General features: G+C 59.6%; 56 protein-coding genes (1 of these 56 only partly in view). 27 read left to right on the top strand and 29 right to left on the bottom strand.

Annotation, left to right across the window (positions count from 1 at the left end; translation table 11 throughout):
• Positions 1–4, bottom strand: the start of a protein-coding gene (locus AC1RAC_RS12635; protein WP_314548425.1) for a glutathione peroxidase. It extends 482 nt beyond the left edge of the window; only the first 4 of its 486 coding nucleotides appear in the window; the start codon lies at positions 2–4; its stop codon lies beyond the left edge, outside the window.
• Between the two features lie 150 nt (positions 5–154).
• Positions 155–547, bottom strand: coding sequence for a peptide-methionine (R)-S-oxide reductase MsrB (gene msrB, locus AC1RAC_RS12630; protein ID WP_034127154.1), 393 nt, complete (start codon positions 545–547; stop codon positions 155–157).
• Between the two features lie 202 nt (positions 548–749).
• Here msrB and AC1RAC_RS12625 point away from each other — a divergent pair, with 202 nt between their 5' ends.
• Both AC1RAC_RS12625 and htpX read left to right on the top strand, forming a co-directional pair.
• Complete coding sequence (locus tag AC1RAC_RS12625; protein WP_044273990.1) at positions 750–1,961, top strand: pyridoxal phosphate-dependent aminotransferase; 1,212 nt, start codon at positions 750–752, stop codon at positions 1,959–1,961.
• Between the two features lie 304 nt (positions 1,962–2,265).
• Positions 2,266–3,153: a protease HtpX gene (gene htpX, locus AC1RAC_RS12620; RefSeq protein ID WP_003189904.1), complete on the top strand. Its 888-nt coding sequence runs from the start codon at positions 2,266–2,268 to the stop codon at positions 3,151–3,153.
• A 182-nt stretch (positions 3,154–3,335) separates the two neighbouring features.
• Here htpX and AC1RAC_RS12615 read toward each other — a convergent pair whose 3' ends face one another.
• Positions 3,336–3,992, bottom strand: coding sequence for a thiopurine S-methyltransferase (locus AC1RAC_RS12615; protein ID WP_057976655.1), 657 nt, complete (start codon positions 3,990–3,992; stop codon positions 3,336–3,338).
• 103 nt (positions 3,993–4,095) lie between these two features.
• On the opposite strand from AC1RAC_RS12615, the gene AC1RAC_RS12610 reads away from it, so the two are divergent.
• Positions 4,096–4,863 (top strand): DODA-type extradiol aromatic ring-opening family dioxygenase, encoded by a 768-nt coding sequence (locus AC1RAC_RS12610; protein ID WP_057976653.1) that lies wholly within the window; start codon positions 4,096–4,098, stop codon positions 4,861–4,863.
• A gap of 133 nt (positions 4,864–4,996) precedes the next feature.
• Here AC1RAC_RS12610 and AC1RAC_RS12605 read toward each other — a convergent pair whose 3' ends face one another.
• Positions 4,997–6,670, bottom strand: coding sequence for a DEAD/DEAH box helicase (locus AC1RAC_RS12605; RefSeq protein WP_014717677.1), 1,674 nt, complete (start codon positions 6,668–6,670; stop codon positions 4,997–4,999).
• 423 nt (positions 6,671–7,093) lie between these two features.
• Between AC1RAC_RS12605 and AC1RAC_RS12600 the strand changes: the two genes are divergently transcribed.
• Positions 7,094–7,885: a crotonase/enoyl-CoA hydratase family protein gene (locus tag AC1RAC_RS12600; protein ID WP_034127150.1), complete on the top strand. Its 792-nt coding sequence runs from the start codon at positions 7,094–7,096 to the stop codon at positions 7,883–7,885.
• A gap of 127 nt (positions 7,886–8,012) precedes the next feature.
• Here AC1RAC_RS12600 and AC1RAC_RS12595 read toward each other — a convergent pair whose 3' ends face one another.
• On the bottom strand, positions 8,013–8,768 hold the full coding sequence (locus AC1RAC_RS12595; RefSeq protein WP_034127149.1) for a spermidine synthase: 756 nt from the start codon (positions 8,766–8,768) through the stop codon (positions 8,013–8,015).
• Positions 8,769–8,891: 123 nt separating this feature from the next.
• Here AC1RAC_RS12595 and AC1RAC_RS12590 point away from each other — a divergent pair, with 123 nt between their 5' ends.
• On the top strand, positions 8,892–10,238 hold the full coding sequence (locus AC1RAC_RS12590) for a class II 3-deoxy-7-phosphoheptulonate synthase (protein WP_054897897.1): 1,347 nt from the start codon (positions 8,892–8,894) through the stop codon (positions 10,236–10,238).
• Positions 10,239–10,334: 96 nt separating this feature from the next.
• Here AC1RAC_RS12590 and AC1RAC_RS12585 read toward each other — a convergent pair whose 3' ends face one another.
• Positions 10,335–11,564 carry a winged helix-turn-helix domain-containing protein gene (locus AC1RAC_RS12585; RefSeq protein WP_492616629.1) on the bottom strand — a complete coding sequence of 410 codons (1,230 nt, stop codon included), beginning with the start codon at positions 11,562–11,564 and terminating at the stop codon, positions 10,335–10,337.
• 45 nt (positions 11,565–11,609) lie between these two features.
• The gene (locus AC1RAC_RS12580) at positions 11,610–11,816 is read right to left on the bottom strand and encodes a DUF1127 domain-containing protein (RefSeq protein WP_034127146.1); all 207 of its coding nucleotides are present in this window, start codon (positions 11,814–11,816) and stop codon (positions 11,610–11,612) included.
• Positions 11,817–11,886: 70 nt separating this feature from the next.
• Between AC1RAC_RS12580 and AC1RAC_RS12575 the strand changes: the two genes are divergently transcribed.
• A complete protein-coding gene (locus AC1RAC_RS12575; protein ID WP_054920153.1) occupies positions 11,887–12,768 on the top strand; it encodes a LysR family transcriptional regulator in 882 nt (293 codons plus the stop codon).
• On the opposite strand, the gene AC1RAC_RS12570 is transcribed toward AC1RAC_RS12575, so the two are convergent.
• The gene (locus tag AC1RAC_RS12570) at positions 12,758–13,507 is read right to left on the bottom strand and encodes a sulfite exporter TauE/SafE family protein (protein WP_034127144.1); all 750 of its coding nucleotides are present in this window, start codon (positions 13,505–13,507) and stop codon (positions 12,758–12,760) included. The two genes, AC1RAC_RS12575 and AC1RAC_RS12570, sit on opposite strands and share 11 nt — an antisense overlap.
• A 108-nt stretch (positions 13,508–13,615) precedes the next feature.
• Here AC1RAC_RS12570 and AC1RAC_RS12565 point away from each other — a divergent pair, with 108 nt between their 5' ends.
• The 3 genes from AC1RAC_RS12565 to AC1RAC_RS12555 all read left to right on the top strand — a co-directional run bounded on the left by AC1RAC_RS12565 (position 13,616) and on the right by AC1RAC_RS12555 (position 16,208).
• Positions 13,616–14,566: a LysR family transcriptional regulator gene (locus AC1RAC_RS12565; RefSeq protein WP_054920154.1), complete on the top strand. Its 951-nt coding sequence runs from the start codon at positions 13,616–13,618 to the stop codon at positions 14,564–14,566.
• A gap of 81 nt (positions 14,567–14,647) precedes the next feature.
• On the top strand, positions 14,648–15,100 hold the full coding sequence (locus AC1RAC_RS12560; RefSeq protein ID WP_492616628.1) for a MarR family winged helix-turn-helix transcriptional regulator: 453 nt from the start codon (positions 14,648–14,650) through the stop codon (positions 15,098–15,100).
• Between the two features lie 688 nt (positions 15,101–15,788).
• On the top strand, positions 15,789–16,208 hold the full coding sequence (locus AC1RAC_RS12555) for an organic hydroperoxide resistance protein (RefSeq protein WP_034126737.1): 420 nt from the start codon (positions 15,789–15,791) through the stop codon (positions 16,206–16,208).
• Between the two features lie 65 nt (positions 16,209–16,273).
• Here the strand turns inward: AC1RAC_RS12555 and AC1RAC_RS12550 are convergent, their stop codons facing one another.
• Together AC1RAC_RS12550 and earP are read right to left on the bottom strand one after the other, a co-directional pair.
• Positions 16,274–16,846 carry an elongation factor P gene (locus tag AC1RAC_RS12550; protein WP_032892737.1) on the bottom strand — a complete coding sequence of 191 codons (573 nt, stop codon included), beginning with the start codon at positions 16,844–16,846 and terminating at the stop codon, positions 16,274–16,276.
• A gap of 49 nt (positions 16,847–16,895) precedes the next feature.
• Entirely contained in the window at positions 16,896–18,029 is a 1,134-nt protein-coding gene (gene earP, locus AC1RAC_RS12545; protein ID WP_054920155.1) for an elongation factor P maturation arginine rhamnosyltransferase EarP, read from the bottom strand.
• Positions 18,030–18,161: 132 nt separating this feature from the next.
• Between earP and AC1RAC_RS12540 the strand changes: the two genes are divergently transcribed.
• Both AC1RAC_RS12540 and AC1RAC_RS12535 read left to right on the top strand, forming a co-directional pair.
• Entirely contained in the window at positions 18,162–18,530 is a 369-nt protein-coding gene (locus tag AC1RAC_RS12540; RefSeq protein WP_054920156.1) for a hypothetical protein, read from the top strand.
• Positions 18,531–18,544: 14 nt separating this feature from the next.
• Positions 18,545–19,027: a GreA/GreB family elongation factor gene (locus tag AC1RAC_RS12535; protein WP_034127037.1), complete on the top strand. Its 483-nt coding sequence runs from the start codon at positions 18,545–18,547 to the stop codon at positions 19,025–19,027.
• Between the two features lie 123 nt (positions 19,028–19,150).
• Here AC1RAC_RS12535 and cysB read toward each other — a convergent pair whose 3' ends face one another.
• The 5 genes from cysB to AC1RAC_RS12510 form a co-directional block, all read right to left on the bottom strand.
• Complete coding sequence (cysB, locus tag AC1RAC_RS12530) at positions 19,151–20,125, bottom strand: HTH-type transcriptional regulator CysB (protein WP_003189876.1); 975 nt, start codon at positions 20,123–20,125, stop codon at positions 19,151–19,153.
• 103 nt (positions 20,126–20,228) lie between these two features.
• Positions 20,229–20,729 carry a universal stress protein gene (locus tag AC1RAC_RS12525; protein WP_034126733.1) on the bottom strand — a complete coding sequence of 167 codons (501 nt, stop codon included), beginning with the start codon at positions 20,727–20,729 and terminating at the stop codon, positions 20,229–20,231.
• Between the two features lie 48 nt (positions 20,730–20,777).
• Entirely contained in the window at positions 20,778–21,695 is a 918-nt protein-coding gene (locus AC1RAC_RS12520; protein ID WP_034126732.1) for a 5'-nucleotidase, read from the bottom strand.
• A 15-nt stretch (positions 21,696–21,710) separates the two neighbouring features.
• Positions 21,711–22,673: a putative 2-dehydropantoate 2-reductase gene (locus AC1RAC_RS12515; protein WP_014717662.1), complete on the bottom strand. Its 963-nt coding sequence runs from the start codon at positions 22,671–22,673 to the stop codon at positions 21,711–21,713.
• Positions 22,670–23,056 carry a YbbN family protein gene (locus tag AC1RAC_RS12510; RefSeq protein WP_034126730.1) on the bottom strand — a complete coding sequence of 129 codons (387 nt, stop codon included), beginning with the start codon at positions 23,054–23,056 and terminating at the stop codon, positions 22,670–22,672. The genes AC1RAC_RS12515 and AC1RAC_RS12510 overlap by 4 nt, the downstream gene beginning before the upstream one ends.
• Between AC1RAC_RS12510 and AC1RAC_RS12505 the strand changes: the two genes are divergently transcribed.
• Both AC1RAC_RS12505 and AC1RAC_RS12500 read left to right on the top strand, forming a co-directional pair.
• Positions 23,055–23,474, top strand: a complete 420-nt coding sequence (locus tag AC1RAC_RS12505) for a hypothetical protein (protein WP_054920158.1) — start codon at positions 23,055–23,057, stop codon at positions 23,472–23,474. The two genes, AC1RAC_RS12510 and AC1RAC_RS12505, sit on opposite strands and share 2 nt — an antisense overlap.
• A gap of 145 nt (positions 23,475–23,619) precedes the next feature.
• Positions 23,620–24,696, top strand: coding sequence for a 3-deoxy-7-phosphoheptulonate synthase (locus tag AC1RAC_RS12500; RefSeq protein ID WP_003189871.1), 1,077 nt, complete (start codon positions 23,620–23,622; stop codon positions 24,694–24,696).
• Positions 24,697–24,765: 69 nt separating this feature from the next.
• On the opposite strand, the gene AC1RAC_RS12495 is transcribed toward AC1RAC_RS12500, so the two are convergent.
• Positions 24,766–25,047, bottom strand: a complete 282-nt coding sequence (locus AC1RAC_RS12495; protein WP_003189869.1) for a GNAT family N-acetyltransferase — start codon at positions 25,045–25,047, stop codon at positions 24,766–24,768.
• 612 nt (positions 25,048–25,659) lie between these two features.
• Between AC1RAC_RS12495 and oprI the strand changes: the two genes are divergently transcribed.
• The gene (gene oprI / locus AC1RAC_RS12490) at positions 25,660–25,911 is read left to right on the top strand and encodes an outer membrane lipoprotei OprI (RefSeq protein ID WP_003172710.1); all 252 of its coding nucleotides are present in this window, start codon (positions 25,660–25,662) and stop codon (positions 25,909–25,911) included.
• Positions 25,912–26,083: 172 nt separating this feature from the next.
• Here the strand turns inward: oprI and AC1RAC_RS12485 are convergent, their stop codons facing one another.
• The 3 genes from AC1RAC_RS12485 to AC1RAC_RS12475 form a co-directional block, all read right to left on the bottom strand.
• Entirely contained in the window at positions 26,084–27,049 is a 966-nt protein-coding gene (locus tag AC1RAC_RS12485; protein ID WP_492616627.1) for a L,D-transpeptidase family protein, read from the bottom strand.
• Between the two features lie 78 nt (positions 27,050–27,127).
• Complete coding sequence (locus tag AC1RAC_RS12480; RefSeq protein ID WP_003189866.1) at positions 27,128–27,421, bottom strand: hypothetical protein; 294 nt, start codon at positions 27,419–27,421, stop codon at positions 27,128–27,130.
• A 58-nt stretch (positions 27,422–27,479) separates the two neighbouring features.
• A complete protein-coding gene (locus AC1RAC_RS12475; RefSeq protein ID WP_057976646.1) occupies positions 27,480–28,085 on the bottom strand; it encodes an arylesterase in 606 nt (201 codons plus the stop codon).
• Positions 28,086–28,095: 10 nt separating this feature from the next.
• On the opposite strand from AC1RAC_RS12475, the gene AC1RAC_RS12470 reads away from it, so the two are divergent.
• Together AC1RAC_RS12470 and AC1RAC_RS12465 are read left to right on the top strand one after the other, a co-directional pair.
• Positions 28,096–28,779 (top strand): ABC transporter ATP-binding protein, encoded by a 684-nt coding sequence (locus tag AC1RAC_RS12470; RefSeq protein WP_003189864.1) that lies wholly within the window; start codon positions 28,096–28,098, stop codon positions 28,777–28,779.
• Entirely contained in the window at positions 28,779–31,289 is a 2,511-nt protein-coding gene (locus AC1RAC_RS12465) for an ABC transporter permease (protein ID WP_057976644.1), read from the top strand. Before AC1RAC_RS12470 ends, AC1RAC_RS12465 begins: the two co-directional genes overlap by 1 nt.
• Before the next feature lie 37 nt (positions 31,290–31,326).
• Here AC1RAC_RS12465 and greB read toward each other — a convergent pair whose 3' ends face one another.
• Both greB and AC1RAC_RS12455 read right to left on the bottom strand, forming a co-directional pair.
• Positions 31,327–31,806, bottom strand: coding sequence for a transcription elongation factor GreB (gene greB / locus AC1RAC_RS12460; RefSeq protein ID WP_054897905.1), 480 nt, complete (start codon positions 31,804–31,806; stop codon positions 31,327–31,329).
• Between the two features lie 126 nt (positions 31,807–31,932).
• Complete coding sequence (locus tag AC1RAC_RS12455) at positions 31,933–32,973, bottom strand: hypothetical protein (RefSeq protein WP_492616626.1); 1,041 nt, start codon at positions 32,971–32,973, stop codon at positions 31,933–31,935.
• Between the two features lie 240 nt (positions 32,974–33,213).
• Here AC1RAC_RS12455 and AC1RAC_RS12450 point away from each other — a divergent pair, with 240 nt between their 5' ends.
• From AC1RAC_RS12450 to AC1RAC_RS12440, 3 genes are read left to right on the top strand one after another with little or no spacing between them, the layout of a single operon-like run.
• Positions 33,214–34,140, top strand: a complete 927-nt coding sequence (locus AC1RAC_RS12450) for an ABC transporter ATP-binding protein (protein WP_057976642.1) — start codon at positions 33,214–33,216, stop codon at positions 34,138–34,140.
• On the top strand, positions 34,137–34,862 hold the full coding sequence (locus tag AC1RAC_RS12445; RefSeq protein WP_463388374.1) for an ABC transporter permease: 726 nt from the start codon (positions 34,137–34,139) through the stop codon (positions 34,860–34,862). Before AC1RAC_RS12450 ends, AC1RAC_RS12445 begins: the two co-directional genes overlap by 4 nt.
• 16 nt (positions 34,863–34,878) lie before the next feature.
• Entirely contained in the window at positions 34,879–36,639 is a 1,761-nt protein-coding gene (locus tag AC1RAC_RS12440; RefSeq protein WP_492616625.1) for a Gldg family protein, read from the top strand.
• Here AC1RAC_RS12440 and AC1RAC_RS12435 read toward each other — a convergent pair.
• The 3 genes from AC1RAC_RS12435 to AC1RAC_RS12425 form a co-directional block, all read right to left on the bottom strand.
• Positions 36,626–36,934: a hypothetical protein gene (locus AC1RAC_RS12435; RefSeq protein WP_034126721.1), complete on the bottom strand. Its 309-nt coding sequence runs from the start codon at positions 36,932–36,934 to the stop codon at positions 36,626–36,628. The genes AC1RAC_RS12440 and AC1RAC_RS12435 overlap by 14 nt on opposite strands.
• A 259-nt stretch (positions 36,935–37,193) precedes the next feature.
• Positions 37,194–37,628 carry a DoxX family protein gene (locus AC1RAC_RS12430; RefSeq protein ID WP_054897910.1) on the bottom strand — a complete coding sequence of 145 codons (435 nt, stop codon included), beginning with the start codon at positions 37,626–37,628 and terminating at the stop codon, positions 37,194–37,196.
• Positions 37,629–37,732: 104 nt separating this feature from the next.
• Positions 37,733–39,154, bottom strand: a complete 1,422-nt coding sequence (locus AC1RAC_RS12425) for an MltF family protein (RefSeq protein WP_492616624.1) — start codon at positions 39,152–39,154, stop codon at positions 37,733–37,735.
• A gap of 236 nt (positions 39,155–39,390) precedes the next feature.
• On the opposite strand from AC1RAC_RS12425, the gene AC1RAC_RS12420 reads away from it, so the two are divergent.
• From AC1RAC_RS12420 to AC1RAC_RS12390, 7 genes are all read left to right on the top strand, one after another.
• Positions 39,391–40,197 (top strand): TatD family hydrolase, encoded by an 807-nt coding sequence (locus AC1RAC_RS12420; protein WP_492616623.1) that lies wholly within the window; start codon positions 39,391–39,393, stop codon positions 40,195–40,197.
• A 96-nt stretch (positions 40,198–40,293) separates the two neighbouring features.
• Positions 40,294–41,763, top strand: a complete 1,470-nt coding sequence (locus AC1RAC_RS12415; protein WP_492616622.1) for a methyl-accepting chemotaxis protein — start codon at positions 40,294–40,296, stop codon at positions 41,761–41,763.
• 222 nt (positions 41,764–41,985) lie between these two features.
• Positions 41,986–46,662 carry an RHS repeat-associated core domain-containing protein gene (locus AC1RAC_RS12410; protein WP_492616646.1) on the top strand — a complete coding sequence of 1,559 codons (4,677 nt, stop codon included), beginning with the start codon at positions 41,986–41,988 and terminating at the stop codon, positions 46,660–46,662.
• Positions 46,659–47,069, top strand: a complete 411-nt coding sequence (locus AC1RAC_RS12405) for a DUF6896 domain-containing protein (RefSeq protein ID WP_096144406.1) — start codon at positions 46,659–46,661, stop codon at positions 47,067–47,069. The genes AC1RAC_RS12410 and AC1RAC_RS12405 overlap by 4 nt, the downstream gene beginning before the upstream one ends.
• Positions 47,070–47,360: 291 nt before the next feature.
• Positions 47,361–47,702: a polymorphic toxin type 47 domain-containing protein gene (locus AC1RAC_RS12400; protein WP_442962912.1), complete on the top strand. Its 342-nt coding sequence runs from the start codon at positions 47,361–47,363 to the stop codon at positions 47,700–47,702.
• On the top strand, positions 47,702–48,091 hold the full coding sequence (locus AC1RAC_RS12395) for a hypothetical protein (RefSeq protein ID WP_106111551.1): 390 nt from the start codon (positions 47,702–47,704) through the stop codon (positions 48,089–48,091). The genes AC1RAC_RS12400 and AC1RAC_RS12395 overlap by 1 nt, the downstream gene beginning before the upstream one ends.
• Positions 48,092–48,208: 117 nt before the next feature.
• The gene (locus AC1RAC_RS12390; protein WP_003189844.1) at positions 48,209–48,571 is read left to right on the top strand and encodes an Mpo1-like protein; all 363 of its coding nucleotides are present in this window, start codon (positions 48,209–48,211) and stop codon (positions 48,569–48,571) included.
• A 9-nt stretch (positions 48,572–48,580) separates the two neighbouring features.
• On the opposite strand, the gene AC1RAC_RS12385 is transcribed toward AC1RAC_RS12390, so the two are convergent.
• From AC1RAC_RS12385 to AC1RAC_RS12375, 3 genes are all read right to left on the bottom strand, one after another.
• Positions 48,581–49,378, bottom strand: a complete 798-nt coding sequence (locus tag AC1RAC_RS12385; protein WP_003189843.1) for an acyl-CoA thioesterase — start codon at positions 49,376–49,378, stop codon at positions 48,581–48,583.
• A gap of 89 nt (positions 49,379–49,467) precedes the next feature.
• Positions 49,468–50,229, bottom strand: coding sequence for a CHAD domain-containing protein (locus AC1RAC_RS12380; protein ID WP_294148584.1), 762 nt, complete (start codon positions 50,227–50,229; stop codon positions 49,468–49,470).
• 42 nt (positions 50,230–50,271) lie between these two features.
• Positions 50,272–50,550 carry a hypothetical protein gene (locus AC1RAC_RS12375; RefSeq protein ID WP_003189839.1) on the bottom strand — a complete coding sequence of 93 codons (279 nt, stop codon included), beginning with the start codon at positions 50,548–50,550 and terminating at the stop codon, positions 50,272–50,274.
• Between the two features lie 216 nt (positions 50,551–50,766).
• On the opposite strand from AC1RAC_RS12375, the gene AC1RAC_RS12370 reads away from it, so the two are divergent.
• Positions 50,767–51,804, top strand: a complete 1,038-nt coding sequence (locus tag AC1RAC_RS12370; protein WP_054898472.1) for a patatin-like phospholipase family protein — start codon at positions 50,767–50,769, stop codon at positions 51,802–51,804.
• 115 nt (positions 51,805–51,919) lie between these two features.
• Here AC1RAC_RS12370 and AC1RAC_RS12365 read toward each other — a convergent pair whose 3' ends face one another.
• Positions 51,920–52,609 carry a response regulator gene (locus tag AC1RAC_RS12365; protein ID WP_034126713.1) on the bottom strand — a complete coding sequence of 230 codons (690 nt, stop codon included), beginning with the start codon at positions 52,607–52,609 and terminating at the stop codon, positions 51,920–51,922.
• A 154-nt stretch (positions 52,610–52,763) separates the two neighbouring features.
• Entirely contained in the window at positions 52,764–55,406 is a 2,643-nt protein-coding gene (locus tag AC1RAC_RS12360) for a DUF4118 domain-containing protein (protein WP_492616645.1), read from the bottom strand.
• Between the last annotated feature and the right edge of the window lie 82 nt (positions 55,407–55,488).

The raw sequence follows: 55,488 nt of genomic DNA, 5'->3' as shown, positions 1-55,488 counted from the left end.
TCATGGCAATGCCTCAAGTCAGGGAAGGAAGAGCCTTATTTGTAGGAGCGAGCTTGCTCGCGAAAAACTATCAGACGCCGCGTTCATTCAGGAAACCCGCCGTATCGTTGACGTTTTTCGCGAGCAAGCTCGCTCCTACAGGGACCATGCAAGCCTAGCGCGGCACCAGCTCCAGGCATACCGAATTGATGCAGTAGCGCAGGCCCGTCGGCGGTGGGCCGTCCGGGAACACATGCCCCAAGTGTGCATCACACTTGGCGCAGGTGACTTCGGTGCGAATCATGCCGTGGCTGACATCGCGGATCTCGACCATCGCGCTGTCGGCGATCGGCTCATAGAAACTGGGCCAGCCACAGCCGGAATCAAACTTCGCCTTGGAATCGAACAGCGGCTCGTTGCAGCAGATGCAGTGGTAGACGCCGTCGGTCTTGGTGGCGTTGTACTTGCCGCTGAACGGTCGCTCGGTACCCTTGAGACGGCACACGTTGTACTGCTCCGGATCGAGCATCGCCTTCCATTCATCTACAGTTTTCTGCAACTTATCCATCGGTACACCTCGGCAACTGAAAAACCCTGATCTGTGTCTTTTCCATGGATCAGGCGGCACGTATGATTGCGCCTCTTCAAAACGCCAGTCTGGCACCCGCGCCATCGGCATTCAAACGTATTTATGGGTGCGGGCCGTGCAGGCTTCACCCTACGGTAGTGCCTACGCCGTCGGGATCGTTCATTTTCAGGATCACATCGCCATGCAGGTCAGCAAATCGAACAAGCTCGCCAACGTCTGCTATGACATTCGCGGCCCGGTGCTCAAGCACGCCAAACGCCTGGAAGAGGAAGGCCATCGCATCCTCAAGCTGAACATTGGCAACCCGGCGCCGTTTGGTTTCGAAGCGCCGGACGAAATCCTTCAGGATGTGATCCGCAACCTGCCGACCGCCCAGGGTTACAGCGACTCCAAGGGCCTGTTCAGCGCGCGCAAGGCGGTGATGCAGTACTACCAGCAGAAGCAGGTCGAAGGCGTCGGCATCGAGGACATCTACCTGGGCAACGGCGTGTCCGAGCTGATCGTGATGTCCATGCAGGCGTTGCTCAACAATGGCGATGAAGTCCTGGTGCCAGCCCCGGATTACCCGCTGTGGACCGCCGCCGTGACCTTGGCGGGCGGCCACCCGGTGCATTACCTGTGTGATGAGGGCGCCGACTGGTTCCCGGACCTGGCCGACATCAAGGCCAAGATCACGCCCAACACCAAGGCCCTGGTGATCATCAACCCGAACAACCCCACTGGCGCCGTGTACTCCAGGGAAGTATTGCTGGGCATGCTGGAACTGGCGCGTCAGCACAACCTGGTGGTGTTCTCCGACGAGATCTACGACAAGATCCTCTACGATGACGCCGTGCATATCTGCACCGCCTCCCTGGCCCCGGACCTGCTGTGCCTGACCTTCAATGGCCTGTCCAAGTCCTACCGCGTGGCGGGTTTCCGCTCCGGCTGGATCGCCATCTCCGGCCCCAAGCACAATGCGCAAAGCTACATCGAAGGCATCGACATGCTGGCCAACATGCGCCTGTGCGCCAACGTACCGAGCCAGCACGCGATCCAGACCGCCCTCGGCGGCTACCAGAGCATCAACGACCTGATCCTGCCCCAAGGTCGCCTGCTGGAGCAACGTAACCGCACTTGGGAGCTGCTCAACGCTATCCCCGGCGTGAGCTGTGTGAAGCCCATGGGCGCGCTTTACGCGTTCCCGCGGATCGACCCGAAAGTCTGCCCGATCCTCAACGACGAGAAGTTCGTGCTCGACCTGCTGCTGTCAGAAAAACTGCTGGTCGTGCAAGGTACCGCCTTCAACTGGCCATGGCCGGATCACTTCCGCGTGGTGACATTGCCACGTGTGGATGACCTGGAGATGGCGATTGGTCGCATCGGTAACTTCCTGAAGTCCTATCGCCAGTAAGGCAATTGACGCTGTACGACTCTCAAAGGGTCGTACAGCGATTATCTGGCAACACTTCTGTGTCACTTACTTGCGGTTGTACTTCATTTGGCCCCTGCCTATGACGTGCCCCCTATAATCACGGGGCGACAGGGTAGCATCGGGTCGAGCAAGGCTGACAATACAGGTCGGAAAATCCCTTCAAGGCCCTACGCCAACGGTGTAGGACACAGTTTGAAATAGTCCCCCGGTTGAATCACCCCATGCCGCACCTTATATACCCCGCAGTGAGCGACATATTAAGCATGAGGAGAATTCTACAACCATGATGCGCATCCTGCTGTTCTTGGCCACTAACCTGGCAGTCGTACTGATTGCCAGCGTCACCCTGAGCCTTTTTGGCTTCAACGGGTTCATGGCGGCCAATGGGGTTGATCTGAACCTCAATCAGCTGCTGATTTTCTGTGCAGTCTTTGGTTTTGCCGGTTCGCTGTTCTCGCTGTTCATCTCCAAGTGGATGGCAAAGATGAGCACCAGCACCCAGATCATCACGCAACCACGCACTCGCCATGAACAATGGCTGATGCAAACCGTGGAGCAGTTGTCTCAAGAAGCAGGCATCAAAATGCCCGAAGTCGGGATTTTCCCGGCTTATGAGGCCAACGCCTTTGCGACCGGCTGGAACAAGAACGACGCGCTGGTGGCCGTGAGCCAGGGCCTGCTGGAGCGGTTTTCGCCCGACGAAGTCAAGGCGGTGCTGGCCCACGAGATCGGGCACGTGGCCAACGGTGACATGGTCACCCTGGCGCTGGTACAGGGCGTGGTGAACACCTTCGTGATGTTCTTTGCGCGGATCATCGGCAACTTCGTCGACAAGGTCATCTTCAAGAACGAAGAAGGCCGTGGTATTGCCTACTTCGTGGCGACCATTTTCGCCGAGCTGGTCCTGGGCTTCCTGGCCAGCGCCATCGTGATGTGGTTCTCGCGCAAACGCGAGTTCCGCGCAGATGAAGCCGGCGCACGCCTGGCGGGCACCAGCGCAATGATCGGCGCGCTGCAACGCTTGCGCTCCGAACAGGGCCTGCCGGTGCATATGCCCGACAGCCTGACCGCCTTCGGCATCAACGGCGGCATCAAGCAGGGTCTGGCTCGCCTGTTCATGAGCCACCCGCCGCTGGAAGAGCGGATTGACGCACTGCGTCGCCGGGGCTGATAGCGGATGACTCGACAAGGGGCGATCTGATCGCCCCTTTTTTGTGCCTGCTGATTTCACCGCTCTCTGTAGGAGCGAGCTTGCTCGCGAAAAACTCGCAGGCGCCGCGTTCATTTAGCAAGCACGCGTTATCGTTGACGTCTTTCGCGAGCAAGCTCGCTCCTACAAAAGGAAAAACCCTTTCAGCGCCTGGTCAGCCGATAAGCACGCTCTTCAAGGCGGCTAACACCGTCCTGCACGAACTTCCAACTCTCCCCCAGGATGTCTCGCTCCTCCAACTGCTCCAACGCCCAATACGATCCCAGCAGCACCTGCACTTCATTGTCCGTGACAGCAAAGGGTGGGCCGGCCTTCTGCCTCTGGTCGTAATCGAGGGTAATCAGCAAACCCTGGCAGCCTGAGGGCAGCAAGGCATTCAGGTGCTCGGCGTATTGCGCACGCATCAGCGGAGGCAATGCGATCAACGCGGCACGATCATATATGCCGCGGCAACCGACCAGCGCCTGCGCATTCAGGCTGAAGAAATCGCCACACCACAGTTCGATCTGGCCCGCCTGATAGACCTTGAAGGCGCCCTGCTGACTGACGTGCGGCACAAGCCCCTGCTCGCTGAAGAACGCCTCAACCGCCTGCTCCGATAGCTCCACGCCCATTACCGGGTACCCCTGGCTCTCGAGCCATACCAAGTCCAGGCTTTTGCCACACAACGGTACCAGCACCTTTGCCCCCTCGGGCAACCCCAGCACGGGCCAGTGCCGTTGCAAATAGGGATTGACCTCGCGCTGATGGAAGCCGATCTGATTGCTCGCCCAGCGGTCCTGCCAAAATTCAGGCTGCATGAATCACTCCGAAAATTCGATCAAAAGGCGCTAAAACTTATATTAGATTTAGATCGATGATCTGATTGAAGATGACTCCATCTTAACCCTCAGGACCCTGCTCATGCTCCCCAGCCTGTTTATCTCCCACGGCTCGCCCATGCTGGCCTTGCAACCCGGTGCCAGCGGTCCTGCGCTGCAGCGCCTGGCTGCCGAACTGCCACGGCCCAAAGCCATTGTGGTGGTGTCGGCGCATTGGGAAAGCCCGGACCTGCTGGTCAGCGGCAGTGCTGCCCCCGAAACCTGGCACGACTTCGGTGGCTTTCCGCGCGAGCTGTTTGCGGTGCAATACCCCGCGCCGGGTGACCCGCAGTTGGCCAGTGAGATCGTCGAACTGCTGCACGCCGACGGCCTGGCTGCACGTATTGACGAGCAACGCCCCTTCGACCACGGCACCTGGGTCCCGCTGTCGCTGATGTACCCGGCAGCGGACATCCCGGTGGTACAAGTGTCCTTGCCCAGCCGCCTGGGCCCGGCTTTGCAGACTCGAGTCGGGCATGCACTCGCGAGCCTGCGCGAACAGGGTGTGCTGCTGATCGGCTCCGGCAGCATCACCCACAACCTGGGCGAACTGGATTGGCGCGCCGGGCCGGAGACGATCACACCGTGGGCCCGGGAATTTCGTGACTGGGTGGTCGACAGACTCGCGGCCAATGACGACGCCGCCTTGCATGACTATCGCCGCCAGGCGCCACATGCCGTGCGCAGCCATCCCAGCGATGAACATTTGCTGCCGCTGTACTTTGCGCGGGGTGCGGGCGCAGATTTCAGCGTTGCGCACCAAGGCTTCACACTGGGTGCCTTGGGCATGGATATCTATCGCTTTGGCTGAAACCGTTATACCTGTGGGAGCTGGCTTGCCTGCTCTCACAGTTGATCGCGTCGGAGCCTAAAACATGAGGCGAAAAAAAATCCCCGAACCAGTCGGAGATTTTTTATGTGCGATCAATCAGCCCAAGGGCGGATCAATCTTCGCGGTAGCGACGCAGCTTGAGCTGCTTACCGGCAACGCGAGTGTCTTTCAGCTTGGCCAGCAGTTTTTCCAGGCCGTCTTCCGGCAACTCCACCAGGGAGAAGCTGTCACGCACCTGGATGCGACCGATGGCTTCACGTGCCAGGCCACCCTCGTTGAGGATAGCGCCCAGCAGGTTCTTGGCCGCGATACCATCACGCGCACCCAGCGCGGTACGGCAACGAGCACGGCCTTCAGCCAATGGCACTGGAGCACGACGCTCACGGTCGCCACGGTCTGGACGGTCACCGGAACGCTCTGGACGATCACCGCGTGGCGCGCTGTTCGGAACCAGTGGACGTTCTTTTTCGATGGCTGCCAGGGTCAGGGCCTGACCATTGGTAGCTTTGCGCAGCAGGGCTGCAGCCAGGGCACGCGGGGTGCAACCGATATCGGCGGTCAGGCGGTCCAGCAGGTCGCCGTGGGTCGATTCAGCGTCAGCCACCAGTGGCGCCAGGCTGTTGGTCAGTTTCTTGATGCGCGCATCGAGAACGGCCTGGGCATCCGGCAGGCGGACTTCGGCAACTTTCTGGCCGGTAACACGCTCGATCACTTGCAGCATGCGGCGCTCACGTGGAGTCACCAGCAGCAACGCACGACCTTCGCGACCGGCACGGCCAGTACGGCCGATACGGTGAACGTAGGACTCTGGATCGTAAGGCATGTCAACGTTGAACACGTGGGTGATACGTGGAACGTCGAGGCCACGGGCAGCAACGTCGGTCGCCACAACGATGTCCAGACGGCCATCCTTGAGGGAGTCGATCACGCGCTCACGCTGGTTCTGGGCAATGTCACCGTTCAGCGCAGCGGCTTTGTAGCCTTTGGCTTCCAGGGCGCTGGCCAGGTCCAGGGTCGCTTGCTTGGTGCGCACGAACATGATCAGGGCGTCGAAGTCTTCGACTTCCAGCAGGCTCAATACAGCCGAGGTCTTCTGGTCAGCGTGAACCAACAGGTGAGCCTGTTCGATCGCGGTAACGGTCTGGGTCTTGGTCTGGATCTTCACGTGCTCCGGATCGCGCAGATGGCGTTCGGCAATGGCACGGATGGACTGCGGCAGGGTAGCCGAGAACAGTACGGTCTGACGGGTCGCTGGCAGCGCCTTGAAGATGACTTCCAGGTCATCCATGAAGCCCAGCTTCAACATTTCGTCAGCTTCGTCCAGAACCAGGTGGTTCACGGTCGACAGGACTTTTTCGTCACGACGCAGGTGGTCGCACAGACGGCCCGGAGTGGCGACAACGATCTGTGCGCCATTACGGATTGCCTTGAGTTGTGGGCCCATAGGCGCGCCGCCGTAAACGGCCACAACAGTTACACCCGGCATTTGCTTGGCGTAGGTTTCAAAGGCGGTTGCTACTTGCAGCGCCAACTCACGGGTTGGCGCCAGGATCAGGGCTTGCGGCTCGCGCTTGGCAGGATCGATGCAATGCAGAATAGGCAGGGCGAACGCGGCGGTTTTACCGGTACCGGTTTGCGCCTGGCCAATCATGTCCTTACCGGCCATGATGATCGGGATCGATTGCTGCTGAATCGCCGAAGGTTCTTCGTAGCCGGTCGCTGCGACGGCTGCAAGAATATTCGGGTTAAGATTAAAAGCGGCGAAGCCGCCGGTTTCCTGGGTCATGGGTCTGCCTCTAAGTGCATCCGCAAAGACCCATGCTCCAAAGCTGCGCATGCCGTGTTGAGACTCAAGAGTCGCCCTGGCTGCTTTGTCGGCGGGGATTTGCGAAAACGAATGAATGAAAAAGATTCGTCAAGGAAGAGTCCGCTGTGCGGACGTGCAGCCGAAGCTGACTTCGGGGAATTGCGCTACCTAAACGCGGCCCGGTTAAAGGCCGGCGCGCACTATACCGGAAATAGCTGAAAAAGGGAGCTTTTTTTATCGCCAGGCGCCGATAAACCGCACTGGGTCACGCGCTTTGCAGATCCGTGCGCCAGGGTCTATTTTTCAAAGGCCCGGCCCTGTTGGTCATCGAGCTTAAACGGTTCACCCACCCATTGAGACCCTTTGGTCTGAAACCTCACCTGCGCCCCGAGGGCACACCCGATGAATCAAGCCAGCAGTAGCCGTGTCAGCCGCGCACTTGAGGGCCATGTTCTATTGCTAGGCCTGGACCGCGTGGCCAAGCGCAACGCCTTTGACCTGGATTTGCTCAATGAACTGAGCCTGGCCTATGGCGAATTTGATCGAAACGATGACGCACGGGTGGCCGTGGTGTTCGCCCATGGCGATCACTTCACCGCAGGACTGGACCTGGCCAATGTCAGCGGCGTAATGGCCGGCGGCTGGCAACCGCCGCTGGGAGGGTGCGACCCGTGGGGGGTGTTTGCCGGCCCGCGCGTGAGCAAGCCGGTGATCGTCGCCGCCCAAGGTTACTGCCTGACCATTGGTATCGAGTTGATGCTGGCGGCGGATATCAACCTCTGCGCCAGCAATACCCGCTTCGCCCAGATGGAGGTGCAACGCGGCATCTTTCCGTTTGGCGGCGCGACATTGCGCTTTCATCAGATTGCCGGCTGGGGCAATGCGATGCGTTGGCTGCTCACCGGCGACGAATTCGACGCCCATGAGGCCCTGCGCCTGGGGTTGGTGCAGGAAGTGATGGCCAGTGAAGACCTGTTGCCCCGTGCCATTGAATTGGCCAACCGCATTGCGCGCCAGGCGCCGCTGGGTGTGCAGGCAACGTTGATGTCGGCACGCCTGGCGCGCATGGAGGGTGAGGCCGTCGCAGCCGCCGCGCTGCCGCCCATGGTGGATAAACTGCTCAACAGTGAGGATGCGAAGGAGGGTGTTCGGGCGATGGTCGAGAAGCGGCCCGGGGTGTTCAAGGGGATTTGAACAAACTGAATTAGCCGTCGCCAGTGAGGGCCTCTTCGCGGGCAAGCCCGCTCCCACAGGGGATTGCATTTCAACACTGAGTGCAATTCGACTGTGGGCTTGCCCGCGAAAGCGTCCGAACTGACAACTAAGTTGCTGGCCGAATCGCCTTGATCAACGGCTGCAACGAATACCCCAATCGCGGCGCCAAGGCTTCGGCGCGGGCTGACAGCGCATCCAGGTCCAGCACCTGATCCAGCTCCGAAGGCACCAATAGAATCACATTGCCCTCCTTCACCGGCAGCTCCCAGTAATGCCGGTGGTACAACCCACGCAGCAACGCCGCCCCCAGCGGCTTGCCGTCATCGGTGGCCCACTGGTTGATCACCAGCCAGCCGCCCGGGTTGAGTTTCTTCTGACAGTTTTCCAGGAAGGTCCAGGCCAGATGCCCCACGCCCGGGCCGACATCGGTGTAGAGGTCGACGAAAATCAAATCGGCCGATTCAGCACTGTCGAGCAATTGCAGCGCGTCACCAATGCGGATGTACAAGCGCGGATCGTCATCCAGCCCCAGATATTCAATCGCCAGGCGCGGCACATCGGGGCGCAGCTCAATGGCTTCGACATCCTCCAGCGCCAGGAACTTGAGGCATGCCTGGGTCAACGTGCCCGCGCCCAGGCCGAGGAACAACGCACTTTCCGGCTGTTCATGGCACAACGCGCCGATCAGCATCGCGCGGGTGTAGTCGTACTCCAGCCAGCTCGGGTCAGCAGTGAACACACAGCTTTGCTCGATGGCGTCGCCAAATTCGAGAAAGCGGTAATCAGCCACTTCAAGCACACGGATCATGCCGAATTCATCATGGACTTCGGCCAGCAGGCGCTCGACACGCTCCTCGCTCATCACTACTCCTAAAGGGTTTACCACACGACAAAGGCGCGATTGTCGGCCAAGCGGCAACCACAGGTCACGCACTAATTGCTGCTAACATTGACGCCCTAACATCCACCTGCAAACGAGTTCATGATGAGCCACCCCTGGAGTCCCGATAGCTGGCGAGCCCTGCCGATCCAGCAGCAACCCCGATACCCGGACGCCGCGCACTTGGAGCAAGTGGAGCAGAGCCTGGCGAGCTACCCGCCCCTGGTGTTTGCCGGCGAAGCCCGCGAATTGCGCCGTCAGTTTGCCGAAGTGACCCAGGGTCGTGCCTTCCTGCTGCAAGGTGGCGATTGCGCCGAGAGCTTCGCCGAGTTTTCCGCCGCGAAGATCCGCGACACCTTCAAGGTGCTGCTGCAGATGGCCATTGTCATGACCTTCGCCGCCGGTTGCCCGGTGGTGAAAGTCGGGCGCATGGCCGGCCAGTTCGCGAAGCCACGTTCGGCCAACGATGAAACCATCGACGGCATCACCCTGCCCGCCTACCGCGGCGATATCGTCAACGGCATCGGCTTCGACGAAAAAAGCCGCGTGCCAGACCCGGACCGCCTGTTGCAGTCCTACCACCAGTCCACCGCCACCCTCAACCTGCTGCGCGCCTTTGCTCAGGGCGGTTTTGCCGACCTGCACCAAGTGCACAAGTGGAACCTGGATTTCATCGCCAACTCCGCCCTCGCCGAAAAGTACAGCCAACTGGCCGACCGCATCGACGAAACCCTGGCCTTCATGCGCGCCTGTGGCATGGACAGCTCGCCGCAATTGCGCGAAACCAGCTTCTTCACCGCCCACGAAGCGTTGCTGCTCAACTATGAACAAGCCTTCGTGCGCCGCGACAGCCTGACCAACGATTACTACGACTGCTCGGCGCATATGCTGTGGATCGGCGACCGTACCCGTCAGTTGGACGGCGCCCATGTCGAGTTCCTGCGCGGGGTGAACAACCCGATCGGCGTGAAAGTCGGACCGAGCATGAACCCGGAGGACCTGATCCGCCTGATCGACATCCTCAACCCGGATAACGACCCTGGCCGCCTCAACCTCATTGCCCGTATGGGTGCAGGCAAGGTCGGCGACCATTTGCCCAACCTGATCCGTGCCGTGCAGCGCGAGGGCAAGCAGGTGCTGTGGAGTTGCGACCCAATGCACGGCAATACCATCAAGGCCAGCAGTGGCTACAAGACCCGCGACTTTGCGCAGATCCTTGGCGAAGTGAAGGATTTCTTCCAGGTGCACCAGGCAGAAGGCAGCTATGCCGGCGGGATCCATATCGAGATGACCGGGCAGAACGTCACCGAATGCATCGGCGGCGCACGACCGATCACCGAAGATGGCCTGTCAGACCGCTACCACACCCATTGCGACCCACGGATGAATGCCGATCAGTCGCTGGAGTTGGCGTTCCTGATTGCCGAGACCTTGAAACAGGTAAAGCGCTGACGTTTTATCGACGGGGATGACGCCATCGCGGGCAAGCCCGGCTCCTACAGAAAAACGCGTTCAAATGTGGGAGCCGGGCTTGCCCGCGATAGAGCCTTAAAGACTGACATCCCGGTTCAGCATCGCAGCCCTCAACCGGGCAGCACTGGGCCGCTGGCAATTGAGCTGGATCTGTTCCAGCCCTAGCCAGTCGGCCATCTTTCGTAGGTTCAAGGCCAGCGCCAACATACCTTCCTCATCCAGCCCAGGTTCTTCCTCGTGCACGGCATGCACGGCCAGGCGCCCATGGGCACGCTCGGCCCGCAGGTCGACGCGTGCGGCAATGCGTTCGTTGTGGAGAAACGGCAGGACGTAATAGCCGTACACGCGTCTTTCTTGCGGAGTGTAGATCTCCAGGCGATAGCGAAAGTCGAACAAGCGCTCGGTGCGGCTGCGCTCCCATATCAGCGAATCGAACGGCGACAACAATGCACTGGCCGGCACGTTGCGCGGCAGTTTGGGCGCCGCCAGGCAATACGCTGGTTGTTTCCAGCCCCGCACCTGGCACGCCAGCAGTTGCCCATCCTCAACCAGCTCGGCCAAGCGGTTGCGGCTGTCGGCGGGGTCGAGGCGAAAATAATCGCGCAGGTCTTTTTCAGTGGCGACACCCAATGCAGTCGCACTGTGCAACAGCAAGCCACGCTGCGCTTCACCTTCACTCATGGAGACCCTGAGCACCTCTGCGGGAATAACACGCTCGGGCAGATCATAAAGCCGCTCAAACCCTCGACGACCGGCTACCGTGACCAGGCCAGCGGCGAAGAGCCATTCCAGCGCGTGCTTTTCATCACTCCAATCCCACCAGGGACCGGCACGCTCCTCGCGGGTCGACAAGCTACCCGCCCCCGCGGCGCCCTGCTGTTCGACGGTGCGCAACACGCGCTGGATCGTCGCCTGCTGTTCACGGCCAAAACGTGCCATCTGCGAATAGATCCCCTGCCCTTGCCGGGCGCGCTCCATACGCCAACCCATCAGCGGGTACAGCGCCAAGGGCAGCAGCGACGCCTCATGCCCCCAGTATTCAAACAGAGAACGCCGCCGCCCCAGGCTCCAGGCCGCCTGCTCAAGAATCGATGGGGAATAAGAACCAAGGCGGGAAAACACGGGCAGGTAGTGGGAACGCACCAGCGCATTGACCGAGTCGATCTGTAAAACGCCCAGGCGCTCGATCAAGCGGTTGAGGTGCGTGGCCTTTATCTGTGCAGGCGCCTGGCGCCCGGAAAACCCCTGGGCAGCCAGCGCCATGCGTCGAGCTTGCTTGAGTGAAATACACAGGTCGGCGGGCATGGCGATCTCCATTGAGGCTCGCGCCCTACCCTACTGCATCCGGGCTTATTTTCGCAGCGGGTCTTCCCAGAAATGCCGATGGCTTTCCTGCGCGACGTCGGCGCGATTGAGCCCGATGTCCTTGAGTGCGTCATCGCTCAAGGTCGCCAGCATCTGCCGCTCCTGATGCAACAGCTGCCAACGCGCGAATGTGTGAAACAGCCCGGAAAACGGCCAGTTATCCGTCGATATGAAACCTTTTTGACCTTTCATCTTCTCGCCCTCCAGTGGGGATGACGACAGTGTGTGCCTGGCATTATGATCAATCCAACGAATGTTTCTTATGCATTACATCTCGGAGATTGATCAATTGTCCGCCTATCCCAGCATCGACACAGACGTGCTGCGCACCTTCGTCGCCATTGCCGACCAGGGCGGTTTCACCCGTGCCGGCGAGACGGTCAATCGCACTCAATCGGCGGTCAGCATGCAGATGAAGCGTCTGGAAGAAGACGTGTTGCAGCGCAAACTGTTCGAGCGCGATGGCCGGCAGGTAAGGCTCACGCCCGAAGGCCAGGTGCTGCTGGGTTATGCGCGGCGCATCCTGAAATTGCACAGTGAAGTGTTCAATACCCTGCGCGAGCCGCATATGGTGGGATTGGTGCGCATCGGCACGCCGGATGACTATCTGATGCGCTTTCTGCCAGGGATCCTGAAACAGTTCTCCAAAGCCTACCCACTGATTCAAATCGAAATGCACTGCGAAGCATCGACCGTATTGATGCAACGGCGGGACTTGGCGCTGACCGTGATCAGCCGCGAGCCCGGCAATGATCTGGGTGAGTTGTTGCGTACCGAACGCATGGTATGGGCAGCATCACCGTGCTTTTGTGTGGAGGAGCACGATGCCCTGCCTCTGGCGGTGTCCGGCGACGAGTGCCTGTACACCCATTGGGCACGTGCGGCATTGGACGCGGCCGGGCGAGATTATCGCCTGGCCTATCACAGCTCTAACGGAGCAGCGATCCTGGCGGTGGTGAGTGCGGGCCTGGCGGCGATGGTCAGCATGGAAAGCCTGGTCACCGACGACCTGCGAGTGCTCGGCAGCGACGAAGGCTTCCCGCCTTTGCCGTCGATGAACCTGCGCTTGCTGCGTAACCCGCAGATGACCTCGCCGATCACCGAGTGCCTGGCGGACTACATCGTCGAAGGCTTCAAACTTTAAAGGTAAGCATCACCGCGCACACCACCAAAAAGCCACAGAACAGGCCGCGCAACAGGCGCTCCGGCAAGGCATGAGCCACTTTCACGCCCCAACTGATACTCAGCAGGCCACCCACCGCCAGCGGTAGGCCGATCATCCAGTCCACCTCGTGGTGCCAGGCATAGGTGACCAGGGTCACACCGGTACTGGGCAACGCCAAGGCCAACGACAACCCTTGGGCAACCACTTGAGTAGTGCCGAACACACTGGTGAGTACCGGTGTGGCCACCACCGCGCCGCCGACCCCGAACAGCCCGCCCATGGAGCCGGATGCCGCGCCCAAGACGCCAAGCCAGGGCCAGGAATAACGCATTTGCGTGGTGGGCGGCGCGTTGCGGGTGAACATGCGCAGCAGGTTGTAGGCAGACAGCGCCACCAAGAACGCAATAAAACCAATGCGCATGGCGCCCGCATCCAGCCCCACCGCCCAGATCGATCCCAGCCAGGCAAAGCAAAAGCCGGTCACACCCAAGGGTAAGGCGTGACGCAACTCGATGCGGTTACGTTGGTGATAGCGCCACAGGGCGAGCATCACGTTCGGCACGACCATGACCAAAGCGGTGCCCTGGGCAATTTGCTGATCCAGCCCGAACAACACGCCGAGTACCGGGATAGCAATCAGCCCGCCGCCGATGCCAAACAGCCCACCCACGGTGCCCAACGCCGCACCCAATGCCAGGTACATCACTAGATCCCACACCGCTCGCTACTCCGCAATTCCAAGCTTTGCATGCTACGCAGTCGGCTCTGGCGCGGAAACGCACAGCAACGCACAATGGCTGTGCCAATCTCGCATAAGCGTCGAGCCATGAACCCCAACACCTTGACCGACCAACTCAGCCTGTTTCTGGATGTGCTGGAAGCCGGCAGCTTTTCCGCCGCCGCGCGCCGCCATCCGCTGACACCTTCCGCCGTGGCCCGGCGTATCGACAGCCTGGAGAACTCAGTGGGCAGCCGCCTGTTCCAACGCAGCACCCATGCAGTAGTGCCCACCTCGGCGGGCCTGGCCTTTGCCGAGCGGGCACGACGGATTGTCAACGAGTTGCAGCTGGCGCGGGCTGAAGCGGTCTCGCTGAGCCATGCGCCGGAGGGGTTGATCCGGGTCGATGCGCCCGCAGCATTCGGCCGCCGGCATCTGGCGCCGGTCATTGCGGACTTTTTAAACCTGTACCCAGGACTGGACGTGCACCTGCACTTGATCGACAGCTTTGTCGATATGCAGGGCGCGCATCTGGGCAAGGTCGATCTGGTTCTGCGCGCTGGGCATATTGTCGATACCCGGCTGGTCGCTACGCCGTTGGCGAGCATTGTGCGTATCGCCTGCGCCAGCCCCGCGTACCTGAAAAGCCGTGGCACGCCGGCCCATCCTCGAGAGCTGAGCGAACATGATGGCCTGGACTGGGACGGGCTGGCGCCAATGTTCGCCTGGCGCTTCGAACTGGACGGGCGTCGCACCACCTATCGCCCCCGGCGCATCCGCATGAGCGCCAACAATGCCGAAGCCCTGCTTTCGGGTGCACTGGCCGGGCTGGGCATCGCTCACCTGCCGACCTGGTTGGCCAGTGAATACCTGGTACGCGGTGAACTGTTGCCGCTGTTTTGTGAAGACGGTTTGCCGAGCCCGGAAACCGCCGGCATTTATGCGCTGCGCCTGGAGCAACAGCCCAATGCGCGCAGCCGATTGTTGCTTGAATATCTCAAATCCCGTTTCAGCCCGGTGCCGCCTTGGGATCTGGCATTGCAAAGTGGCTTGGTCTGACGCCTCCGGCAAAAATTACCTGGCGCATTAAAGATTTGCCCGCTAGATTCCAGCCCAGACATGCTTTTTCGAGACGCCACCATGAGCAAAAACCCTGATCCTTGCGAATCGCTGTTGCTGGACAACCAACTGTGCTTCGCCCTGCACTCTACTTCATTGCTGATGACCAAGGTCTACAAGCCGCTGCTCCAAGCCATCGGCCTGACCTACCCGCAATACCTGGCCATGATGGTGCTGTGGGAAGAGGATGAATTGACCGTCAGCGAAATCAGCAGCCGCCTACTGACGGACCCAGGCTCCATGACGCCACTGCTCAAGCGCCTGGAAGCCGAGGGCCTGCTCAGCCGTACCCGCAGCCGCGAAGATGAACGAGTGGTAGTCGTGGAACTGACCGACACCGGGCGCGCCTTGCAGGAGAAGGCCAAGGATGTTCCACAATGCATCCTGGGCGCCAGCGGGATGGCGCTGGAGCAATTGCGCAAGCTGCAAGGAGACCTGATCGCGTTGCGCGCCAATCTGCAAACCAGCATCTGACGCAACGCACACCTAAAAAGTGGGAGCTGGTTTGCCTGCGATGGCCATAGGTATCTACACAACTTCGGCACGACGCTAAATCTGTGGCGAGGGAGCTTGCTCCCGTGACGGCCTGGCAGCCGACACAGATATAACTGATGCCCCCGCGATCCAAGGTGGGAGCTGGCTTGCCTGCGAAGACGGCCTGACAGTCAACACAGTTGGACCGTGTACATATCCATTCCTGCGGTAACGGCCACTTAGGGTTCCGCTTTTACAGCGGCTCACTTTTGAAAAGCCGGAATGCCGGCCCAGACAAAAGTAAGCAAAACGCTCTTGCCCCACCACTCGGCACCTCGCCCAGGCTCGGTGTGCCCGTAATCCGCCAGCGTGGTTTAACGGGGCGCCTAAGATCAAAGCAGATCAAGATAAAGAGCGGCTCGCTTCGCATCGTGGTTACCGTTGAGCTAACAGAGTTATGTAGATACCTATGCTGCGATTGCGGTACATCATTCAACAATGCATTGACTGACACACCACAATCGCAGGCAAGCCAGCTCCCACTTTTTGCTCTGCGGTGCCCTCAAATTTTTCAATCAGCCAAAAAACTGAAAAATTAACTTGCGCACTAAACATTAGCGCTATACATTCGCCTCACCAACTACTTAGCGCGCAAATGTTTAGCGCTAAACATACAGAGGAACGCCCCATGCAAACGCTCTATACCGCAGTAGCCACCGCCACTGGCGGCCGTGATGGTCGCGCCGTTTCCAGCGACAATATCCTCGACGTCAAACTGTCGACTCCCAAGGAGTTGGGTGGCGCCGGTGGCCAGGCCACTAACCCCGAGCAATTGTTTGCTGCCGGCTACTCCGCCTGCTTTATCGGCGCACTGAAATTCGTTGCCAGCCAGACCAAACGCAAAATCCCGGATGACGCTTCGATCACGGCCCACGTTGGCATCGGCCAGATCCCTGGCGGCTTCGGCCTGGATATCGACCTGCATGTCAGCCTGCCGGGCCTGGCCCAGGATGACGCGCAAAGCCTGGTCGACGCCGCGCACCAGGTCTGCCCGTACTCCAACGCCACCCGTGGCAACGTTGATGTGCGCTTGCATGTAACGGTCTGAAAAACAGACGCCCATGAAAAAGCCCGACTCAAAGTCGGGCTTTTTTCGTATCGCCGGGGCCAGAATTACTTCTTGGCGCGACCTTTGTACGAACCACCTTCACGGGTGTCGATCTCGATCATGTCGCCGATTTCGATGAAGTCTGCAACGCTCAGCTCGGTACCGTTCTTCAGTTTGGCAGGCTTCATCACCTTGCCGGAAGTGTCACCGCGAGCGGAACCTTCGGTGTAGTCAACCTGACGCACGATGGTGGTCGGCAGCTCTACGGAAACCAGGCGATCTTCGAAGAAGATAGCTTCGCAGACGTCTTCCATGCCTTCTTCGATGAACGGCAGAACGGCTTCGATATCTTCAGCGTTCAGCTCGTACATGGTGTAGTCGGTAGTGTCCATGAACGTGTAGGTGTCGCCGCTGATGAAGGACAGGGTCGCTTCTTTGCGGTCGAGGATTACGTCGTCCAGTTTGTCATCGGCGCTATAGACGATCTCGGTCTTGTAACCGGTCAGCAGGTTCTTCAGCTTGGTCTTCATGATTGCGCTGTTACGACCAGACTTGGTGAACTCAGCTTTCTGAACCAGCCAAGGGTCGTTTTCGAGACGGATCACTGTACCGGGTTTCAGTTCTTTACCAGTTTTCATTGCGTATATCCGAAATTTGGATGGGATTGACAAAAATCAAGGTGGCGTATCATATCCAACTTTCATAAAACTGTACCAGCGCCGTCGCAAGATCGGCCTGCAAGCCTTGTTCCAGACACCACTTCTCAGCGTGCTGGGTGACCTCGGGCCAGTGTTCCAGCAGCATTTTCCAGGACTGTGCCATATCGCCATCAGCGTTCCAGGCTTGCCAGAGCGTGACGACGGCAGCCTTGGCGGCCGGTGAAAGTGCGGCAGTGTACAGTTCCAGGAAGGCATCGAGCTTGTCCAGGTGGATGTCTTCGTCCTGGCGGTAGATGTGCCATAGCATTGGCCTCCCCGCCCACTGGGCACGCACGAACGAGTCTTCGCCCCGTACGGCGTTGAATTCGCAGCACCATAGCAATCGGTCATATTGCTCCTGACGCACGAATGCAATGACCTGAACGGTCAGCGCGCCGCGCACCTGAATGTCTCCCGCCGACAAACTGCTCACCCCCAGCCAGCGTTGCACATCCCCCAGAATGCGCCCTTCCGGCACCAGCAAGTGCGTCCCACGCCCATCGGCTGCCAGCACGTCCAGCCAACCGGGCAACCCGTCATTCTCATAGGCAAACAGCGACATCAAACGCGCGCCGGCCGTCGGAGCAACACCCAGGCTTTGCAGGAACTGTTGCTGCGCGGCGGCGTCCTGCTGAAATGCCCGGCGTCGCTCCAACAAGCCGGCTTCACGCAACAGGCCGCCGGTGCCAGGGCGAAACCCGGGGAAGAAAAAGTATTTCTGCACGCCTTTGTACTTCACCGAAGGCAAGCGATGACAACCCACCACCCAGTCTTCAGCGCTGAGGTAATCCAGGTTCATCCACAATGGCACACGCTCACGCTCGGCCATGCAGTCCATGTACTCAGGCGGTAGCTGGCAGGCGAACGCAGCAATCACCACATCGGCCGGGTGCGCGCCTGGCCATTCGGCCGGCCAGTGACGCACTTCGACGCCCTCTTGCCATTGCTGGCCCACCTGCACATCAATGTCCGGGCACATGCGTTCGAAGGCCCGCAGGTCATCGACCCACAAGCGCACGTCACAGCCATGCTCCACCACCAACTGCCGGGCCAGGCGCCAGGTCACGCCGATGTCGCCGTAGTTGTCGACGACACTGCAAAAAATATCCCAGCGGGCTTTCATTCCGGGCTCCATCGATCAAAGGTTCGATTGTCCGCATAAATGCGTGGATGCAGAAGGCTTGATCGCGATTATTCTGCACGGAGGCTGTGCGACAATCACCGTCATGCCGTCAATGCCTGCCAGGAAGCTCTTATGTCTGACCGTCCGTTATCGCTGCTCAAACTCTGCATCGCGATTGCCGCAGGCGTGTGGCTAGGGTTTATCGCCATTGCGCTGACCACCTGGCTGGCGTCTCGCTACCTGTTCCCCCAGAGCCTGGCGCCGGTGGCACAGGCGGTTCAGCAATTGGGCAAACCGGCGATGGTTGAGCCGCAGCCACCGAACCGTCTGTTCGAACAGTACCAACAAAACCTGCAAAAACAGGCACAACAACAGGCCCTGGACCAGGCCCGAAGCAACGCGCGTAACCTGTCCAACCCCAAATGCCAGTTCTGGCTGCAACAAGACCAGAACGCCCCCAATGAAAAGACGCGGGCCAATGTCCTGCAATTCTGCGATTGATGCCAAATACCGCCATGAATAAACACGCCGTGCTCCAGTTGATCCTGGAAAAGCTCACCGTCGACCTCGACATCGTCCAACGCGCCGCGCAGACCGCCTACGAAACCGCGACCCACGAAGAAAACATTGCCGAGAACAAATACGACACCCTCGGCCTGGAGGCTTCGTACCTGGCCACCGGGCAGGCCCGGCGAGTGGAGGAGATCAAGCAATCGCTGGTGCTGTGCCAGCAACTGCAGCTACGTGCATACGATGATCGACGCGGGATAGAGATCGGCACGCTGGTGGGCCTGGAAGACGAGGACGGTCGTCAGCAATGGCTGTTCCTGGCGCCGGATGCAGCGGGTTTGAAAGTGGATGTGGTCGGGCAACCGGTGACCGTCATCACGCCGCGCTCGCCGTTGGGCAAAGGCCTGTTGGGCAAGCGTATCGATGAAGAGGTGGAGATTCTGGTGGCCGGCGCTCGGCAGCACTTTACGGTTACCGAGGCCAGATAACCTACACCCCTGTAGGAGCGAGCTTGCTCGCGAAGAAACGCAAGGGTGCTGCATGCTACCTGGCGCCCCGCGTTAACGTTGGCGATCTTCGCGAGCAAGCTCGCTCCTACAGGGTCATCGCGGTCAGTGGACGGGCAATTCAACGCCGTCGAACAACTCTTCCAGCTCTTGCTTGTTGTGGCACTGGATCGCCTTGGCCATCACTTCACGGGTCAGGTGCGGTGCGAACTTCTCGATGAAGTCGCACATGAAGCCGCGCAGGAAGGTGCCGCGGCGGAAACCGATCTTGGTCACGCTGGACTCGAACAGTTCGCTGGCATCCAGCACCACCAGGTCTTTGTCCAGGTTGGTGTCGACCGCCATCTTGGCGACGATTCCGACGCCCAGGCCCAGGCGAACATAGGTCTTGATCACGTCGGCATCGGCAGCGGTGAACACCACCTTGGGCGTGAGGCCGCGATGGCTGAACGCTTCGTCGAGCTTGGAACGGCCGGTAAAGCCGAACACGTAGGTCACGATCGGGTATTCAGCCAAGGCTTCCAGGGTCAGCTTCGGCAGCTTGGCCAAAGGGTGCCCCTGGGGCACAACCACGCAGCGGTTCCAACGGTAGCAGGGCATCATTACCAGGTCGCCGAACAATTCCAGGGCCTCGGTGGCGATGGCAAAATCGACGGTGCCGTCAGCGGCCATTTCGGCAATCTGCATCGGCGAACCCTGGTGCATGTGCAGCGCTACGTCCGGGTATTGCTTGATGAAATCACGGATCACCGGCGGCAATGCATAGCGCGCCTGGGTGTGAGTGGTGGCGATCGACAAGGTGCCTTTCTTCTCGTTGGAGAACTCCTGGGCGATCTGCTTGATGCTTTCGACTTTACGCAGGATCTCGCCGGCGGTGGTGATGATGCGCTCGCCGGCTGGAGTGACGCGGGTCAAGTGTTTGCCGCTGCGTGCGAAGACTTCGACGCCCAACTCGTCTTCGAGCAGGCGGATCTGCTTGCTGATACCAGGCTGCGAGGTATAGAGGCTTTGAGCGGTAGCGGAAACGTTGAGGTCGTGGTGCGCCACTTCCCAGATGTAGCGCAGTTGTTGAAGCTTCATATGAATCCCTCAAAGCAGATAGACGCCACGGGTATCAGCGACGGTATATAACTATATTAAAGGTTTAACGGATAAATCTAGAACTTTTTATCGTTTTTACCGATCAACTATCGTCACTGCGCCGACGCTGCAGCGACGGCACCAGGTAAACCGGCACCGGGGACAACTGCAACACCCGTGCGGCGGTACGCCCAAGGGGGACGGCCACGCCGGTTGCCTGGCTATGACTGCCTACGACCAGCAAGTCGACGGACAGTTTTCGCAACTGGTCGAGAATCACCTCGCAAGGGTCCCCCTGGATAACCTTGACCGAGCGAATCCATTGCAGGTCCTGCTCCCCTTCCTCCCACTCCTCGCGAAAGCTGTCCAGCACGCGCTGTTCAATCGTCGCCATCACCGTGCTCAGCCCCTTGCTCTGCCATTCGCTCAAGGCGGTTTCATCAAGGTAGCTCTGCAACACCGATTCGGCGAACAAGCCAATGGGCTCGACCACGTGGATCACATACAGGTCAGCCTTGAACGTTCGCGCCAGCGCCACTGCATGTTGCATCACATAGGGTGCATACAGACCGAGGTCCGTGGCAAACAGCATCGAGCGAATCATAAAACCTCCTGGACTGCCAGGATGGCGGGAATTGAATGAGCTTAGCAGCTAGCTCTCGGTCTGGATTCTCAACTCATTGCTGATGCCATGGGGCACGTGCCCGGTGGCCACTACCTCCCTGGCTTTCTCGCAATGGCCGGCCTGGTCATCGAAAAACACATCGGCGGCAAAGGCTTCCAGAAACGCGGATTTTTCCAGGCCACCGAGGAACAGCGACTCGTCCAGGCGGATATCCCACTCGCGCAACGTGCGGATCACGCGTTCATGGGACGGTGCCGAACGTGCGGTGACCAACGCGGTACGGATCGGGCAGGCCTCATCGGCAAACTCGCGTTGCAACAGGTTCAGTGCCGCCAGGAAGCCCTTGAACGGACCGCCGTGCAAAGGCTGGCGCGCCGACTCTCGCTCGCTGGCCTGGAAGGCTGCCAGCCCGCCGGCCTGGTAGACACGCTCGGACTCATCGGAGAACAGCACGGCATCGCCATCGAATGCGATGCGCAGCTCTTCGCTGGAAGCGCGGCGCGGGCCGCCGGACAAAATCGTCGCGGCCGCAAACCCGGCATCGAGGGCACTGCGCACATCTTCAGCATGGGTGGAGAGAAACAGATGACAACCGAAGGCGGCCAAATAGGGATAGGGACTACGCCCGCCTACGAAAGCGGCGCGGGAAATATCCAGGCCGTAATGCTGGATCGAGTTGAACACCCGCAGCCCGGTATCGGCACTGTTGCGCGACACCAACACCACCTCGACCCGCGCACGCCCCAGGCTGGCATTCAGGCTCAGCAGCTTCTTGACCAGCGGGAAGGCATCGCCAGGCTCGAGGGTTTCTTCCTCGTGCTCGATCTGGTATTTGCGGTAAGCCTCGACCCCTTCAGCCAGATAAACCTTGTGGCTGTCACTCAGGTCGAACAGCGCTCGTGAGGAAATCGCCAGCACCAGTTTGTCAGCCAATCCCTTCACCATGGTAGTTCCCCCCAATCAGCGGTTGTGCCGATCAATAAAACTCAAGGCCTGATAGAGCGCCTGCATGCGTGGCAGTTCGCAACCGGCCGCTTTGGCAGCGGCCAAGGGGCGGGCGTAGATGGCCGCCAGCTCCAGCGGCCGCTTGTGCAGATGGTCGTGGTACATGCTGGGCAGGTAGTCGTCCATGGTTTCTGTCATGGCGAACATCTGCCCAGCGTAACTGGCAGGAATTTCATGCCCGCAGGCATGAGCGCCCTGCACCACCTCGGCCATCAGCGCCTGGATCAACTCGCGGCTGGACTCATCGGCCATCATGGCCGTGGTGCCCGTGCCCAGCAACACAGAGAGGCCGTTGAACGGCACGTTCCAGACCAGCTTGTGCCAACGCGCCAGATGCACATTGGCCATGGCCTGGGACTCGATGCCAGCTTGATGAAACAGCCCGGCGCCGGCTTCGACAATCGCCTGTTGCTGCACCTCGTCGTTGGCCGCCGTGCCACTGTGATAGCCCAGGTTGACCCGGCCCAACGCCTGATGCTCGACCACACCGGGGGCCGAGCGGTGCACACCGATGTAGCACAGGCCGCCCAACAGATGTAGCGACGGCGGCAGGTGTTCACGCAGGCTGTCTTCCACATCGAGGCCGTTTTGCAAGAGCACCACTTTGGCGTCCGGCGCCGCCACCTGGGCGATGGTTGGCGCCAAGTCCACATTGCCGGTGGACTTGGTGCCCACCAGTAGCCAGTCGCACGGCGGCATGTCGGCGGCGCTGGCATAGGCCTGCACCGGATGCAGGTGCAGTTGCCCATGCACCGTACTGTTGACGTGCAGGCCATGCCTGCTCACCGCGGCATATTCGCTGCGCAACAGGAAATGCACATCGAAGCCGGCACGCGCCAGCATCAGTCCGTAGTAACCACCAATGGCACCGGTACCGATAATGCCAATGCGTGGCGACGGGGCTGCAACTGCTGTCATGGCAAATCCTCTGGTATTCGATTGAGCGCCTGGTTTACGCATTCAGCGAGGTCGGATGCTGTAAGACGTGCCTGTAATTGCCCAAGGAATTGACCCTCGCACACCAAGAACAACGCCGGCAAATGAAAGATCTGGTAGCGTTCCACCGCACCGCCGTTGTGCCCGGCATCCACCCAGCACACGCGGTCCACCGGCAAATGCCAGCCAGGCAACTGCTGGCGTGCCCAGCGGCAACTGGCACAACCGACACTGGTGAACACTACCAGCGAAATACCTGGCAATCCCAGCAATTGCTGGTCAATATCCAGGTCGGTCAATTCCAGTTCCTTCACTATACTGCTGCCATTGCCGTCAACTGGACGGCGCTCGGAGTCCGTGTACATGGGTCGTTTTTTACCTCACCCTGATGATGTCGCTGTCGAGTTGATCCAACGTCCCTCTCCCGCCCTGCCCCGCCAACGCCTGCACACTATCGGCCGCGGCGGCGTCGCCTGCAATTGGCCACGTGCCTGGCGCGCCGGCACGGCGGTTGATCTGCATATCCCTTCCCTGGGGCCCAGCGCCCGTTATCCGGGCTATGTCGCCTGGTGCCGCAAAGTCGAACAGGGCTATCGCATCGGTATTTGCTTTACCGATGAACACGCCTTGTTCGGTGCGCGAATGGGTGAGCAAGTGTGCCAGATCGAGCGTTACTGCCGCCTGCACGAAGATGCCGAGCCAACGCCTGCGCAACTTGAAGCCATGGCCCGTGACTGGGTGTCGCGCCATGCTGACGAGTTCTCCCATGAGGCGATTGTGTAGCCAGCGCTGGATTAAACCGGGCTTTGCCCATTGTCGCGGGCCCGTGTTACGCGCTAAGGTTCCTCCCCCCTGCATTCAAATCATGCTGTGCCCGCCGCACGGGGATAGCTGGCGGCCGGCACCCGTGACCCTGGCGAGTAACACGATGGCTGATTTACCGATCAATGACCTTAACGTTGAATCCAACGAGACCCTGATCACCCCCGATCAGCTCAAGCGCGAAATCCCCCTGAGCGACGCTGCCCTGCAGACCGTCACCAAGGGCCGCGAAGTCATCCGTGACATTCTCGACGGCACCGACCACCGCCTGTTCGTGGTGATCGGGCCCTGCTCTATCCACGACCTCAAGGCCGCCCACGAATATGCCGAGCGCCTCAAGGTGCTGGCGGCAGAGGTGTCCGACACCTTGTACCTGGTCATGCGCGTGTATTTCGAGAAACCGCGTACCACCGTCGGCTGGAAAGGCTTGATCAACGACCCATACCTGGACGACTCCTTCAAAATCCAGGATGGCTTGCACATCGGTCGCAAGCTGCTGCTGGACCTGGCTGAAATGGGCCTGCCCACCGCAACCGAAGCCCTCGACCCGATCTCCCCGCAATACCTGCAGGACCTGATCAGCTGGTCGGCCATCGGCGCACGTACCACCGAATCCCAGACCCACCGCGAAATGGCGTCCGGCCTGTCCTCGGCCGTAGGCTTCAAGAACGGCACCGACGGCGGCCTGACCGTGGCGATCAATGCGCTGCAATCGGTCTCCAGCCCTCACCGTTTCCTGGGTATCAACCAGGAAGGCGGCGTGTCCATCGTGACGACCAAGGGCAACGCCTACGGTCACGTGGTGCTGCGTGGCGGCAATGGCAAGCCCAACTATGACTCGGTCAGCGTCGCATTGTGCGAACAGGCACTGAACAAGGCCAAGATCAAGCCAAACATCATGGTTGACTGCAGCCACGCCAACTCCAACAAAGACCCGGCGTTGCAGCCGTTGGTGATGGAGAACGTCGCCAACCAGATCCTGGAGGGCAACCAGTCGATCATCGGCTTGATGGTCGAGAGCCATTTGAACTGGGGTTGCCAGGCGATTCCAAAAGACTTGGCCGATTTGCAATACGGCGTGTCGATCACCGATGCCTGCATCGACTGGTCGGCCACTGAAACCACCCTGCGCAGCATGCATGCCAAACTCAAGGACGTGTTGCCCCAGCGCAAACGCACCTGAGCCAATACCTGTTTCGCGCACACAAAAACGCCGGGCCAAGCCCGGCGTTTTTTATTGGCAACTGGTCAGTTACAGCTTCGCAGCATGGCGCTGGTGGCGCTCCATATAGCGTTCGACATAGGAGCATGAGGGGATCACCGTGTAGCCAGCCTCTTCGGCAAACTTCAAGGCTTCCTCGGTCAACGCAGCCGCAATGCCTCGCCCCCGCAGTGCGTTGGGCACGAAGGTGCGATAGATATCCAGGGTCTGCTTCCCGAGGTCCATGTAGGTCAGGTAGGCACGATGACCGTCCACATTGGTCTCGAACTGATGACCAGCCTGGTCATGGTGGATGGACAACGCCTCGCTCATCACTACTCCTCGCGGGTCTGAATTAACGACCCTACCTTACCGATGTTTTTCCGGCGAAGGAACATCTACGCCACCCCGTGCCGGTTTCGACAGCGAGAAAACCGTGAGCGCTCACAACCAGCACATAGGGAATAGTAGGCACCAATCCTGAAATTGCTCAAGGCGCACTCGTCATCCCCTGCCGCTGGTGGATATAGAAAGGGCCTCGATCAACCGGTGACCGATAGCCTGAACATTGCCGGCAGTTGAACCTTGAGACGAACTGGCGCACTTAAAGTCACCTCTAGATGCGCGAAAGATGCCTTGCGCAGTAAAGCCAAGCGCAACCAAAGTGCCCCGCTTCGTTATATAAAATTTCATCTGTTTACAAGGCTTAACACATGCGGGCCGGCCCTTTCAGCCTGGATCCAATGTTCGTCGAGGTGCAAAAATCTGGACAGTTTTCATACAGACCGCCAAAAGATTAGCCAAAATAGATTCAGCACAAGAATTTTTTTTGCTTCTTGCGCAACGTCAGTTTACTTACTACAAGTAATGGGTAGTATGTACGCCGGCTATTAGCTCACTCTGAGAAAGTAGCCATTAAATTGAAAGTCCTTGAAGGGGAACACGATGAACAACGTTCTGAAATTCTCTGCTCTGGCTCTGGCCGCAGTTCTGGCTACCGGTTGCAGCAGCGTCTCCAAAGAAACCGAAGCTCGTCTGACTGCAACTGAAGACGCAGCAGCTCGCTCCCAGGCCCGTGCAGACGAAGCCTACCGTAAAGCTGATGAAGCTCTGGCTGCTGCTCAAAAAGCACAACAGACTGCTGACGAAGCTAACGAGCGCGCTCTGCGCATGCTTGAAAAAGCAAGCCGCAAGTAATAATCCTTCGGGGTTGTTATCAAGCCGATCCATTTATGGGTCGGCTTTTTTTTGCCTTTGATTTGGCCCGCGCCACCTGTAGGAGCGCGCTTGCTCGCGAAGATGGTCAACGATAACGCGGGCGTCCTGAATGTCAGCGGCGCCCTCAGGTTTTTCGCGAGCAAGCTCGCTCCTACAGCAGGTCGGCTGGGGTATTTGAGGCCACGGGCGCCGCGCCTGGCACTCCAATTTCGGTCGGCAAGCCATCCTCGGCGGCGACCACATCACGCACCTGGTCCCAGTTGACCCGCAGGTTATTGGACAGGTCTTCGCGCTTGAGCAACGCATTGATGACCGCGGTGTGCTTGTCGACCACCGAGGGCGTACCGTCATCGTTCAACGGCGTGTGAGCCTCAAGGTAAACCTTGCCACCACTGCTGCCGAACTTGTACGCATCATTGATGATGCGCACTGACGTGCCTACCGGCACCATGCCCGCCATTTCCAACACGTTGTTATTGAACATGCGGAAGCAACCGTGGCTGGTGCGCGTGCCGATACCAAACTTCATGTTGGAGCCGTGAATCAGGTAACCCGGCGTGCCCAGGGTGAACTTGAAGGGCCCCAGCGGATTGTCCGGGCCGGCAGGCACCACGTTGGGCAGCGGATCACCGTTGGCGGCGTGTTCGGCCTTGATCGAGGCCGGTGGCGTCCAGGTCGGGTTCGGCGTCTTGGCGATGATACTGGTATGGGCGATCGGCGAACCCCAGCCTTCCCGGCCAATGCCCAGAGGGAAGGTATAGACGACGTTTTGGCCTTTTGGATAGTAGTAGAGCCGGTATTCCGCCAGGTTGATCACAATGCCTTCCCGCGGCCCGGGCGGCAGGATAAAGCGTGTCGGCAGCACAATCTCGGTGCCCGCCCCCGGCAACCAGGCATCGACACCCGGGTTGGCCGCAACCATTTCCGAATAGCCCAGGTCGTAGGTGGTGCCAAGGTCGGCAAAGGTGTCTTCGTACTTGGCCTTGATCACTTGGACCTGGCCAACAATGTCCTCACCGGGCGGCGGCAAGGGCAACTGCAAGGCCGCCGCCGAACCCGCCGCACAAAGCGCAGCAAGAGACAGGCAGCAGGTGACGACGGAAAGGCGCGACAACATCCGGAAAATCCTTCGCAAGACGACGGGTGGGGAAAAATTGATTGTATACGGCTTCGCAGTGCCAAGCTTCAAGCTGTTTTACAGCTCGAAGCGCAGCTCCGGCCAGATCGGAGGCGTGCCGCGCTTTTGCGATTCGAGAATTGCCCGGCATAACGGGCAGAGTCGCTGGTCTTGGAAAATCGAGCGGTTGACCGATGACCAGCGTGGCTGTGCCGGCAATAGAGTGCCGCAGAGCGTGCGATCGATCGAGCCGCCCAGTTCCAATTGACGCGCCACCAAATGCACCCGCACTTCCTGGCAGGCGAACAGGTCCAGCTGCTCGTCCGGCTCGATCAGTTGGTAGTTAAACAGGGACCAGGCAGGGCGCGACATCGAGGGCTCCAAATCGGGGGGGCGCCACCTTAGCCGAAAGCCTGCCGGTAGAAAAGCGTCATAACAGCGGTTTTAGCGTTGGCCAGACATTTTCCAGCAACTTGTCTTGCGCCGCGACTGCCGGGTGTAGCCCGTCAGCCTGCATCAACTCCGGATGGCCACCCACACCCTCGAGGAAAAACGGCACAAACGGCACCTTTTCTTTCTGTGCCACATCACCGAATACCTTGGCAAAGGCTTCGACATAGCGCTTGCCGTAATTGGGCGGAATCTGCATGCCCAACAGCAGCACCTTGGCGCCGCTGTCCCGGGACTGCTGGATCATCGAAGCAAGATTTTGTTGCAATTGCGCAGGCGGCTGGCCGCGCAACCCATCGTTGCCACCCAACTCGATCACCACAACGTCCGGTTTGTGCGTTGCAAGCGCCGCGGGCAGCCGCGCGAGGCCTCCCGCGCTGGTGTCGCCACTGATGGAAGCATTGACCACCTTATCTTCAAAACCCTCCTGCTTGAGCCGTTGTTCCAGCAACGCGACCCACCCTTTGCGGGTATCCAGGCCGAAACCGGCACTGATACTATCGCCAACGATCAGGACTGTACCCGCCGCTGCGTTCTGGGCCATGCACATCAAGGCCAGGCCAGCACTCAAAAACCACACTCGCATCGGATTCTCCATGGGCGCAAGCATTCTCACCGCGCGAAACCTTAGCAAAGTGGTTCCCAGCGCGGAAGGTGAACTGACTATCCTGCACGAACTGAGCCTGGAACTGAACAAGGGCGATAGCCTGGCTATCGTCGGCAGCTCCGGTTCCGGCAAATCCACGCTACTGGGCCTGCTGGCCGGCCTCGACTTGCCCAGCAGCGGCGAAGTCACCCTGGCCGGGCAAGCCCTGAGCACCCTCGACGAAGACCAGCGCGCACGCATCCGTGCCGAACATGTGGGCTTCGTATTCCAATCCTTCCAATTGCTCGACAGCTTGAATGCACTGGAAAACGTGATGCTGCCGCTGGAGCTGGACGGTCGGCAGGACGCCCGCGAGCGAGCCAAACACCTGCTGGAGCGCGTAGGCCTGGGCCAGCGCCTGACCCACTCGCCCCGTCAGCTGTCCGGTGGCGAACAACAACGCGTGGCGATAGCCCGCGCGTTTGCCGCCGAACCGGACGTGCTGTTTGCCGACGAGCCCACCGGCAACCTCGACAGCCATACTGGCGAGCGCATCAGCGATCTGCTGTTCGAGTTGAATAAAGAGAGCGGTACGACCCTGGTACTGGTCACCCACGACGAGCGCCTGGCCCACCGTTGCCGACGCCTGATCCGCCTTGAAGCCGGCCTGATGGTCGCGCCCCTGGAGCCTTGATGGCACGTTTGCCGCTATTGCGTCTGTTCAGCCTTGCCATGCGTCAGTTACTGCGCGATGCCCGCGCCGGCGAATTGCGCGTGCTGTTCTTTGCCCTGCTGGTGGCCGTGGCTGCAAGCACCGCCATCGGCTACTTTGGTGCGCGCCTCAACGGCGCCATGCTGCTGCGCGCCACCGAATTCCTCGGCGCCGACCTGGTGCTCGAAGGCAGCTCGCCGGCCCGTACCGAGCAAATCAAATCCGGGACCGAACTGGGCCTGGATCACGCTCGTATCGTGGAGTTCTCCAGCGTTATCGCCACCGATAATGGCATCCAGCTCTCCAGCATCAAGGCGGTCAACGAGCAGTACCCCTTGCGCGGCGAGCTTAAAAGCAGCACCGAGCCATTCGGTACGCAAACCCCTGGCGGTGGTCCCAAACCCGGTGACGCCTGGGTGGAAGCACGATTGCTGACGGCGCTGGGCCTGAAAATCGGCGACAGCATCGATGTCGGCATGAAGACCCTGCGCCTGGCGCGCATCCTGACCTACGAGCCCGACCGGGCCGGGAACTTCTACAGCCTCACGCCCAGGGTCATGATCAACCTGGCGGACCTGGACGCCACCGGTGTCGTCCAGCCAGGCAGCCGTGTGAGCTACCGCGAACTATGGCGTGCGCCACAAGGCAGCACTGCGCTGCAAACCTATCGCGACCTGGTCAAACCGGGCCTGGCTGCCAACCAGCGGCTGCAGGACTCCCGCGATGGCAACCAGCAAATCGGCGGCGCGCTGGGCAAGGCCGAACGTTACCTGAACATGGCCAGCCTGGTGGCCGTGCTGCTGGCTGGCGTGGCCGTGGCGCTGTCGGCCAACCGATTCGCCAGTCGACGTTTCGATGCCAGCGCGTTGTTGCGCTGCCTGGGCCTGTCGCGCCGTGAAGCCATGCTGCTGTTCAGCCTGCAACTGAGCGTGCTGGGCTTGCTGGCAAGCCTGGCCGGCGCCCTGCTCGGCTGGCTGGCGCAATTTGGCCTGTTCTACTTCCTGCACGACCTGCTGCCCGCCGACGTACCGCCAGGCGGGTTGCTGCCGGCTGTCGCCGGGATCGGCACCGGGCTGGTGGCCCTCGCCGGCTTCGCCCTCCCGCCGCTGGCCGCACTGGGGCGGGTACCACCGCTGCGGGTATTGCGCCGCGATTTGCTGCCTATTCCTTCAAGTACTTGGATGGTCTACGGCGCGGCACTGTTTGCCTTGGGCCTGATCATGTGGCGCCTGAGCCTGGACCTGGTATTGACCTTCGCATTACTCGGCGGCGGTGTAGTCGCTGCGCTGCTCCTGGGTGGCTTGCTGCTGTTGTTGCTACAGAGCCTGCGGCGGCTACTGGCTCGCGCCTCCCTGCCGTGGCGCCTGGGCCTGGGCCAATTGTTGCGTCACCCGTTGGCGGCAGCGGGCCAATCCCTGGCCTTTGGCTTGATCCTGTTGTCCATGGGGTTGATCGCGCTGTTGCGGGGCGAATTGCTCGACACCTGGCAAAACCAGTTGCCCAAGGATGCGCCCAACTACTTCGCCCTGAATATCCTGCCAGCCGACAAGGACGCCTTTGGCGCCCGCCTGCTGGACGTCCAGGCACAAGCAGCGCCGCTCTACCCGGTGGTGCCAGGGCGCCTGATCAGCATCAATGGCGAACCCGTGCAGGAGATTGTCAGCAAGGACTCCAGTGGCGACCGTGCCACTCAACGTGACCTGAGCCTGACTTGGGCGGCCGACTTGCCAGCGGGTAACGTCCTGACGGCAGGTACCTGGTGGTCGGCGCAACCCACTGACGGGGTTCCTGGCGTGTCGGTGGAAGCCAAAGTGGCCGAGAGCTTGAAGCTCAAGCTCAACGACCATCTGTTGTTCACCATCGGCGGGGAAAATCGTGAAGCGCGGGTCACCAGCCTGCGTACCATCAACTGGGATAACTTCCAGCCCAACTTCTTCATGATTTTCCAACCGGGCACCTTGAAGGATCTGCCAGCGACCTACCTGACCAGCTTCTACTTGGCTCCCGGCCATGACCAACAGATCGTCGACCTGTCACGGGCCTTCCCGGCGGTCACTATCCTGCAGGTCGAGGCCCTGCTGGAGCAGTTGCGCAGCATCCTTGCCCAAGTAACGCTGGCAGTCGAATACGTGCTGTTGTTTGTCCTCGCGGCGGGCATGGCGGTGTTGTTCTCTGGCCTGCAGGCCACCCTGGATGAACGAATCCGCCAAGGTGCATTGCTACGCGCCTTGGGTGCCGAGCGTAAGTTGCTGGTCAAGGCCCGACGCATTGAGTTCGGCCTGCTGGGCGCCGTCAGCGGCTTGTTGGCGGCACTGGGCACCGAACTGGTGACCTGGGTGCTGTACCGCTATGCATTTGACCTGGCGTGGCATCCCCACCCGTGGTTGTTACTGCTGCCCGTAATCGGTGCCTTGCTGATTGGCGCTGCCGGGGTATTTGGCACGCGCCGCGCACTGAATGCCAGCCCGCTGACCGTTCTGCGCGAAAGCTGACCCCCGATGGCGCGTACTCTGCCAAGGGTACGTGCCATCAGGCCGGCTTTACATATTCGATCTTGGTGATCCACCAGCACACCTCTCCGCCTGGGGTCTGTACGACTGCCTCGTCATCCACCTCCTTGCGCAGCAGGGCCCGTGCCATGGGTGAGTCGATGGAGATGTAATCCATACGGTCGTAGATCTCGTCATAACCCACGATGCGAAAACGCTTGGCCTCGCCCTGTTCGTTTTCGATTTCGACCCATGCGCCGAAAAACACCTTGCCCTCCTGCTCGGGCATGTACTCCACCACCCGCATGTCTTCCAGGCGTTTGCGCAGGTAACGCACCCGTCGGTCGATCTCGCGCAGCAGCTTCTTGTTGTACTGGTAATCGGCGTTTTCACTGCGATCTCCCAGGGAGGCTGCCCAGGTCACTTTGCGCGTGGTATCCGGACGTTTTTCACGCCATAGGTAATCCAGCTCTTTTTTCAGCGCTTCATGACCCTCTTTGGTAATCAGCTTGGTACTCAAACGCTCACATCCCCAGGCAATGTCTAATGATGCCGATACGCCAGGGCATCATGCCCAGGCAGCGGCTGGCTGGGACTGATGATAAATGAACCCTGGAAAGTATCCAGGCCGGCGCCCCCTGTAACCTCACCCATGGCCCTCCAGGACTTGATCCAACTCAAGCAGCATGCCCTGCATGCGCTGGCGCATGCCGGACAGCTGCAACATCATCATTGTCAGTTTTTCGGCTTTCTGACTGACCTCCAACCCCTGCTTCTGCAAATAGGTATGGCGCTGCTCAAGTTCACGGCCTTTTTCATCCAGTTGGCTCTGCTGCTGTTGCAGGGACGCCTGCCACTGTTCAAGCATTTGTTCTTTCTCGAGGACGGCGCATTTTTTTTGCGTCAACTCTTGGGCGACCTTGGCCAGATTGCTCAGCGCGCTGTCCATTTCAAGCAAAGAGGTATGTTCCAGGTGGGCAGGCGGGTCCAAGTGGTCGGGCTCGGGTGGCTCCAGCCGCAGGTTGTTTGGCTCAAACTGACTGTCATTTTGTTCATCCGGGACAGGCGGCGCACTGGTCTTGACCTGCAACTGCGGGATCGCGGCCAGCGACTGCGCCGGCTCTTCAAAGGTGTCTTCATCCATAGGCTGCGGCACAGCCGTGGGTGCGCGCGGATTTCGGGGCGGCGCAACCATTTGCGACGAAAAGCGAATGGACGGCACGATCACTGCGCTGCTTTCGATCGCAGGCAACGCCGGCGCAGACATACCCAAGGTGATCACCTTCATGACCAATGCCTTCTTGATGATCACCGAGTGATGATCCTCGGGCCTGGCAGGCGGCAGCCGGCAGCCCTTCAAGTCAATAAAGTGAAAGGGAACCTCAGCGTCGCCAATCGAGCTTGCCTTCGCACCTGACGCGGCCGCCATCATCAGGATCTGCTTGAAGACCTGCATCGCTGATTGCAGGTCCTCTTTTGAATCAACCCCCCCCAGAAAATAGCGTTCGAGCTTTTTACGTAATACCGCGATATAGACCCGGGAGTGACCGGGTTCGGTCTCCTCATCCAGGCTATACACGAGAAAGTTGGACCCGGTTTGCGTGACAGCGAACCCACACAGCAACGCGCCGTTAACGGGCGCGTCTTCGTCGTTACGTTCAAGAACAAGAGTACGTAGAAGCATCATGGCAATCAGGCCTCATTACAAAAGAAAAAACCTTATATAAACACCAGATAAACATCCGAGCTTTAATAAGTCTTCCAAACAAAACAATTGTTTCAGCGAATTATCGAGCCGAACGTAGGATTCTTCTTATTAGTTACGTCTCGCGTTCCCAAGCCACTTTATTGAACGTACCCTTTTTAAAGCTCTCTCCCATACGGCCGGCACCTCTCACACGCCCTGCAAAACTTATTCGGTAAAAATATGATCGAGATAAGCAACTTGACAAAACAGCTGGGCAAAAAAAGCGTTATCACCAACCTCTCCTTCTGCGCCCAGCGCCAGGAGTGTGTGGCCCTGCTGGGAGAGAGTGGTGCAGGAAAAACAGCACTGCTGAGTTTGATTGCCGGGGCAATCAAACCTACTTCAGGACAAATCACTATCCAAGGCTTCAGTACCCAGACCCATTCACTCCAAGCCAAAAAAGTCGTTGGCTATCAACTCCAGGACGGCCTCAATCATCACAGGATGTCCGTCAGGCATATGCTCAATTTTATTGCCGCTATTCGCGGTTTGAGCGGTGTTGAAAAGCGCAGTCGAGTCGAGCAAGTAGTCACGCGACTGGAACTGCTGCCCGTGCTCAACTGCCCGATCGATGTGCTTCCACTTGGCTTGAAGCGCAGAGTCGCAATGGCCCAGGCACTCCTGCACTCCCCAAGCCTGCTTCTGCTGGATGAGCCTACGGAGGGACTATGTCCTGATCAACGGCTCAAGTTCAGGGCACTCATCCAATCCCTGACCGAGGAAATGACGATCATCATCGCCTCCCGCCGTTACCAAGAGTTAGCGGATACCTGCACCCGTGCCTTGGTCATCGCCGACGGCCGCCTGGTGGCCGACGCTTCACTGCCGGATCTGCAACGCAGCTCCCGGCATTTCCAAGCGGTGACCCTGGCGGCGGACACCCCGCTGGATTTGCTGGCGCTTGCCGTATTACCTGGCGTCGCAGGCATCGAAGAAGACCGGCATGCCCCCGGCAAGGTGACTGTTCTGGCCATGCCCGGGCACTCCATCTTCCCTTCAATCAACGCGCTCATTACCCACCGTGGCTGGAACATAACGTCAATGAATCTGGAGCCGGGTCGCCTGAACGATGTCGTTCACCATCTGAGCCATGAGGTAAATCCTTGAGACTGCTAGCCATCATTTTCAAACGACAACTCGCCAGCTTTGCCTCGTCACCGAGCACTTATCTGAGTGTGGCGGTTTTTCTCGTGCTGGGTGCGACGATGGGGTTGCACAGCCATCACTGGCTGGAGCAAAACAGCAGCGATTTGCAGGCTTTCTTCGAACTGCATCCATGGCTCTATCTGCTACTGGTACCGATTTTATCGACGCAGTTATGGTCCGACGAATCCAATACCGGCTTTTGCGACACATTGAAATCCTTACCCGTCACTCCGACGCAGCGAGTGGTTGGAAAGTTTATGGCGGCATGGATCGTCTGTGGCCTCGCTTTGATGCTTAATTTCCCTTGGGTGATGGCTGTCAATTATCTTGGCACCCCCGACAATACCGTTATCGCATCACAGTTCTTCGCCAGTTGGTTGTTGGCGGGAAGCTATCTCTCTGTAGGTTGCTTTGCCTGTGTGCTGACGAACCAACGCGTTATGATTTCCCTCTTGACGCTGTGCTTGTTGCTGGCCGCCAGTGGGATATCTTCCATGTTGGATGCACTGGAACAGCAGACCCCCATATGGATTATCGACAGTTTGATATCCCTTGATCCGATTTCCCGCTTCAGCGCGATGGATAACGGCAAGTTGACATTGCATGACTGCCTGTACTTCATAAGCATGATCTTGGCTTTTCTGTTTGCGACCACCCTCACACTCAACTACAGAAACAGCTGACATAGGAACGCCACTGATGGGATCCGCTTTTCGCGCGGGTATGACATTGATTGTCATATCACTACTGTTTCTGGCATTCAATTTAGTCTGGGTACCCAAACTGCCAACTGTCCGCTGGGACTTTTCCCAAGAAAACACCCATACCCTATCGCCATCGGCGCGGCAATTACTCGTTTCACTTGAAAGCCAACTGGACTTATATTTCTTCAACACCCTCAATGCACCGCAAAAAAAACCGATATTGAAACGTTATGGCCGGCGCGTGGAAGACTTGCTCAAGGAATTCGAAAAAGCTGCCAACGGTATGATCAACTTACATATTATCAACCCCACCCCGTTCTCTGAGGACGCCTATAAAGCCAGCTTGTTTGGCCTTGATGATACACAAGGATTCCTTGGCCTTATCGGTACGCGTGCCGGCCAGGGCGCCCAACGCATCCAAGCGTTCAGCCCTGAGCATGAATCATTGCTCGAGTATGAAATCAGCCACCTGATCTACAAGTTGATGCACCCTGACCGCCCCACTGTTGGCCTACTGTCGGGACTGCCCTTGGGCAAATCGGCCGGAGGGTTACTGGAGTTGATGCGCGAGCAATTCAATGTGGTGGAATTGGCAGCGAACATCACCCAAGTACCGCCCTCCATGAACACACTGATGGTTGTACAGCCACACGCTCTATCTGGTCGAGCCCTATATGCCCTTGAGCAATGGGTACTCAAAGGCGGCAAGCTGATGATGTTCATCGACCCGGTGAGCGAGATAGGCGCCGACGCGGTATCGACAAACGCCAGGCTGGATTCGCTGCTGACCGCATGGGGTATCCAGATGCCTGCGGACAAGTTGCTGGTCGATAATCTTTATGCCTCATCAGCAACGCCCGACACCGGAATGCCCGCGGTACTGCACCCGGCCAGGCTACATCTGCCAAGGCAGGCAATGACCAGGTCGGATATCAGCACCTGGGGACTGCATTCGGTCATCGTATCGAGCAGCGGCGCGCTCTCCTTGGCCCCCAAAAGCCGCTCGCTGTTGACCCCGCTTCTGCTGAGCTCACGCCAATCGGCATTGGTGGACGCAGAACGCTTTGCTTCCGCTACCACGTTCGACTCACTCATAGATGAATCAGCGACTTCAGGACAGCGCCATGTCATCGCCGCCCGCCTTGACGGGCCCGCTTATTCAGCGTTTCCCGACGGCCTGGAGGGCCAGCCGCCCGGGCTGCAGAGGGCAGAACAGATCCAGATGGTGATCGTGGCCGACACGGACTTGCTCGCGGACACGCTCAACAACGCCCTACCCAACGGCAACGCGCAGTTTGTATTGAACACTTTGGATAATCTGGCGGCGCCCGAGGCACTCAGAAATATTCAATCCCGTGTGATGCGCCAACCATTGCGCAGGCTAGAACACATGCGCGACGAAGCCGCACAGGCTTATCGCAAAAGTGCGACTGCGATGGAGCGACGACTTGAGCAGACAGAACAAGCATGGCGCAGGTTGAACCCACCCCACACCAGCCTCATGACTCAAGCGGTGGATACCACTACCCAGTTGCAGGCACTCAACAAAGAGCGCCTGCAATTGCCCATCGAGTTGCACGCGCTCAAGACCCAGGCATACGCCCCGCTGCTGCGTTTCGAACGATATCTGCAATGGCTGATGGTCGCCACGATACCGCTGCTGCTGTGCCTGATTGCCTGGGTACTTTTCCTATACCAGCGAAGGCGTCGAACATTTACGTTGGCGGCCTATCACCACTCGCTCAGCGACGGGTAATCAGGCCTTGGCGGGCAATGCGTGTCAGTTGATGGATCACCTCAACGGCGTTGCTGGCATTCGGTGCCTGGATCACTGCCAGGTCGAAACTATCGCTGGCAAAACGGGCCAGGGAATCGCCGTCTTCAACAAACTGGATCAGGAACGCCGAAGGTCGACCGGAACGGCGTGGCCAGCCGTCCAGATAACGCAGCAGCGTCGGCTGGTGCTTACCGCCCAGAAGGATTTTCGGATTGCGTTGAGTCAGGTCCGCGGTGATCGGGGCCAAGCGTATGAGAGGGCGCAGTGCATTCATCGTGTCGTGTCTCTGCCTCAAAAGTCTGCGGGCAGGTGAGAGGCAACACCGAACCAGCGCTTTAGCGGTATTTCGAAGAACGCCCTGCGTGAGCAAGCGTGCTTCTGTCGGGCTGCATTGAGTCCCAGTGGCGCCCCGCAATTAGCTGTTTAAATCGGCGCATGAGCAGCATCCTAGAGAAGCCGGTGGGGCAGTGTCAAGAATCCCGGGCAACGAAAAGGCCCGCATCAGCGGGCCTTCTGTACAGCTTGCTAAACGATCAGTGAGCGATCGCGCGGTCGACAGACAATTTGCCCGCACCTTCCAACAACACCGCCAACGCGCCGCCGAGCAACGCCAGTGCGAACTCATAACCGTTGTTGGCCATGAACAGCCCGTTGTGGATGTGTACAGAGAAAATCGCCACCAGTGTCAGGAAGGTCAGGCCCAATGCGGCAGGGCGAACCAACAAACCGATGATCAGGGCCAGGCCGGCGAAGAACTCGGTACCGCCCGACAGCAGCGCCATCAGCGTGCCCGGCGCCAAGCCGATGCTTTCCATCCATTGTGCGGTGCCCGCCAGGCCACCACCGCCAAACCAGCCGAAGAGTTTTTGCGAACCGTGGGCAGCGAAGATGATGCCGACGAAAATGCGCAGAATAGTCAGGCCATAACCGGCGCGAGTGGACAGTACACGGGTAATCATTGGGCTCATGGGGGTAAATCCTTTTCCAGGTAGGGGTTGGTTGGCCGCTATATTAATCAGTTTAAACAATGATAAAAGCCAAAATATTGCCTAATTGACATCTAAAAATTCGATTATTTACGCGATGCAATTTTAGCCGCGGGCGGCTCCAGGGACTCCCGCTGCCGATCGAACGCCAAATAATACTTGTTGACGCTATTAACATAGCTGACGCCGCCCATCCCTACCTGCTCCATGGCAATGCGTTCAACCTGGAAGAACCACTGATTGGGGTTAAGCCCACGGCGCTTGGCCTCGGTGCGCATGCCCTGTACTCGCTCCGGCCCCATGTTGTACGCCGCTAGCATAAAGGCCATGCGCTCACGCTCATTGAGCTTGGGGCTGGCGAAAAACTTGCGGCGGATCATCGCCAGGTAACGTGCCCCCGCTTGCACATTATTGTCGAGCGTCTCGATATTGTTGACCCCCACCCGTTGGGCCGCCGACGGCGTGATCTGCATCAGGCCGGTAGGGCCGCCGCTGTTGCGTGCGCCTGGGTCCAGGGAAGACTCCTTGAACGCCAACGCCGCCAGGTTCAGCCAGTCCATACCTTGCTCACGTGCATGTTTTTGCAGGACCGGGCGCAGTTTTTCCAGGCGCTGGCGGTCAGCCCGCGCCAACGGGTTACGGACCTGGTAGAGGCGTCGATAGATACGCTGGAATGCCACATCCTGGTCGGAAGGCGTGTGATAGGTCTTGAGAAACCGATCAATGCTGGCGCGCAGCATCGAGGCATCCTGGCGCACAAACCAGAACTCGTCGCCCGGCTCGCTGATCACCACCTGCTTGTCAAAGCGCAACTTGGGCAGAATTTTCGACCAGCGTTGGGCAATGGGTTTTTCCACGATCGTCAGGTGAAAAATCCCGGCCTGCACCATCTCCAGGACGTCTTCCACCGCCAGGCTGGGGTCAACCCATTCGACTTTCACTGGGGGGCGCTTGTGCAGAGCCAGTTTTTGATTGACCTGACTGATGACATCCGCCGCCGCACTGCCCGTGGTCAGCGTCAGCGTGCGACCTGACAGTTGCTCCAGCCTGGTAAAGCGTCGTTCACCCTTGACGCCCACCAGCCACAACGGCACATCGCTGACAATCGGGTCGCTGGCGCTGACCTTGTGCGCGCCCTTCACGTCCAGCAACTCACCGGGCGCCACCAGGTCGCCCTCGCCACGGGCCAGCGCGCCGAGTAACTGGTCCTTGGCCTTGGGGATGATCTTGAGATTGATGGCCTGCCCATCACGGGCATGGCCATTGAGGTACTGCTCGAAGGCACGCAACCGATGGTATTCGACACCGATGGCCTGGCCCTGCACTTCACCGGAACTGTTGCGGCTCTGGTTGACCAATACGCGCAGGGTGCGGCTGGAGCGAATTTGCGCGAGGTCGCGGACCTTGCCGGGCTTGGCCACTTGCAGCGGCCCATCCAGACGTGCGACCGCCGCCATGGGCAGCAGCAACGTCAGGCACAACATAAGCAACGCCGAGGGTCGGATCATCCGCTCTCCGAAAAGAAAACTGGCCAGCACCTTCGCGAATAACGACGTGCTGGTGGTCAGAAACAGAGCGCTTTATGCGCTGGCAAGGCGTGCAACGGCGCCACGGTGGTAGGCAATCGGCCCACCACAATGTCGCTTGCGACGTTCAAAGACAGCGTTAACGCGTTGTAGTTCTTGGTTTTTCTTATCAATCTACAGCTCTGATATGCTTTCCGGCCGCAGGCGGAGATAGCACCATGCAACTCATTGATATTGGCGTCAACCTGACCAACCCCAGTTTCGACGAGAGGCACACGGCCGTTCTCGAACGCGCTTACGCCGCTGGCGTGCAGCAATTGGTACTCACCGGCACCAGCGTCGAGGGCAGCGAACAGGCCCTGCAACTGTGTGTAAAGCTCGACGAAAGCGGCCAGCGCCTGTTCAGCACCGCCGGTATTCACCCTCACTCTGCCAGCGACTGGAACAGCGACAGCGCCCAACGCCTGCGCAGCTTGCTGGGCGACAGCCGAGTGCGCGCCGTGGGTGAATGCGGGCTGGATTTCAACCGGGACTTCTCCCCTCGCCCCCAGCAGGAAAAAGTCCTCGAAGAACACCTCGCCCTGGCCGTCGAGCTGCAACTGCCGGTGTTTCTCCATGAGCGCGATGCCAACCAGCGTCTGCTGGAGATCCTCAAGGACTACCGCGACCACCTGCCAGCCGCCGTGGTGCACTGCTTCACTGGCGAACAGGCAGCGCTGTTCAGCTACCTGGACCTGGATTTGCACATTGGCATCACGGGCTGGATCTGCGACGAACGCCGTGGCACCCACCTGCATTCACTGGTCAGGGACATTCCCCGAGGCCGTCTGATGCTGGAAAGCGATGCGCCCTATCTGCTACCACGCACGTTGCGCCCCAAACCAAAGAACAGTCGCAATGAACCGGCTTACCTGCCCGAAGTACTGCGCGAAGTGGCCTTGCACCGTAACGAAACAATGGAAGACCTGGCGCTGCACAGCACCGCGTGCGCCCGGCGCTTTTTCGGCTTGCCTGCCATCGATTGATGCGGCGCATTGACCCATATCAAAAGCACTGTTCTGAATAGCGGCACAATAATGGCACCTTGCCAATACCGTTTCCGCTATCAGAGAAAACCTTCCATGGGTGCCTGGCTTAGCAATATCTCGCTCAAATACAAATTCTGGGCCGTCAATGCGGTCGCCTTCATCACCACCCTGCTGCTGGTGCTGTACGCGGTACAGCTGGAACAACAGGCGCGTAGCCAGGCGTCACAGGCATCGGCCCAGGCTCAGGGACGCTTGCTAACCGCCTGGCCAGCCGACAGAGCCTTGCCCACTGGTGAGCACTGGCTCGCATTTTCCAAAGGCCAGATCCCCCAGGACCTGCCCGCCCTGAGCACTGCCAACGGCTGGACTGAACTCAACCCCATGCCGTTGTTCGGTGAAAACCCGCTGATCGGCGCCGAGGTGATCAGCCGGGCCGACGGCCAGCAGGTCGCTGTCCTCGCCTACGCGCCGAGCCTGAGCCAGGTGTTCAGTGAACGCTTCGCCAATTACGCCGTTGCCGTGGCAGTCCTGATGCTAGCCATGCTCGGCGCCTCGCAGTTGTTGATCCGCTTCCTGCTCAGTCAGCTCAACACCCTCAAGGATGTAATGCTGCACGTTGAAAAAACTGGTGACCTGTCGGCACGGGTGCCGTTGGCCTGCAAGGATGAAGTCGGCCAGATGGCCAGCGCCTTCAACGCCATGCAAGCCGGTTACCAGCGCGTGGTCAATACCGTGGCACGCACCGCCCGGCAACTGGACGACGGCGCCGCACGCCTGGCCAGCAGCATGAACGAGGTGCAACACGGCATGCTGGGCCAGCAAAGCGAAACCGACCAGGCCGCCACCGCCATCAACGAAATGACCGCCACCGTCTACCACATCGCCCAGCACGCGGGCGCCACCCGTGACTTGTCGCAGTCCGCCGACACCCTCGCAGGCAGCGGCCAGGCAGTGGTCACCCGGGTACAGCGTTCGATCGCCGGGCTGTCCACTGGGGTACAGCAGACCGCCGAAATGATCCAGAAACTGGCCGAAGACAGCCAGAAAATCAACGGCGTGGTCGGGGTGATCCACAGCATCGCCGAACAGACCAACCTGCTTGCCCTCAACGCCGCCATCGAAGCCGCCCGCGCCGGGGAAATGGGTCGCGGTTTCGCGGTAGTCGCCGACGAAGTGCGCAACCTGGCCAAGCGTGTGCAAAGCTCCACCGACGAAATCACCCGCATGGTCTCGGCGCTGCAAGCCGGTACCCGCGACGCCGTGGACTTTATGCAGGAAAGCTCATTCAAGGCCGATGACTGCGTCCAGCAGGCCCAGGAAGCTGGTGTGGCCTTGGCTGAAATCACCGGGGCCGTGGCACAGATGCGCGAAAGCAACACCCAGATCGCCGTGGCCGCCGAGCAGCAAAGCCATGTTGCCGAAGAGATGAACCGCGCCGTGGTGAGCATTCGCGATGTGACCGAAAACACCGTACATCAAACCGTGGCATCGGCGACTACCAGCAATGAACTGGCGACGTTGGCCGGGGAGTTGAGCAAGGCGATTGGGCAGTTGAAGTTGTAAGACTGTTCCAGCTGTAATCCGACTCCTACGACCAAGCCTCGGTTTACCTGAAGTTAAGACGAAACTTCCTCGCCATCCCCGCGAATAACGCCGACTTCTTTTACCTGACAACCGCTGCAAAGTCCCTCGCCTGATCAAACAGTGCGAGGGATTGCAGATGCTGGCGTTCGTTAGAGCCCTGATGAATGGGGCTGTCTCTTGATCTCGGTGCTGGCCAACCTGATGCTGGTGCCGATGGATCCCGAAGCGCCGAAGGTTGAGCGCGTATTCGCGGACTTCCGCACCTGCCTGAATACCTTTGATAAGTGGACCGACAGCTTTTTAAGTGGTTCGGCACTTAGCGTGGAGCAGGTGTTCAAGGTTGGGGAAGACGTCGCACTGGTCGCGCCGATCTCTTCCGACAAACCCAGCCGCACCGTCGCTCAATGCAAAGCCCAGGGTGGGCTGACGCTGGTGCATCTGTTCGAAAGCACGCAGTTCGTGCCTATCGGCAACACGCCCGTGAGGCTGCAAGCCGTTGCACAGGACGGCATCCCGGTAGGCGCGCCACTGCATCGGACCATTGGCCCCAGCGGCATTCTTGAAGTCAGCGACTGTAGCCGCGACCAACAGTACGAAATCACCTTTTATCCCACTGTTTCCAAGGTTCACGTCCAGGCGCTGTATGCGTCCTATGAGTCTGTGATCGCCGGGCTGGAAACGGATTTGCGCACGGCATGGGCCGAGCACTTCAAGCCTCGATGGGCAGACTTTGCCAAAGCGCCGGCTTACAAGCGCAGTGCCTTACAGGGCGTGGCCTTTGCTGCCGGGCTGGGCAACGCGCTTTATAACCTGTGGGACAACATCACCGAGCTGTACGACCTGCTCGCCAACCTCAAGACCAACAGCGAAACGTTGCTGAAATACCTGTCCCAGACCGAGCTGAACGCGCTGCTCAAACTGGGCAGAGACACGCTGGCCAAGGGGTTGCTGGTACTCAGTGATGAGCCGCTGTTGTTTATCTACCTGTCGGCGCTGGTGGCCTGGGTACGCATGCTGCCGCCACCCGATATGTACGAACTGCTGGGTGAAATCACCGGCGAAGTCTTGATCAATCTGTTGCTGATCTGGGCCACGCGAGGCATTGGGGTCCAGCTGCGCCTGGGCGCGCAGACGCTCAGTCACGTCAAATCCGGGCGGGCGCGGGCGTTATTGGAGTTGCTGGTCAAGCAGGTGGCGGGGCCTCGGCTGGAAACCCATGTCGAGGCCGCCAAGCCGGTGTTGCTGAGCAGTGCGGCGACGCCGGTCAAGGCAGTGCCGGCTGTGCCGTTGAAGGCGGGCGACACGCTGGTTTCGAACCCGGTGCCAATGGTGCGCGGCAAGACCCAGCGCACCACGTTGGTTCGTCAGGAGCCTGTCGATGATGTGCCGGCTGTGGCGTCGAACCCGAAGGGGGATGCGGCGGCGCCAGCGGATAAAACCGTCACCCACGGTTGCCCGGTGTCGATGGTCACCGGCGAGGAATTGCTGACCCTTACCGACGGCGCGCTGGATGGGATCTTGCCGTTTGAGTGGACGCGGTTGTACCGCACCAGTGCGGTGGAAGTCGAGTGTGGGTTGGGGTTTGGCTGGAGTCATGGGCTGGCTCATCGGCTGGTGGTGTCGGGCGATTCGGTGGCGTGGACCGACCATGAGAACCGCTCGACTACCCTGCCCTTGCCCACCGTTTCTCGGCCGGCGATCACCAATAGCCTGGCCGAAGCGGCGATCTATTTGGGAGCCTCGCCTGATGAACTGGTGCTGGCCCAAGCCTCGCGTTTCTACCACTTCCGCGACGGTGTGCTGACAACCATCAGCGATGCGTATGACAACCGGCTGCGCCTTTGCCGGGATCGTTCTGGGCGGATTGAACGGCTGGATAACGGCGCGGGGCGCTCGTTGCTGTTGCGTTATGAGCTGGATCGCATTGTCGCGGTGGACTACCAGGTGCATCGCGCCAAAGGGCGTGAGCCCTACGTTTGGGAAACCGAGCAGAACATCGTTTCCTACGCCTATGACGAAGCTGGCCGACTGGTGTGTGCGACCAATGCCGTCGGTGAAAGCGAGCGTTATCGGTACGACGATCAGCACGTCATTCTCGAGCGGCAGTTGGCCGGAGGCGCGAGTTTCTATTGGGAATGGGAACACGCGGGCAAGGCGGCGCGCTGCGTTCGGCATTGGGCGAGTTTTTCGCAGATGGACACGCGCTATGCCTGGGGCGATGACGGGCGTGTCACGGTGCATAACGCCGATGGTAGCCAGGAGGTGTATGTCCATGACCAGCGGGCGCGGCTGGTGCAGAGGATTGATCCGGACGGCGCCACGCACTTTAAATCCTACGACGACCAGGGCCGGCTGACCGTCGAGCAAGACCCGATGGGCGCGGTGACGGCCTATCAGTACGACGATGCCGGGCGCTTGGTCGCGCTGTTTCCGGGGGATGATGAGCCAACGTCCTACGAGCATGACAACGGTTTTGTACGGGTTGTCAGGCGTGGGGAGGCGGTCTGGAAGTATGAGCGTAATGAGCAAGGCGATGTTACGCGTAGGACCGATCCCGATGGAGAGGTTACTGACTACAGCTACAACAAGCACGGGCAACTGACTGGAGTTTGGTACCCGGATCACAGTTGCCATCGACTGGTGTGGAACGAACGTGGGCAGTTGCTTGAGGAGCAATTGCCCAATGGTGGGATCAAGCGTTATCGCTATGACGATCTGGGGCGGCAAGTTGCCTGTGAGGATGAGCATGGTGCGCTGACGCACTATCACTGGGACTGCGTCGGCAGGCTGATTCGCCTCGTCTTGCCAGGCGGCGCCACACGAGAATTCAGCTACAACCCCTACGGCAAAATCATCGCCGAACGCGACGAACTCGGCCACGTCACCCGCTATGAATACGCCGACGGCCTGCACCTGATCAGCCGCCGTCTCAACGCCGACGGCACCCAGGTCAAGTACCGCTACGACAACGCCCGGCTGCTGCTCACCGAGATCGAAAACGAAGCCGGCGAAACCTACCAACTCGACTACCACCCCAACGGCCTGATCCGCCAGGAAACCGGCTTCGACGGCCAACGCACCGCGTATGCCTACGACCTCAACGGCCACCTGCTGGAAAAGACCGAATACGGCGACGATGGCAGTCAGCTAATCACCCGTTACGAGCGCGACCACGCCGGTCGCCTCGTCCGAAAAACCCTACCCGATGCCAGCGTTGTCGACTATGCCTACGACCGCCAGGGCAACCTCCTCAGCGTCGAGGACGGCCACTGGGCGTTGGCCTACGAATACGACCGCCAAAACCGCCTCACCGCCGAACACCAGGGCTGGGGCACCCTGCGCTACGGCTACGACGCTTGCGGCCAGCTGAAAAACCTGTGCCTGCCGGACAATAACCGCGTCACCTTCACCCACGATAAAGGCGGCCACCTCGCTACCGTCGAACTCAACGGTGAAGTGCTCACCTCACATCTGTTCAAGAGCGGCCGCGAGCATCAGCGCCAGCAAGGCCAACTGCTCAGCCACTACCACTACGACGACCAGAATCGTCTGCACGCCCACGCCGTTACGCAGCAGCAAAACTATTTCTACCAACGCCAATACGACTACGACAAAACCGGCAACCTTACCCGCCTGCTCGACACCCGCAAAGGCGAACACCTTTACCGCTACGACCCGCTAAACCGCCTGACCCACGCCGATCACTCCCAGGACGTACAGGAGCGCTTCGCCCACAACCCGGCCGGCAACCTGCTGATGCAAGACCGCCCCGGCCCGGACATCGTCACGGCCAACCGCCTGATGATCCAGGGCGACCGGCACTATGACTACGACGCCTTCGGCAACCTCATCCGCGAACGACGCGGCAAGGGCCAGCAACTCGTCACTGAGTACCGCTACGACTGCCAGCATCGGTTGGTCGGGGTTACAACGCCCAACGGCGAAACCGCCAGCTATCGCTATGACCCGTTTGGACGCCGCATCAGCAAAACCGTGGACGACAAAACCACCGAGTTTTTCTGGCAAGGCGACAAGCTGATTGCCGAACACCATGCAGAGCGCCATCGCAGCTATCTCTACGAACCCGACAGCTTCCGCCCCTTGGCCCTGTTGGAAGGTTTCGGCCCAAAAGAAACCAAGCCCTACCACTACCAACTCGACCACCTCGGCACCCCGCAGGAACTGACCGACACCGAAGGCGAAATCGTCTGGTCCGCCCACTACCGCGCCTACGGCCAGATCGCCCGGCTCGACGTAGGCAACATTGACAACCCGCTGCGCTTTCAAGGGCAGTATTTCGATGCGGAAAGCGGACTGCACTACAACCGCCATCGCTACTACAATCCGGATATTGGTCGCTATCTGACGCCGGATCCGGTGAAGTTGGCGGGTGGGATCAATGGCTACCAGTACGTGCCCAATCCGACAGGGTGGGTAGACCCGCTAGGCTTGAATTCATGCCCAGGCGATGATGGGTGTAAAAAGCAAACGAGTGCTGACGATCCATCCTACAAATCGAGCGTGGATGATGGACAGCCTTCAGCTCCTCTTGTTCACGGAGTAGACGCAACCTTCTTAAATAGAACACACAGCATTGAAGGGAAGCGGTCAACCAAGCGTGTGGAAGAAATTGCTCGCAGTATGCGAAACGACGGATACGATAAAAATACGCCAATAGACGTTTTTGAGTATAACGAGCAACGCTATATTGTTGATGGGCACCACCGAGCTGCCGCTGCAAGACAAACAAAGACGCCAGTCACCATAAAACTAATCCAGAATATAGGTGACCATAACAGCTCGTTCAACAGCACCCAGGACGTAATAGACGCTTCAAATGCAGTAGGACTGGATAGACTGGAAAGGCCTAGACGATGAGAGCTCAGACGCTAGAACATTTGATCACAGAATACTTGGAGCAAGTAAAAAAGGCTACCGACTTACTTGAGCAAGTGTTTGGAACCAAAAATATCATTGGTCTGTGGCGATCCAAAAAAATCCCGCAGCGTGGGACGGTCGCTGCAAATGTCACCTACGAGCTGCACGGTATTGGTTGCAGTGTTTACTTATCTGAAATATGTGTCGACTTTGATTACGGCCCGGACGATAGGGTCGACGGTTTCGACTCGTGGAGGCTGTATATGTACGCATGCGAAACACCCAGCAAGTACAAAAAATATACAGATAAACAAGCCTTGGAACGTGAGTTCAATGCGTACCTAAAAAAGGGCAAAGCCAAGAAAATCGAAGGGTCCACATCTAATTTGTACTTCATACAGTCTTGATGCCGTTCAGGTAAATCTCCTTACCCTAGACACTCTGAATATCGAATATGGGATGGGACTTGACCTCGATAACTGTGAACCAGCCAATGCATGTGCAAACTGACCCAACAACATCGGAGGTAAGCCTTGGTGCCGATCAGTCAAGCGAACGCAATACTCAAAGCAACGAAGATCAAAAGTGGGAGCTGGCTTGCCTGCGAAAGCGGTAGTGCAGTAACAGAGGCAGTGACTGACACACCGCCTTCGCGGGCAAGCCCGCTCCCACAGGGGATCTGCGCTTAACAGACTGGAATCCTTCCCACATTCACACCCACGGCGCTACTCTTTCCCACCGATGGTTTGGATGAGGCTTTTCGCAGAACGGGTATACCCAGGTCCGAATACAGCGTATCGAAATGGGGCAAAGACCAATATGGCAAATCATTTCCAACAGAACGGCGAGTAAAAACCGGTCCCAATAGAGGAGCGGAAGTGAATATTGACGATCCTATGCTCGTGCCAAGTAAAGAAGGCCCGAAATCACCTCATATTGGCTATCAAACACCTGGAAAGAGAGGCGACGGAGGAGCCAAAAGAGGCCATATACTGCTCCAACTGGTTCCTGTCAGCCGGTCCAGAATAGGTGTCCCCTGATGAGTTACCTGGAAGACGAAATAGACGAAGCCTGTAATGCGCTGAACCTCGACGCTGGAAAGCTTGATTCGAGCGAACTCAACTTGTTGATAAGCTCTCTGACGAGAAAATTCTTCAAAGCGCAGAGCAATGTGCTTGATCCCATCGAACTAAACGAGAAAAGCACCGAACACAACCCTGACTTTTGGAAGGAGATGCCGCATCGCATTAGCGGGAATGGCCTGGTTCTGCTGGTATTTGACTCAGCGTATAGCGCCTGGAGAATGGAAAACGCTCGAGTGCTAGCCTCTGTGTTAGGCGAAACCACCGGATATCCGTTTTGGATAACCGATAAAGAGCTGACGTTCTTGGTACACATGGATGATCATGACTGTGTCATTTGGGCATGAGGGTCACTCCGCCTAAATTGCAGCCTATGACCCCCATAGCCAGCCCCAATTCGCCACCTCGCCCACCTCAACCTAAACTCTGTTCAAGTTGTTTCAACGGACAGAGGATTCACCACCATGGGCAAACGTCACCCCAATCTTCCCGCCTGGCAATGGCGTCAGTACCCACAGAACCATCAGCACCCAACCAACCTGGCGTTGCACCTGATTGCCGTGCCGCTGTTTATCGTCGGTTTCCTGCTGATCGTGTCGGGCGTGTTCAGCCTTAGTCTGGCCAGCTTCGCCGTCGGCGTGATTGGTATTGTCGCGGGCCTGGCGTTGCAGCGTCACGGCCATAGCCTGGAAGCCCAGGCCAGTGAGCCGTTCAGCGATCGCAAAGATGCGGTGCAGCGCCTGGTGGTCGAGCAGTTCGTGACCTTCCCGCGCTTTGTGCTCAGCGGTGGCTGGTGGCGCGCCTGGCGGCAGCGGCACCACCACTGACCGGCGGGTTCAGGCGAACACCACCACGGTCTGGCGGCTGAGGGCGATCAACTCGCCGGTCGGGCTCCACAAGGCAGCGGCAGCGTGGCCATAGCCGTCGCGGGCGTGTTCGATGTTGACGTGGTACTGGCACCAGTCGAGCGTAGTCAGGTCTTGCAGCGGCTGGATGAACTCGATGGTCCAGGTCAGGGTGCTGCCCGGCGCGGGCTTTTTCAGGTGTGGCAGCAACGCCGGTGGCCAGGCGTCGACCAGGGCGAGGATATGCGCCTCGGTCAGTGGCTCCTCTTTCACATCCCCCCGCAACCGTACCCAGCCGCCCATGTCGCGGGATTTATTGCCGGTAAACGGCAGGCCACCGACACTCCAGCGCATTGCCAAATGACGCATGAATTCGGGGGTAACACCCTTGATATAGGGCAGTTCTTGGCACTCATCCCAATGTTTGAATACCGGTGGCGGCTCACTTGCCACGTCAATTTCGGAGGGGCGAGAGGCGCCAAAACTGGCCTGGACCAGGGTCGCCACTTCACCGTTCTGCACCACGCGCCCGAGCAACTGGCTGACCGCCTTGCCTTCGCGCAGCACTTCGACTTGATAGCTGGCAGGTACATCCGGCGCTACCGGGCCGACAAAGGTGATGGCCAGCGAGCGCAGCGGTCGGTCCGCCGGCACCTGGGCGCGCAGCGCCTCGTACTGCAAGGCAGCGACCAGCCCGCCAAAGGTAGCCCGACCCTGGGCCCATTCGGCAGGGATGGTGACATCCAGCGGATTGCTACGGGCAGCGTCGAGCAAATCACTAAAGCGCATGGCGACCTCACATCAAGAAAATCCTGGAGGAATCTTAACCATCGAATTGCACAGGCACAGCGCCCATTCCAGCCAAAAACCGGACCGGTTTAAAAACACTCGGCGCTGAGCGTGTCCAGCACGCGATCGGCCTTGCCTTGCGCCTTGAGCATGGTGCGCTGCCACACCGCTACGCAGGGTTGCAGGTCCGGCTCGTGCCCGGCCTGGGCCAGCCACTGCCAACAGTCATGCCAGTCACCCAGCGCGCTCTGGGCTTTCTTCAAGTGCGACAGGGCCTTGGGGGGTAATTTGTCCAGCTCGGGATACGCCTCGGCGGCATAGCGCACGCGCTTGATCAGCAACCGTAGTCGATGACGGTCATGATCGGGATCCTTCAGCGCCTCATCGAGTCTCTGCGATTGCTTGGCCAGGCGTTTCTGGATGCGCGGGCGCAAGCCCTTGAGCAGTTTCTGATGCTGGGACGCGCGGATAAACCGTGGGAACGCATCCAGAATCAGCAGCAAGTGCGCCAACTCCGGGCTTTGCGCCACCTGGCGATAAGCCTCGGGCTGCAGACGCAGGCGTCGATCAGCCGCGTCGTGATGACCGTGCTGATGCAAATACGCCGCCAGCACCTCTCGGTCGCGTAGCGGCGTAGTCAGTTGGCCAACCGTGCTGGCGGCCAATTCAAGCTGTTCGACACCGGGCAGCCCGCGCAAAGGGCGCAACAGGCTGCGCAGGCGGCGTACCGTGGTGCGCAAATCATGCAAGGCTTCATCGTCAGTGACGGCGGCGAGGCGAGCCTGGCAGCTCAGTAACCCTACTTCCAGGCCAATGACCTGAGCGACTAACTGATTGACCAACGCTGACATCCTGCCCTCACTTTCCGATGAAAAATCCTATCCGCCGCAGGGTCATCGCCCGGCGCGAGACTCACGAATGTAGAACCGCGCCTTTTCGGCCTTGTTGGAGCAACCCTCGAACGCTTCAAACTGCTGCTGAGTCTTGGCGCCAGTCAACAGCGACAAAGCCTTGGAGTAGCTGACAGTGCCAGCAAAACCTTCGGCCTTGGCCAGGTCCAGCTCTTTCCAGGCGGCGTCCAATTGCGAGCCACAGCTGTCGCGATACGCGGTTTTCCCGGCACAGCCAGCCAAGGCCAACACGATCACAGGCACACAGATCCAGGCTTTCATTGATGACACCTCAAATATACAAATTCAGTCGTAGCCTGTAGACGTTGCCTACAGGGAAAAGTGCCTTGTCCTTAGCCTGAAATCAGTAGTACCTATTGCCAGAGCATACCCGAGGCTGATCGCCAGCCTGGAAAAATATTGCGCGCTGTCAGCAAGGATTGAAGCAGGCCCCTTGATGGGTGCATTGTGGGCCCCTGTTTTGCGAAGGATCTGGCCATGAAGAAACGTGTTGCCTTAGTGCTGGGCTCCGGTGGGGCCAGGGGCTACGCCCATATCGGGGTGATCGAAGAAATCGAACGACGCGGCTATGACATCGCCTGTATCGCCGGCTGTTCCATGGGCGCCGTGGTGGGTGGGATCTACGCCGCCGGCAAGCTCGACGAGTACCGCAACTGGATCGAAAGCCTGGACTACCTCGACGTATTGCGCCTGGTAGATGTGAGCTTTCGCCTGGGAGCGATCCGCGGTGAGAAGGTGTTCGGGCAAATCCGCAAGATTGTCGGCGATATCAATATCGAGGAGCTGCGCATCCCCTACACCGCCGTCGCCACCGACCTCACCAACCAACAGGAGATCTGGTTCCAGGAAGGCTGCCTGCACCAGGCCATGCGCGCCTCCGCGGCCATCCCCAGCCTGTTCACACCGGTGATGCAGGGCAACCGCATGCTGGTGGACGGCGGCCTGCTCAACCCGCTGCCCATCGTTCCGGTGGTATCGAGCCATTGCGACTTGATCATTGCGGTCAACCTCAATGCCACCAACCAGAAACACTACCAATTGCCGGTGATTCCGCGCCCGCCGGCGTTCAAGAGCCGCTTCAACAGCCTGGCCAAGTCACTGGGCTCCCACCTGCCATTTCGCCGCAAGCAGGCCGAGCAGTTGATGAAGCTGGAACAAGAAGCCTTGCAGGCCCAGGCCGCCGAAATCAACCCGTGGCTGGAGTCTGCCGAACCCGAAGCCCAGCAACCTGCCGCGGCGCCCGAGAAAGCCGGTGCACCGAAGTCGGCCACCGGCTCGTTCATCATCGACAACGTCGGGCCTGCCTCGTTGCTGGATCTGATCAACCAGAGTTTCGAGGTGATGCAAACCTCATTGGCACAGTACAAGATCGCTGGGTATCCGCCCGATGTGCTGATCAACGTGCCAAAGCGGGTGTGCCGCTTTTTCGAGTTCTATAAAGCGCCGGAATTGATCGCTTTGGGGCGGGAGATTGCCAGTGATACGTTGGATCGGTATGAGAGTGAGCAGAGTTGAGCGTGTAAGTGTTGCGGATGGCCTCATCGCGGGCAAGCCCGGCTCCCACAGGGAAATGCATTTCAGCTGTGGGAGCTGGCTTGCCTGCGATGGCGCCAGCACAGGCACCAAACGCTCAGGCACTTAGCAACCGATACCCCACCCCCGCCTCAGTCACGATAAACCGTGGCTGGGTCGGGTCATCCGCCAGCTTCTGGCGCAAGTGCCCCACCACGATACGCAGGTAGTGGCTGTCCTCGGTATGGGTTGGCCCCCAGATGTCCTTGAGCAGCTGCTGTTGGGTAATCACCCGCCCCGGGTGGCGTGCCAACTGCGCCAGCACTGCGTATTCCTTGCGGGTCAGCGCCACTTCGGCACCGTCCAGCAAAACGCGGCGATAGGCCAGGTCGACCGTCAACGGGCCAAAACTCAAGGCGGCTTCCTGGGCCTCTCCGGCCGGTGCCTGGCGCAACAGCGCACGCACCCGGGCAAGAAACTCCTGGATGCCGAACGGTTTGGTCACGTAGTCATTGGCGCCACCGTCGAGGGCCTCGACCTTCTGACCTTCGCTGGCCCGCACCGACAGCACCAGCACCGGCACGCTCGACCACTCGCGAAACTCACGCAGCACCTGTTGGCCGTCCATGTCGGGCAGGCCCAGGTCGAGTACCAGCAGATCCGGTTTGCTCAAGGCCGCCTGCGCCAGGCCTTCGTTGCCTGTGCCGGCTTCGATTACCTTATAGCCTTGGGAAGCCAGGCTGATGCGCAGGAATTTGCGGATCTGCGGTTCGTCATCAATGACAAGAATCGTCGCGGTCTGGCTCATGGTGTCTCATTAAAACCCATTAAAAAAATCACCCTCTGTAGGAGCGAGCTTGCTCGCGAAAAACCTCTAGGCACCGCGTGCATTCAGGACGCCATCATTATCGTTAACGACCTTCGCGAGCAAGAACTAGGCGTCCCCCTCGCTCCTACAGGGCTTATTCCAGGGCAGGTTGTGTGGGCAGTGGTAAAAACAAGGTGATGCAGGTACCCAGACCGTCAATACCATCGGCCACGCTGATATGCCCACCGTGCGCACCGACCATGCCCTGGCAGATCGCCAAGCCGAGGCCGGTGCCCTGCCCGCCTCGATCACCGCGGGCAGCGGTGTAGAACATGTCGAAGATCTTCGCACGCTCCTCCTCGGGAATCCCTGGCCCTTCATCCGCTACGGCAAAAAACAACTGCTCATCCTGCACGCCCGCGCGCAACTGCAAGCGGCCCTGGGGCGGCGAAAACCGTGCGGCGTTTTCCAGCACATTGACCAGGGCCTGCTCAATCAATGCCGCATGCACATACAACAAAGGCAGTTCCGGCGGCACAGCGGTGCTCACCTGCAACGGCGCCAGTACGGCGCGCAATCGCCCAAGGGCACTGCCGACAATATCGCCGGGCGACACCCAATCGCGTGACAGTTTCAGCGCACCGTGGCCCAGGCGTGTCATGTCCAGCAGATTCTGGATATAACGGTCGAGGCGCTCGGCCTCGTCGCGAGTGCCTTCGAGCAATTCGCGGCGATCCTCCAGGGGGATGGCTTCACCCAGGGCCAGCAGGCTGTCGATGCTGCCGCGCATGGAGGTCAATGGCGTGCGCAAGTCGTGGGACACCGACGCGAGCAAAGCGCTGCGCAGTTGTTCGGTTTCGCCGTGCAGGCGCGCCGATTCCAACTCCTGCCCCAATTGTGCCCGCGCCAGTGCCTGGGCCAGCGGTTGGCTCAACGCGGTGAGCAAGCGTCGACGTTGCCCGCTCAATTCCAGGCCAGGCTTGGCACTGACACCCAGCAACCCCAAGGGCCCCTCTTCACCCGACAGCGGCCACCACCACCAACGCCCAAACGGCAAGGTGCCGGTGCCCATGCCGGCCGGCTGATCATGCTGCCAGGCCCAGTCGGCGGCGGCGCGTTCAGCTTCGGTGAGGGTCAACGGGCAACCGGTCTCGACCTTCCAGCCGCCCTGTCCATCGCGATTGACCAGGCACAGGTCGAGCTCGTTCCAACCTTGCAGATGGTGGGCGGCGGCACTGATGACAGCTTGGCGGTCGGTGGCAGCAGTGAGCTTGCGCGACAGGTCGAGCAGTTCGCTGGTTTCTTCCTGGGTATCGCGCAACGCCTGCAACTGGCGGCGCTGGCGTGCGGCGAGGTTGCCGGTCAACGCTGCCATCAACAGGAAGAACAACAGGGTCAACACGTCTTCTTCGCGCTGGATGGCGAAGGAAAAATTCGGCGGAATAAACAGAAAATCGTAAGTCAAAAACGACAGTGCCGCACACACCAGGGACGGCCCCAGGCTGCTGCGCACCGCCACCAACAGCACGGCGGCAAGAAACACCAGCGAGATGTTCGGCAGCGCCAACGCACTGGACACGGCCCAGGCCACTGCGGCAGCGGCGAGGGTCGCCACCACCGCCAAGGCGTAATCGAACCACACCAACCCGCGCACCTCCGGCAGGCGTGGCGGTGCAGGCATGTCATCGCTGTCGAGGACGTTGATTTCCAAGCCGCGGGCATTGCGCAACAGGCGTGCCGCCAAGCCGCCACCGAACAGGCGCCGCCGCCAGCGCATCCGTGACTGCCCCACCAGCACTAAACTGGCACGGCGTTCGGCGGCGTGCTGGATGAGGGTCTTGGCCACTTCCCCGGCGCGCAGCAACACCACTTCCCCGCCCAGCCGCTCTGCCAGTTGCTGGGCGTTTTGCAGGCGCAGGCGCGATTGCTCATCCCGCGCACGGCCGTTGTCGATGTGCACCAGGCTCCAGGGCAAATGCCGACGCTGGGCCACGCGGCAGGCATGGCGCACCAGTCGTTCGGCTTGCGCATCGCCATCCACACCGACCAACAGGCGCCCACGCACCGCCGGCGCAGCCTGGCCGAGTTGGCGATAGCCCTGGGCCAAGTCATCGTCGACGTGGGCGGCGGCAGTTTGCATGGCCAGCTCGCGCAGGGCCATGAGGTTGGTCTGGGTGAAAAATGCATCGATGGCCGCACGCGCCTGTTCGGGCACATACACCTTGCCGTCACGCAAGCGCTCGAGAAGCTCGCGAGACGGCAGGTCGATCAGCAGCAGTTCGTCGGCCTCTTGCAGCACCCAGTCCGGCAGGGTTTCGCGCACGAGCACGCCGGTGATGCCACGCACTTGGTCGTTGAGACTTTCCAGGTGCTGGACGTTGACCGTAGTGAACACGTTGATGCCGGCGGCGAGCAGTTCCTGAATGTCTTGCCAGCGTTTTTCATGACGGCTGCCGGGTGCGTTGCTGTGGGCCAGTTCGTCCACCAGCACCAGCTTTGGCTTGGCGGCGAGCAGGCCGTCGAGGTCCATTTCTTCGAGCATCACGCCACGGTATTCGCTGCGCAACAGCGGTTGTTGCGGCAGGCCGCTGAGCAAGGCTTCGGTCTCGGCGCGGCCGTGGGTTTCAACCACCCCAGCGATCAGACGCACGCCCTGGCGCAGTTGGGTATGGGCCGCCTGGAGCATGGCGTAGGTCTTGCCGACACCGGGCGCGGCGCCGAGGAAAACTTTGAGCCGGCCACGGCCGTCCCGGGGCAGATCGGCTAACAGGGCATCGGCGCGGCCGGCGTCGCTCATGCTCGGGGGTTCCTTCAGGTATTGATAGAGAGTCTTCAAGGCCGCCATCGCGGGCAAGCCCGGCTCCCACAGTGGAATGCAT

The organism is Pseudomonas sp. GW823-FHT02F05 (assembly GCF_058797315.1).
The sequence above is the reverse complement of the archived record's forward strand: the minus strand, read 5'-3'. Positions and strand labels throughout refer to the sequence as shown.

Bases quoted from the DNA above. Each gene is read 5' to 3' on its own strand.
- msrB (WP_034127154.1), bottom strand. From the start codon at position 547: ATGGATAAGTTGCAGAAAACTGTAGATGAATGGAAGGCGATGCTCGAT.
- AC1RAC_RS12625 (WP_044273990.1), top strand. From the start codon at position 750: ATGCAGGTCAGCAAATCGAACAAGCTCGCCAACGTCTGCTATGACATT.
- htpX (WP_003189904.1), top strand. From the start codon at position 2,266: ATGATGCGCATCCTGCTGTTCTTGGCCACTAACCTGGCAGTCGTACTG.
- AC1RAC_RS12615 (WP_057976655.1), bottom strand. From the start codon at position 3,992: ATGCAGCCTGAATTTTGGCAGGACCGCTGGGCGAGCAATCAGATCGGC.
- AC1RAC_RS12610 (WP_057976653.1), top strand. From the start codon at position 4,096: ATGCTCCCCAGCCTGTTTATCTCCCACGGCTCGCCCATGCTGGCCTTG.
- AC1RAC_RS12605 (WP_014717677.1), bottom strand. From the start codon at position 6,670: ATGACCCAGGAAACCGGCGGCTTCGCCGCTTTTAATCTTAACCCGAAT.
- AC1RAC_RS12600 (WP_034127150.1), top strand. From the start codon at position 7,094: ATGAATCAAGCCAGCAGTAGCCGTGTCAGCCGCGCACTTGAGGGCCAT.
- AC1RAC_RS12595 (WP_034127149.1), bottom strand. From the start codon at position 8,768: ATGAGCGAGGAGCGTGTCGAGCGCCTGCTGGCCGAAGTCCATGATGAA.
- AC1RAC_RS12590 (WP_054897897.1), top strand. From the start codon at position 8,892: ATGAGCCACCCCTGGAGTCCCGATAGCTGGCGAGCCCTGCCGATCCAG.
- AC1RAC_RS12585 (WP_492616629.1), bottom strand. From the start codon at position 11,564: ATGCCCGCCGACCTGTGTATTTCACTCAAGCAAGCTCGACGCATGGCG.
- AC1RAC_RS12580 (WP_034127146.1), bottom strand. From the start codon at position 11,816: ATGAAAGGTCAAAAAGGTTTCATATCGACGGATAACTGGCCGTTTTCC.
- AC1RAC_RS12575 (WP_054920153.1), top strand. From the start codon at position 11,887: ATGCATTACATCTCGGAGATTGATCAATTGTCCGCCTATCCCAGCATC.
- AC1RAC_RS12565 (WP_054920154.1), top strand. From the start codon at position 13,616: ATGAACCCCAACACCTTGACCGACCAACTCAGCCTGTTTCTGGATGTG.
- AC1RAC_RS12560 (WP_492616628.1), top strand. From the start codon at position 14,648: ATGAGCAAAAACCCTGATCCTTGCGAATCGCTGTTGCTGGACAACCAA.
- AC1RAC_RS12555 (WP_034126737.1), top strand. From the start codon at position 15,789: ATGCAAACGCTCTATACCGCAGTAGCCACCGCCACTGGCGGCCGTGAT.
- AC1RAC_RS12550 (WP_032892737.1), bottom strand. From the start codon at position 16,846: ATGAAAACTGGTAAAGAACTGAAACCCGGTACAGTGATCCGTCTCGAA.
- earP (WP_054920155.1), bottom strand. From the start codon at position 18,029: ATGAAAGCCCGCTGGGATATTTTTTGCAGTGTCGTCGACAACTACGGC.
- AC1RAC_RS12540 (WP_054920156.1), top strand. From the start codon at position 18,162: ATGTCTGACCGTCCGTTATCGCTGCTCAAACTCTGCATCGCGATTGCC.
- AC1RAC_RS12535 (WP_034127037.1), top strand. From the start codon at position 18,545: ATGAATAAACACGCCGTGCTCCAGTTGATCCTGGAAAAGCTCACCGTC.
- cysB (WP_003189876.1), bottom strand. From the start codon at position 20,125: ATGAAGCTTCAACAACTGCGCTACATCTGGGAAGTGGCGCACCACGAC.
- AC1RAC_RS12525 (WP_034126733.1), bottom strand. From the start codon at position 20,729: ATGATTCGCTCGATGCTGTTTGCCACGGACCTCGGTCTGTATGCACCC.
- AC1RAC_RS12520 (WP_034126732.1), bottom strand. From the start codon at position 21,695: ATGGTGAAGGGATTGGCTGACAAACTGGTGCTGGCGATTTCCTCACGA.
- AC1RAC_RS12515 (WP_014717662.1), bottom strand. From the start codon at position 22,673: ATGACAGCAGTTGCAGCCCCGTCGCCACGCATTGGCATTATCGGTACC.
- AC1RAC_RS12505 (WP_054920158.1), top strand. From the start codon at position 23,055: ATGGGTCGTTTTTTACCTCACCCTGATGATGTCGCTGTCGAGTTGATC.
- AC1RAC_RS12510 (WP_034126730.1), bottom strand. From the start codon at position 23,056: ATGTACACGGACTCCGAGCGCCGTCCAGTTGACGGCAATGGCAGCAGT.
- AC1RAC_RS12500 (WP_003189871.1), top strand. From the start codon at position 23,620: ATGGCTGATTTACCGATCAATGACCTTAACGTTGAATCCAACGAGACC.
- AC1RAC_RS12495 (WP_003189869.1), bottom strand. From the start codon at position 25,047: ATGAGCGAGGCGTTGTCCATCCACCATGACCAGGCTGGTCATCAGTTC.
- oprI (WP_003172710.1), top strand. From the start codon at position 25,660: ATGAACAACGTTCTGAAATTCTCTGCTCTGGCTCTGGCCGCAGTTCTG.
- AC1RAC_RS12485 (WP_492616627.1), bottom strand. From the start codon at position 27,049: ATGTTGTCGCGCCTTTCCGTCGTCACCTGCTGCCTGTCTCTTGCTGCG.
- AC1RAC_RS12480 (WP_003189866.1), bottom strand. From the start codon at position 27,421: ATGTCGCGCCCTGCCTGGTCCCTGTTTAACTACCAACTGATCGAGCCG.
- AC1RAC_RS12475 (WP_057976646.1), bottom strand. From the start codon at position 28,085: ATGCGAGTGTGGTTTTTGAGTGCTGGCCTGGCCTTGATGTGCATGGCC.
- AC1RAC_RS12470 (WP_003189864.1), top strand. From the start codon at position 28,096: ATGGGCGCAAGCATTCTCACCGCGCGAAACCTTAGCAAAGTGGTTCCC.
- AC1RAC_RS12465 (WP_057976644.1), top strand. From the start codon at position 28,779: ATGGCACGTTTGCCGCTATTGCGTCTGTTCAGCCTTGCCATGCGTCAG.
- AC1RAC_RS12455 (WP_492616626.1), bottom strand. From the start codon at position 32,973: ATGATGCTTCTACGTACTCTTGTTCTTGAACGTAACGACGAAGACGCG.
- AC1RAC_RS12450 (WP_057976642.1), top strand. From the start codon at position 33,214: ATGATCGAGATAAGCAACTTGACAAAACAGCTGGGCAAAAAAAGCGTT.
- AC1RAC_RS12440 (WP_492616625.1), top strand. From the start codon at position 34,879: ATGGGATCCGCTTTTCGCGCGGGTATGACATTGATTGTCATATCACTA.
- AC1RAC_RS12435 (WP_034126721.1), bottom strand. From the start codon at position 36,934: ATGAATGCACTGCGCCCTCTCATACGCTTGGCCCCGATCACCGCGGAC.
- AC1RAC_RS12430 (WP_054897910.1), bottom strand. From the start codon at position 37,628: ATGAGCCCAATGATTACCCGTGTACTGTCCACTCGCGCCGGTTATGGC.
- AC1RAC_RS12425 (WP_492616624.1), bottom strand. From the start codon at position 39,154: ATGATCCGACCCTCGGCGTTGCTTATGTTGTGCCTGACGTTGCTGCTG.
- AC1RAC_RS12420 (WP_492616623.1), top strand. From the start codon at position 39,391: ATGCAACTCATTGATATTGGCGTCAACCTGACCAACCCCAGTTTCGAC.
- AC1RAC_RS12415 (WP_492616622.1), top strand. From the start codon at position 40,294: ATGGGTGCCTGGCTTAGCAATATCTCGCTCAAATACAAATTCTGGGCC.
- AC1RAC_RS12410 (WP_492616646.1), top strand. From the start codon at position 41,986: ATGCTGGTGCCGATGGATCCCGAAGCGCCGAAGGTTGAGCGCGTATTC.
- AC1RAC_RS12405 (WP_096144406.1), top strand. From the start codon at position 46,659: ATGAGAGCTCAGACGCTAGAACATTTGATCACAGAATACTTGGAGCAA.
- AC1RAC_RS12395 (WP_106111551.1), top strand. From the start codon at position 47,702: ATGAGTTACCTGGAAGACGAAATAGACGAAGCCTGTAATGCGCTGAAC.
- AC1RAC_RS12390 (WP_003189844.1), top strand. From the start codon at position 48,209: ATGGGCAAACGTCACCCCAATCTTCCCGCCTGGCAATGGCGTCAGTAC.
- AC1RAC_RS12385 (WP_003189843.1), bottom strand. From the start codon at position 49,378: ATGCGCTTTAGTGATTTGCTCGACGCTGCCCGTAGCAATCCGCTGGAT.
- AC1RAC_RS12380 (WP_294148584.1), bottom strand. From the start codon at position 50,229: ATGTCAGCGTTGGTCAATCAGTTAGTCGCTCAGGTCATTGGCCTGGAA.
- AC1RAC_RS12375 (WP_003189839.1), bottom strand. From the start codon at position 50,550: ATGAAAGCCTGGATCTGTGTGCCTGTGATCGTGTTGGCCTTGGCTGGC.
- AC1RAC_RS12370 (WP_054898472.1), top strand. From the start codon at position 50,767: ATGAAGAAACGTGTTGCCTTAGTGCTGGGCTCCGGTGGGGCCAGGGGC.
- AC1RAC_RS12365 (WP_034126713.1), bottom strand. From the start codon at position 52,609: ATGAGCCAGACCGCGACGATTCTTGTCATTGATGACGAACCGCAGATC.
- AC1RAC_RS12360 (WP_492616645.1), bottom strand. From the start codon at position 55,406: ATGAGCGACGCCGGCCGCGCCGATGCCCTGTTAGCCGATCTGCCCCGG.